The following is a 54,250-nucleotide window of genomic DNA, read 5'->3' on the forward strand; positions in this document are numbered from 1 at the left end:
TTTCCTATGCACCGGAAAACCGCAAGCTGTTTATATGCCCGCGCCGGCCGGCCTTCTCCTCGAAAAGCTACACGGATTTAATTGTTACTTAGTGGAAAACAGAACTGCACCATTGAACTCAATGGATTTGTCACTTTTCAGCACCCGGCACAGCACCCTGAGCAGCGCCCTGTAGGGCTTCCGGTACTCCAGTCACGCCAGCGGCTCCCCTGCCGCTGCACCTACTGCAGCGGCGACTCCGCCTGCCGCCGCTGAGGTTGCAGTCCTCGCCCCGAGGTAGAAGCTGGTCACCGCGCTCATCAGGGTGCCCGAGGTCACCAATAACTGGTTCGCAAAATCGGTAACTTCCTGCGGATTAGGATTTCGATAGGTAATGGTGTAGCTGGCAGTTGGGTCGGAAGCGCCACCGGAGCCTCTTCCGGGATTTTGGATAATCTGCAGATCCGGCGCGCTTGCGTGACTCTCCATGAATTTATCTCGATCTGCTTGGGATACGTTTTCAATTCGGTTGCGTGGCCCTCCAACCGAGATTCCTTGATATAGAAATACCGTCAATGCCGCAAACAAAACAACCAAAGAAAGTGCGATTACCGCTCTGATCGATCCCCCCGGCAATGCTAACGCCTGATCCTTATCAGTTAGGCCGAAATACTGGAATATCGTCGCTACACAGGTCAAGACTATCAGCAGTACCGTGACTCCGCCAATCGATAAAACGGGTAGTCTCACCGAGTCTGGAACGTTCGTATCGGAGATTAACCATACAAACGTACCTGCCGCCGCAATCGAACCGATAACGATCGCCAAGGCAACAGACGCTCCGAATTCACTGAATTTGCGCATCGCCTGCTCCATTTGTATTCAATACTCAAGCGACAAGACTGTCCGTTCTTGATATGCGCTTTGACTGACCAGCGGACTCGGCAATTCGCATCCAAGCCCGGCCTGCAAACGCATCGACAACTGAGTCTAGGCGTTCGCTCGCCTCGCGCAAGGTCTCGAATTATTTGAATGTTCGACACCGAACAGATCCGTCCTATTCGAGAAGATCAAATTCCGCATCGTACTTTCCGCTACCACGGGTTCTTACGGGTTAACGAACTGTCAGATAGGGCCTTGTGCGATCGACCAAATTGCAGGGAAGATCTGAGCTGTGGCCGTAGCGATCTACCACTTTTGTTTCTGGATCCCAGATGCAATTGCGCTCGGGCCTTCAGCGCCTTATTCGCTATCGACTGCGACGGGCCCAGTGGTCCCGAATTGAGCAACAACCATCCCGCAAGAGACACCAATAATGTCCAAGCTCGTTATATATCGGCTCGCGCAGTGGCAGCATGGTTCGGCTCCTGCTGGAGAACGAGGCGGATTGCCTCATTCGCCAACATAAACCGCGCGACCGGCCTTGCCCTGACCAACAGCGACGGGCCGGAGCCCCTACCGCGCGAGCGGTTTCGTTCTTCGGCCATCTGCGGACGTTGCGGGTCCAGCCTGGAGGACATTCCGTAGTCCCTTTTTCACCCGAAAGCTGACATCGGAAAGAGCAGAGAGCCGCTCTAAGCAATTACAGTGGGAGCAAATTTTTGGAAGGTTCCTTGACTAGTCATTCAATCACGGAGCCATGCGCGCTAGCGTGCCTTAATTAGAGTTCGCGCTTCGGGCCAGTCACCCGTCGCTCGACGTAACGCTTCACTGGCTTGCTAGGGCGTGGCGTATAGGACATCCATCGCATAGCTGATGCGCGCCTGCTCGTAAGCGACGTGCGTGCGATAGCGCACATATAACTGCGTTCGGGATAACACTTTAGAGGCTGCAACGGTACCGTGGAGATAGCCACAACGCTCGGCCTGTCATCGATAGTTGAAGTCCTGAGTGGAAGCATCGGAGAGAAAATAGTCATGGACAGCATTTTCGATATTGCGACTTCAGTATCGACACCGCTCGCGCTGGGAGGTTTTCTAGCGGCTGTCGTGTTTTTTATATTTCGCCAGGTTATCGCAAAAGATATATTTCCCCAATTAACCGATGTCCTCGGGGCCGATATTATTCGACGAATAATTGATCGACTTTTTATCTTGGCTCTTGTAACAACTGTTCTTGGAATCGGCGCGTATGCATATATAAAAACAATCGGAGAGGGTCCGATTCCTAGCATACCTCATAATGCATTCTCGGCTGGTAACGGTGACATCTTTGTTAGAACAGGAGCGAACACGTGGAATGAGATTTCTCCCCCAAGGACCGATCCATCATTTACTTTCGAAGAGTCAGGCCGTACCAGCGATGAATTGCTTTTGTACGATAAAAGTAGAGACATGCATGTTCGTTTTCCAATTCCATCAGGTACTGCGACATGGCGCGTAGGGGAGTCAGGTCCTTGGACGAATTGGTACGTGGTGACCTATCACAAATAATGAGTGGGTACTTTTAAAAATGCATTCAAACTGAATCGCATGTCGCATGCATGGTACCGTTTGTAACGGCTGACAAACACGCAGGCGCTTCGTTCGAGCCGCGAAGACCTCAGAAGGTTGAGAGCGAACTGTCGTGGGCATGCCGCTCCAATCAGCGCTGGCCACTTTCGGCCAGGAACGGACGCTCGACATGTGAGGCGGGAATGCTGACAATTCCGCGAGGTCCGAGGGACAATCGACATCCTTTCGTGTAAGCGTCACTTGGCGCGTTACACCGTTCTTCATCCCAGCCGGAGATCAAGAGTGTCTTTGCATAACGTTGTGTCGCTGCCATTCACGTTACTGAATCGCGGTCAGCTCGGTGCCGCAGGCGTGCTTTTCTTCTTCTACGCGGTAATTCTCGCCTGTATTGCCAAAGGGTTGTTCGAGATTGTCAACTTCGCTGGTGTGAAGACCCAGACCGGAATTGCCAAGGTCTTAGCAAAACGGATCGTGCCCGCTCATTGGGAGTGGCAAACTCGTGGACGCTATTTGACGCGTGTCTATGTGGAGGAATACGAGATACTGGATTTGGTTATCAACGGCCGAAAGATGGCGTATCGACCGATTCCGTGGATTATGGAGCGAACCACAGGAAACACGACGGAGCCAGTCCAGTTCAAGGCTGCCCGATTCAATAGCAAAGTACAGATCACAAAATTCAAATACCTTTAGTCGAGGGAGATTCCATCAAAACGGCTGCGCCCACATACCGGCCTATGTTAAAGATCGATGCGTCTCCCAACGGCCGCTCTTGAGAAGGCCGAAGGTCGGCTCAGGGTCGACCTGAGCCGTTCAAAGTCACTTTGTCGGCGCGATGGTCAGGTGAGGCAACCGCCCTAAACGGCTTTGCAGGCCGCCAGCTTTCAATTACGATCAACGTGTTACCGACATTGACCACTCACACTAACCGCTCGGCAAACTCGGCTACGCACAACTCACCAGCATGGACGGACCGCTCGCGACCGAGGTCGTGTGAAAACGCGAAAGTACTCGGTTTTCGGGTGTCGTTTTACCCTTCCCGAGATGCTGCCAAGCCAGCACAGCGCGATTTGAAGGGGCGATTTTTGAGGAAGCCGCATGTGGCGTGCATTGTCACACGGCCTCGACCCGTTGTTGCCGTTCAACCAAGGCCGCGTCAAGGTCGACCTCTTAACGACAGCGGCCATTCGCGCTAAATTCCGCTCAATGGATCATTGGTCAAAGCCGCGAGCTTGGACGAGCGACTTGATGTGGCTAGGTTAGTGGTGATCCAGCAACGGGCGAAGATAGCCCTAAAGCGCTTCCGCAAGTTTCCAGACTGGACACGGCTTGCGACATAGGCCGTCAAAGCCAATCTGCCGGATATCGCGCGCTGTCTCTTCGGGGAAGATGTTAGTCATTGCGACAATCAGGACACCATCGAAGGCGGCGTCGCCGGCTGCCTGCCGGACGAACCGGAAGTCGTCGGCATGACACAGGCGCGTGTCGATCAGCAACACGCGCGGCTTCCAATGCTCAAGCATCAGTTCCAGATTTTCCATGGTCGACGTGGCGACGGCCACAAAACCTTTCAACCTGAGCAGCAACGCCATGGATTCCCCGACCGAAACTTCGGCATGGGCCACGACCATGCTTTGAGAATCGACGGCACTGGTGGGACTCTTCAGACGCCACAGGGCGAACTGTCCCTCATCTTCGTGAGGTGGGCGTTGGGTCATTGGCGTGAGGGACGTAAGGCCCACTTTGGTTGGGCTGCGACGGACAACGGGGGAACCGAAGCCGGAGAGTCGGTTCAGCCAGGCTGGTAGATGATTTCACATCGCTGGATGGTCGTCAGTGCCAATCCGATACTGATCTTTTACGCCTTGCGCGCGGTTCCGTGTGGTTTTTTTGCGACCATCGCACCCTTTTGGCGTCGCGCCAGATGACGTCCTGCAAGCATCGGCGGAAATACGGAAAATCATCATACAAAATACCCGATTTTCATCCGCGCCAAGCCTGGATAGGATGCGGAAACACGTCAGCTTTCCCAGCGTTCGGCGTGTGTGTTTGTTCGCCGCGGCATCGTCCGCGGCTCTTTTTGGTGCGCCGAGCATGCGCAACAGCTTGGGGGTGGAAGTCCCCTTCTGTCCACCTCACCCGCAGCGTCGCCTAGCGGAAGGCAACCCCGACTCCTTTCGAACGATTTTTATAACTCACGACGTTTCGGCATGACTTATCCGTGACTGTGACGCTCAGATGACTGAGCGGGAAGCCGACATTCGACTCGCCGATCCAACGCGAAGACGAAGGGCCGGAAATGGCCGGATCCCAGCCGGCCGCTCGCCGTACTGGTATCAACTCGGCCAACAGCGCGTACGCCCCCCTCGAGAATCAGTGCGCCTGGCCCGCGGCCCTGGTTTTCCTGTCCTGCGTATAGTGCCCGCGTCGACGCGCGTGCACCCGCTGTCGAAGCGGCCAGACGAAGCGATTAAACGTGTGCATCAGCACAAGCTGATCCCACAGACGCGCGGCACTGAATGTGTCGCGGCGGGCCTGCCGTTCCAGCAGTTCCTTGCAGCCTGGCAAATGAAGCAGCGAGCAGCCCCTGAACCATCGCAGATCCCGGTGTGTGTTGCCTGACCAGTGCCGGCCTACAAGCCGGTGTGCGCCGACGTCGATAACCTGGTGACCGCGCTCGCACAGAAGGTTAAGTGCGGCGGACATGAACACCTCGTCACCATGATGGTTCAGCTCCGGCATGGACCCGATATATCGATGGAAGCACTCACGCGCGCACGGCACAAGTTCTTCAATGACGCCGGCTGAAGCCAGTAACAGTTCGCCACCGAACCATCTCGGGTTGGCAAGGCGCCTGCCGGCGACTGTCTCCAGATCGGCCATGACGCGCGCGTTGCCGTACGCAGAAAACTCCTGGTCCGAGATGTCGAATGCGCCGACACCCGTCGCCTGACAGCGTCGCAGCAGGTCCACATCCAATGGCAGCAGTGCAACCATATCGGTGTCAAGCAGCATCAGGAGCGCGTCTTTGGGAAGGCTGCGTCCAGCCTGCTCCAGCAGGTCAAGCTTGAAATGTGCGCTGTAGAAACGCGTGCTTTTGGGCAGCGTGATTGACGGGCTGACCGGCACGAGCCGGGGACGCATGTCGTGGCCGAAGTTCATGAGGTGACGCTCGATGTCGTCGGGAACGTTCGTAACGATCGTCAACTGCGGCAGACCCAGAGCAAGCAGACTGCGGTTGAGGGTGATAGCCTGGTCCACATAACAGAAAGGACTGCGACGCCTGCAGTTGGGACTTCCCGCGCTCTGTTCGTCGATGTAGATGAGCGCGCTCGGAACAATGCGGACTCGTGGATCCGTTGTCATCGATAGGTGCGCCCGTCTGCCGTGGTGGCCGCATCGCAAAATCACCGTATCCGACATGAACTCCTCTGCTTTTGCATACGCACGGGGACGAACAGCAACCGCCAGTTTCTTGACGCTGCGCTGACTGGCGGCCATGCACCCGCCGCGGCAGGCAATCATTGAGCGAGCGTTGCAAGCAGTGCAATCACCTGGTTGAGTGGTTGCGTTTTCTGCACGTAACCGTCAAATCTGTCGTCCGTCAGGTGCTCGCGTACCTCCGTTTCGTCCATCATGGTACGGGCGATGATTGCAATACCGCAGGTACGCGGGTCGTCGCGCAGCGCGCGGGCGGCTTCGAAGCCGCGACATTCCGGCATGGAGATGTCCATCAGCACGAGATGCGGCACCCATGCAATCCCGATCGCAATCGCTTCCCTTCCGCCACACGCGGTGCAACACTCCATGTCCTCCAGTGAAAGGAAGGCCGCCAGTGCGTGAGCAGCGTTCTGGTTGTCGTCGACGACGAGCACGCGCAGTTTCGCGCCACTGAGGGGGATGCGACGTGCTGTCCGGGGCCGGAGCCCAGGGCGAACCGGATCCGAAACCTGCATGATCAATTCTCCGACATACACGGCTTTCGCATTTGCCGTGCCAGGCGAGAACGCCCGCTGCGACGCGTAGGGAGGACGCAGTAAGACGTTTTTTTGTGCGCCTGGGCGTGAATGCCCTCACCAGTGTCGGTAATCACATTTTCAGGGCCGGAGTCACACGCTGTGATCCTGTTGGTGCAGCTTGTAAAAATGACACGGGAATGACCGTCGTCGGCGTGAATGACTATCAAGAGCCAGTGCCGCTGCACATGGAGCACCCGAGAAACGAACGGGACAAATGGCAAGCGACATTGGTTCGCATGGCCGCTCGCCATCACTCAACGGTCGTTGGCAGTGCGACCGTGAAGGACCGTTTGTGGCCGACTGTACGCGTTCAGCCGCAACTACCATAGCCGACATTCAAAAGCATTCACTGCGCCTACGGCAGCTTTGCGGCGTCGTAGCTTTGTGAGTGCAACCGGCCGAGATGGAATGGACACCGCCCTCCCTCCGGGGAATTGGGCGCGAAAGTCGACCCACCAGAATGCTCTGTATCGGCTTCGCGGCACTTGGGGAGAGGTAAAGCGACACCCGAAAACCAGGCAATTTCGAGTTTTGACACACCCTCTGCCGATTCTGACCCATGCGGTCGGCATAGGCAGCCTGAACCTTGCAAGGTTGCGACCGACAGTACGCGATCCGCTTCTTTTGGTCGGTCTCAGGCAGCCGGGGACGCTGCGCTGGGACTACTGGCTCGCGCCGGACGCGGCTCCGCTCATGCCTCCCGCAGCGGCTCCGCCGCTCGCGGCTGACGGTGCGCTCATTGCGCCCGTGCTGCCAGCATCAGCTCCTGAGCCGCCGCTGTTGTCGGCGCGCTTGCAGCCTGCTGCGCCCATCGTCAACATCGCGATTGCCGTGATTATCATGACGTTCCTGAAATTCGAGTTCATCGCAAATTCTCCCGTATGGTTCGCCCCGGTCGCCGTCCGGCTCCTTTGGTGGCAAGCGAGCGTGGATCCGGCGAGGCGCGCGGCGGTACGCCAACATTTCAAATGCATGTTTTCATTGACGGTGCCCGCTGCTTGATAACGCAAGGCGCAGAGTATACGGTGACGCAATAAACATGCCCCAAAATGCGTCGCGATCGTGCGGTTCTCACACGGTCCGTAGTGTTTTGCACAAATTGCAACGCCGCGTAAAAAGACGCTGCCTAGATGTTTCTTCTATCAGCAGCTACGGGATCGAGCCGACAACATCGCGGGAGTTACCTTTTCTTCGCCGGAGCCAACGCAGTATGGCTATGACACCGCGTGCTGTCGTATTGGCGAACGACTGGGGAGCCGAGGTACAGAATGTCGCCGATTTCCACATGCGACCCTAACCTTCGATAATCTCGCGGACTATAACGATAGTCATGCAGCGGACGTCCGGCGAGTGACCAATCGGCTCTGGCCCCTGTCCCGCAGGACTGGTCTTCCGGAGTCCAGAATGCAATCGACCGACGGCCAAATTGAGGTGTCACCGAACGATCCCATCATGCAGGTGATGTCAGACCGGGACCGCGCACCGGTCCAATGCGATCGTTACCGGCTCACCGTGCGTGCAAAGGCAGGGGACCTGAGGGTTGTTGCTGCCTGGCAGGTTCTCGGTTGCGAGGCACACCATGCGGACCACGTTCGGGTCCGCGTCGATCGCCGTCACGGCTACGAAGAAATGACCATTACGTTCGCGGCCGTGTCACCCCATACACTCGCAGCTATGGTCGATCGTCTGATCGCGTTACCGTGGGCGCTCGATGCGTATTTTTACCCATAAGGGTTGCCTCAGGGGTAAGAACTCCCATTGTCCTGTGTATCCAGAAGCGCGTCGTCGACGTCCAGCTCGATCGAGCAGTCGCCTTCTACTGGCGGTCGCTTGTACTGTTCGTCAAAGCGTTGCCGGACGAAAGTCCCCAGCCGATTCCGGATCGCCCTGCGTTGGGCGGTGTTCATCGCGGCGTAGCGATCAATTTGTGGTTCCGCAAATCTGATCGCGATGACGCAGCGCGAATCCAGTGACGTATCGCGTTCTGACTCGACAACCCAGGATAGCTGAAACTGCACGTGGGATCCTTCCTCATAACATTTCACCGACGGTGCCTTTGGTGAGGTGAATACCCCTGCCAATCCCAGTTCGATCGCTTCGATTCGCTGCTCCCGGTCAATCGGCCTCATGATTGTTTCCTCCTGTATTCCGTCATCTGACAGGCGTCTCGCGCGCCGGACTCGCCAGAAGAACTCAGGAACTCATGCCCGCCCTCGGCGATGATGCACCGTTGCCATTGCTGTTGTGTCCGCCCGGAAAAGTGATTCCGCTGTCGTCCTTGCGCGAGCATCCGCTACACGAAGCGGCAATAACAACAATGAGTAGAATTTTCGTCAATGTGCTGGCCGTGAGAAATGAGCTGCACGCTGTTCGCGACACGTTCCAGCGGCAACATGTTGCCGCTGCGGCTACACGACGAGGTGGCCAGGACCAGAGTGAATTGTCACGATAGTTATTCAATGCCTGCATACGTGCGTCTCGGCTACCAGTGACCTGTCGATATGCAGGCAGGCCGAAATCTGGTATGTCGATTGCGCTCCTGCAACACCGTCATCCGGACCGCCTCTGCAAACCGTTGCAATGCCTCCTTCGTGCCGGAAACGCTGGTGTATTCATCGTGCCCGATCCTGCCATCCAGCAGTACCGAGAATCCTGAATCGCGCGCCATCTCGAGTACGTCCATTTTCAATCTCCCCGGCACCTTGTCCAGTTTCTACACCTGTCGCCCAGCATGATCAATGCCGCGAGAGATTTCCGCCGCGCTGACTATCACGATGGCAATGTTGCGCTGCAGGGTTGAAGGGCGCTGGGGATCGCTCGGTTCGGCGCCCGGCCTGAAAGGCTATTTTTTGTTTTCGTAGACAGCAGGAATCACAGTCGGGCCGCGCAAGGTCTATAACTGAATCGGTACTCCAGGGTGAACGTCTGCCCAGCTACCGCGGGCACGGACGTCCACGAGCTTTTGACAGGGGAAGGAGGTTTGGCGATTACGACCGGCGAATCCATGCTTTGCCTTTTCGAATCCCGATTAGCCTGAGTATCGGAGGTAATCATGAAATGCGGGTACCGTGGGTGGATCATCGACGCGACTCCCGACTTCTCCCTTGGGAAATTCTTCGCACACGCGCGCCTGGTCCGCGTTTCAGCTGACGAAGAAGTTGATGGTGAAATGCACATCGAGCGTGATCTTTCGTACTTCGATACGGAGGAAGAAGCGATCGAAGTTGCCCAACAATGGGCGTTCGGATGGATCTGCGAGCGCGACGGCAGCGGCGATGAAACGCAGAACGAGACGCCATCATCCCGGAGCGACATTCCGGAAGCAATTCCATCCAGATGAAATGCCGGATGCGCCGCGATCGCACAGAATTATTCGCGTGGCTCACGGCGATAGTGGTGCTCGGATTGATCTGGACATTTTGGCCCATCCGGCAGGATGGGCCGCTTCCAACAACGTCACGCTCGACGCTTCTATCATCGGATTTTTGCGGGAGAGCAGCCGTTCCGCCTCGTCCCTCGCCTGTCGGGTAATGGCCGCCCAGAGCCCGACGACGGCCGGCTCAGGTCGACCCTGAGCCGACGTTGGACCCAGCACTACCAATTCGACAGCTTCCGAGTTACAGCGGTCATTCACTTCTGTTAGTCACTCGGGGTGTCATCGGCCGAATCAAACCAAGTTCACCTGCCGCGGGGTATTAGTCCGGTTTCCCCTCATCCCTTGCCGAGTGGGGGCCGACCGGGGAATCCCGCCATATTGCTCAATTGGGCAAGCTCATTCGCCGCCTCGCGCAGCAGTACCGAATACTCGTGAATCTTCTCGGCGGTCAGCCGCACGCGCGGACCGGCCAAACTGATAACGCCGACGCAGCGCGAGCCACTTACCACGGGCGCCGCCACCGCTGACATGCGCGGAGCAAACACCTCGTCGATCATCGCGTAACCACGCACGCGCGCAGCGTGCAGGAAACCCAGCAGTGCTTTGATCGTCGTCGGCGCATTGGGTCCGAACTCATTCGGCATTCCGAAGCCCTGCTTCAAAACGAGTGCGATCGCCTGTTCGTCGGTCATCGTCATGAGCCACGCGTGTCCGGTCGACGTGCATGAAAGTCGTGCTGCCTGGCCCATGTCGGGATCGTAGCGAAAGCCGATGCGCTGTCCGTCCGCCTTACCCACCCAGATAATTGCCTCGCCGTCCACCAGTGACAGCCGCGCCAGTTCACCGGTCTGCGCGGCGACGCGTTCGATGATTGGCTGCGCAATATCTGCGATGCCCGTCAGGCTCAGGAATTCGAGCCCGTTCGACGTCATGCGCATTGTCAGAATGTAGCGACTGTGATCGACCAGTTGCCTGACATACCCGCCTTCAACGAGTTCGGTGAGCAGGCGGTGGCACGTGCTGCGCGGCAGAGACAATGCGTCGGCAATGGCCACGAGGCCTGCGCCTTCGCCTTGCGACGCCAGCAAATCGAGAATTCTCAGGCCGTTTTTGAGCGACATTTCTCGCCATATCCTACGATGTGAAACGCAGTTCCGGTGCGGAACGCCCCTCCTTTGCAGCGCAAACAATAGCATTTGTTCGTCGCCAGAAACGAACGTTTCAACATATCGAGAATTCAGGAGACAACATGTCATTTTTTGCTGATTCAGACCTCGCCGCGGGAGAACAGTCCGCGCAGGCCCACTTGATGGCGCGTCGCGCGGTGGCCGGCGCAACCGTCGGTACAGCGCTCGAATGGTTCGACTTCGCGTTGTATGGCGTGGTCGCGGCCACGATCTTTCCGAAGCTGTTTTTCCCGTCCCTCGACCCAACCGCCGCGCTGCTCGCTTCGCTGGCGAGTTTTTGGGCCGGGCTCGCCGCACGTCCGCTGGGGGCCGTGATCTGCGGGATGCTCGGCGACCGTTGGGGACGCCGAAAACTGATGCTAATCACTGTCTCGGTGATGGGCGCGTCATCGTTCCTGATGGGATTGCTGCCCACCTATCACCAGGTTGGCATCCTGGCGCCGACACTGCTGGTTACATTGCGGATCGTCCAGGGTTTCGCCCTTGGTGGGGAATCGACCGGCGCGCAACTGATGGCGGTGGAGCATGCGTCAGCAGCGCGACGTGGTTGGTATTCGGGCCTGCTCGGCATCTGCTCGCCGCTCAGCCAGATCCTCGCCAATTTCGCGCTCTTTACGCTGGCCTCCCTGCTTTCGTCGAACGACTTTGATTCCTGGGGATGGCGAATCCCGTTCCTCGCAAGCTTTGTCCTTGTGTTACTGGGCATCTACATCCGCAGGAAGGTTAGCGAGACACCGGCCTTCGAGGCACTCAAAAAGAGTGGCGCGGGCGCACGCGCAGCCAATCCGCTCGGGATTGTGTTCAAGTACCACTGGCGCACCACGCTTCGCCTGACGTTGTTCTTTTGCGGGCCGGCTGCGCTGTTTTATCTGATCGTGGTTTTCTCTCTCAGCTATCTGACCAAGCACCTCGGCGTGCCCAGGCAGACCGGTTTCATGGTGTTGATGATCGCCAATGTCTGCGCCATCGTGGGCGCGCTGGCGGGCGGCTATCTGAGCGATCGGATTGGACGCAAACGTGCGCTGATGATCGGCTCGTTCTGCACGCTAATCTGCTGCCTGGTCTATTTTCCGGTTCTCAACCAAAACTCGATTGCGATGACAATGGCCGTGATGGGCGCGTTCCTCGGCTTCACACAATTTCAAAGTGGTATCCAGCCGGTATGGTTCGCGGAGTCCTTTCCAACCGAGGCACGCTACACAGGCTCTGCACTGTCGTACTCAGGAGCGAACCTGCTCACAGGCGGCCCAATGCCGATTGTCGCTGTGGCGCTGCTCAATGCCTTTCACGGTTCCCCGTGGGCCATCGTAGCTGTATGTGGCTCGCTGAATCTGGTCTCCTTCCTCATGATCGCGGTATCCCGGGAAACCAAAGGCACCGCCCTGGAACCCTCCTCTACACATTGAAACCATGACCCGAAAACTCTACATCCTCAATGGCTCCAATCTGAACATGCTGGGCGTAAGGGAGCCTCACATCTACGGCAGCACCACGCTGAAGGACATCGAACAGAACTGCCTGACACTCGCCGACGCGCTCAAGTTCGACTGCGTCTTCCGTCAGACCAACAGCGAAAGCGAACTGATCGAATGGATCCAGGAAGCGTTCCTGCAGGACGCCGCGCTGATCATCAATCCGGCCGGCTTTTCGTTCGGTCGCATTCCGGTGCTCGACGCGGTCAAGCTCATTCAACGGCCGGTAGTGGAATTGCATATCACCAATATCCACAAGCGTTCGGAAGAATATCGTCACTCGACGATCTCGGTGGCGGCCACCGCGGTGATCTGCGGGGCAGGAGCGAACGGATATTTGCTAGCGATCCGCGCGATTGAAGATCTGTGGGGCAACCAGACGTGAGCCGGCCCCTCAATTTATGAAGCACGCGGGCTCCCTGAGGGAGCCTGCTTCGGCCGACATGCGCGCATCGAGCATCGGCGGGTTTTCGGAGCTGACCAGCCGTTCGAGTGACCGTTGCATGGCTCTGGCGAGTGGCAGAAATTGGCCGGGTGCTGCCTGATACGTCGGGCTCATTTCGACCCACAAGCGCCATTAAGCTTGAGCCAATGGATGGCGGCTTTCGGCACAACATGGGACGCTGGCAGTCGACGCCGGGTTTGTCGATCGAGCCTATCCGCGCATGCCTCCGGTCTCAATCACGACGTTAGCCTGGATGCTCCAGACAGGCGACTGGTGACGCCTGAGGCGCTGCAGCAACTGCCCCACGAAATGCGGAAGCGCCTCGACACGGACGTACGTTATGCGGGAAACACGTTGCACTTCAGATTCGGGGCACCTACTATTGTCAGGCAAGCTGAGTTGTCGTTTACCCTCTTGAACGACCTCACGACAAGCCGTCGAACCATACGTCTGAAAATCTTCAAACGCCTTTACCGGCGGGGGCGCACGCCCACACACGTGCAGGTGGCGGCCCACAGTCCGAATGCAATTGTAAGAAAAATGTTAAATCCCACATATTGATCGTGTCGATGGGGACACAGTAAGATGATCTCCCGGGCGCGGTCGGCATCCGGTTAGCGTGAATCATGCGTGAAAGTCGCATTTCGCGAGACACGGTTCTAGTCGTCGCGCGAGAACGGTTGAGCTTTCCGGCAAATTGACACCTATCAACAGGAGACAAAGATGCTGAGCCCCCATGAGTTCGCAACCCTGATGCTGATCAAGGACGCGCCCGATCAACTCGGGCTGGATCGTGCGGAGCTGGATATTTTGCTCGAACACCAACTCGTCGCACTGGAAACACTTCCATCCGGCCAGCAACGCCCCCAGATAACCAGCGACGGCGTTTCCATACTCAAAGCTGTCACGCGGTTCGGCTAATGACTTTCGTTAGCGGATCATTGTCCGCCCTATAAAATCCAGCGCCCAACTCCACGGGGCAAGCAATGCAGTTCCTTATCATCGGAATAAGCGGGTCCTCAATAGTTCGATAAGTACTACTATTAAATGTCCTGGCGCGTGCAATGCGCAGTCCGCGTTGCGCTCGTGTTTTCCGCCAGTCCGTCCACATGACCGCCGCGCACCTCATTGCTATCCGATTGATCGGAAAGGTGCCAGGTCGCCTCAGGAGTTTCGCGATGAACCTATCGACCCCGGAGCAGATTGCAGCATCCCAGAAGGCCAACCTTGATACCGCTTACGGGCTCGCCACCAAGGTAGTCGAGGGGATTGAAAAGCTGGCCGAACTGAATCTGAAAACGATCCAGTCGACGCTGGCCGAAACCCAGCAGAACGCGCTGAAAGCGTTCTCCGTCAAGGATCCGCAGGAGTGGCTCGCGCTGCAAGCCGCTCTCGTTGCGCCGACGGCGGAAAAAATGCAGTCATACAGCCGTCAGCTGTTCGAGATCATGTCAGCCACCCAGGGCAAATTCGCGCAGGTCGCGCAGACGCAATACGAAGCGTACAACCGCCGGGTGCAAACGCTCGTCGAGGAAGTTGCCAGGAGCGCACCGGCGGGTTCCGAAGCCGCCATCGCCGGATGGAAGTCGGCGATGGGCGCCACCCATGCGCTGGTCGAATCCCTGCAGAAAACCAGTCAGCAGGCGGTGCAGGTCGCCGGAAGCAGCTTTGACGCCGTCGCGACCGCTGCGTCAAAGACTGCCCAGCGCACTGCCGAGCAAGCGTCGGCGGGCACCAGGCGATAGTGCCCGAAGCGGGCCCGGCGCCCGCGTCAGTCAGTCCAATCAGTTGCGTCATACAAAGGAATCCTGTTGATGTTGACGCATCTGGACGGCCATCAGGCGAGCATCGCCGTTCCGCGTGAGCGAGGATCGCCTCCTTTTACTGGAGACAGGTGAGATGACGAAACAGGTTGCCTTGGTCACAGGCGGAATGGGCGGACTCGGTGAAGCGATCAGCATCAGACTGCACGACGCCGGCTATGCAGTCCTGGTCACCTGCTCGCCGCAGAATACCGGTGCGGACAGCTGGCTGGCCCGCATGGAAGCCGACGGGCGGCAGTTCCGCGCGTATGCCGTCGATGTCGCCGACTACGATTCGTGTCAGCTATGCGCCGAGCGGATCAAGGCGGAAGTCGGCCCAGTCGACATCCTGATCAATAACGCCGGCATCACACGGGATGCGGGCTTCAGGAAACTCGACAAAGTCAATTGGGATGCGGTGATCCGCACCAATCTCGACTCGGTGTTCAACATGACGAAGCCGTGGTGCGACAGCATGGTTGAACGGGGCTGGGGTCGCATCATCAACGTGTCGTCGATCATTGGCAGCAAGGGCGGTTTCGGTCAGACGAACTATGCGGCCGCCAAAGCGGGCATGCACGGCTTCACGAAGTCACTGGCGCTCGAAGTGGCGAAGAAAGGCGTCACGGTCAACACGATCTCGCCCGGCTATATCGCCACGAAGATGGTCACAGCAGTGCCACAGGACATTCTGGACAGCAGGATCATTCCGCAGATTCCGGTCGGCCGCCTCGGGCAGCCGGACGAAGTGGCCGCGCTGGTTCTGTACCTGTGCTCCCGTGAGGCGGCTTTCGTGACCGGCGCCAACATCGCGATCAATGGCGGCCAGCACCTGCAGTGAAACAACCAGGCTTGCAGCCGGGCGGCGGAGGTGAGCTGGCATGCAGCCGGTTCACTGCACAACAGGGATGGCGATGGAAGCCTGCGGCCCGGATGGACGGGCTCCGGTGGATCGCCTGGGTCGGTAACGGCAACCGCGCAGGAGAGCCAAATGAGCGACTCGTGGGTAGGCATTGTGATGGGTTCGATTGTGCTGATGATCGCATCAGTGCTCGTGGCCGGCCACTATCGGCGCGAGCACCGTCGACGACAGCTCCTCCGGAACCTGGACCACCACGACTGGTCCCACTGGACCCGGACCCGACATTGACAATGTGGCGGGCGATGAAGCGAGAAGATGAGCCTTCTGGGCGAGGTAGCTATGTCTCGGCACGACCATGCGCAGCAGGAATTGGATCATATCGAGGCCGTGATTTCCCAGTTGGAACACCTAGGTGTCAGCCACCGGACAGAACATTCAAGTGCCGTGATGCACGTGGAATATTGGCGAACGCGCATTCGCACGGTACTGGCGCTTCCTGATGTGCCTCGTCGCGTTGTGGAACAGGGTTCGGCACTACTGGCAAGACTGGATCGGCTTCACCCTGCGCCGCGTGATACCACCATGCATGACCGAAAGTAGGCGGTACCCCAACCCACCGCCGACGTTGCCTTCGTCCAACGTTCAATCATCGCGATGAAGTACGTTTCACGGGGCAAGCGTGTCGTCTACGACCCGCTGTCCGGCGCTGAACCCTGCCATGAGCGCCTCGGCTTCCGTCGCGAAGTGCCGATGATTGGCTGCTATCAGGCGTATTGGCGCAACCGTCGGTCGAGTAGCGCCAATCATTTTGATCTGCACGACGGTGATAAAACCACGCGGTGGCAGCAATGTAACGTTGCCAGACGCTTCCCACACTGGTTCAAGCTCCACCGCGATCTCGAAGCCCCTGTACGTATAGATTCTTTTCATCTGTCTATTTGAATTGCGACCCCGCTGTCTCGCACTCTACGAGATCAATTCTTCGACGTGGGTCCCTTCTCCCGTTCCGTAACGGAGGGTTCGCGGAAAGTGTTGAGCAATTTTTTCAGGGGCCGCCATATTGACCTTTCTTTCAAAGTCGGGGCTGGTGGGCCGCACGGATGACAATATGCCCTCAATACCGCTACGGCAAATGATCGGCGTCACTGGCGAGCGTTGTCGAGGCATCGCCGCGTCGAAGGGCCGCTCGCCCCTCATGGGTTGACGTTCGCGAACAGATCGTGTCGGGCCGTTCATGGCCGCACCCGGTCCTCTCGAATCTTAAAGTCTCTCCCCATCCATCTGCCTATGTCGGGCACGAGGGACCCAAAGCGGACAGGCTGGCGAGACCTGCTACAAACAAGCTAGGACATTGTCGATTTCCGATCATCAGATTCGTCGTTAGTGAACCCCATTCAAAGGATCCCCCCATGAAATACCTCGGCCTGGCGTACTTCTCCCCCGAAAAATTCGCCGCGATGGCGCCAGACGAAATCAAGGAACTGGTGAGCCAGTGTCCGGCATTGGACGAGAAGATGCGCGCTACCGGCAAGGTTCTGATTTCCGCCTCCCTTGGCGATCTGGACAAGTGGAAAACGCTTCGCCCGCGCACTGGAGAGACGAGCATCGCCGATGGGCCTTACACCGAGTCGAAGGAAGTCGTGGGCGGCCTGTTCATCATCGAGGCGGACAGCGTTGACGAGGCGTTACGCATCGCGTCCATGCACCCGGCTGCCACACTGGGCGAAGAAGGCGGATGGGCCGTGGAGCTTATCCCCTTAGACTTCTATCTGGCGCGTTGAGGATTTGGACGCCTGTCTCAGGAAGGCGTTGGCGTTCCTTTCACCACAGACACCTTCACTGCGTCGGGAGTCATCGCGGCGATGTCCGCTGCTGGCCGGAAACGGTGGATCGGGCAGCCCGATTAAGCAGCACACACTGATAAACTCGTGCAACAAAGCAACTTTGTATCCGACCATGCCCGAATCCACTATCACGCCAGCCGCCGGATCATCTGTTGCCCATTCGCCCGTGATGCAGCAGCACCTGCGGTCTGCCAGCTAAAGGTTTGAACGACGACCTACGCGATCGGCTACGCTCGTCAATTTCCTGTCCGCCCGCTATCGACCCAACTTAGCCGATGACCGATTGCGGTCAAGGGACGCGCCTAGTCTCGGAAAGAGACATTGGTTTGAGAGACGGACCAACCTACCTCTGACGGCCATTTCGCGAAGTCCTTGCCCGACGGCGCCATATCGCCCGGCGCTACCTTTGGTTCCCATCCGACCTCTTCATTTCGGCGTGGAGCGATTTCTTACGCCGTATCCGTCGGCTGTGAACCGACAATACTGTTTGACACATTGCTCTCTGTTTAATCAAGCACATAGAGCCGTCATCCGCGGCGCAAAACTCAAATAGAGTTTGACACATTCGCATCGTCATACAAGACGCCATCGAGCTTACGACAATAGTTTTCGACACAATTTTTTCAACATCAGGTTCCGAATACGGACGTTGAACCCCCGGACAGGCCGCACTCACGCCCGTCACATGGCTGCTGTAGCCAAGTCACTCCAACGGCGCCAACTTGAGATGACGTTCGATGCTCGCCACGAGTTTGCCGACCGCATCGCTCGAATCGGTCTCCGTAGATTGAGAGCCATGAACATAGGTGGAAAGGCCGCGGATTTGCTTCGCGGCAATCCTGATAGATTCCTGCGAAGGCAAGCTGAAAAACATAGACGCGACTGGAAAGCACCTTATCGCCTCGGCACGTGCGAGCAGGTCGCAAGAGCTTCGCATCAATGCTTCGTAGGCCTTCTGGGACCGCTCCTCATTTCTTGCTGCCGGCGTAAGTATCGTTGCTGCATGAAACGCCAAATTGAACCTGACCTCACCGACAGCCTGCTTCAGTTCGTGTACCGGCTCGATAAGAATCTTCGAAACAAGCTGTCCGATAACGTAGACGATCACGCCTCCCACGATCGTGATGACCGAGGTTGCGAGTGATGACATTGGAGGCCTCCGGGAAGTCGACTGATCTGAGTCTTGTGTCAAACTCTGTTGTTTTGCGTCAAGGTCTATTGTCTTGTGTCGAACTCTATTGTTCGTTCACATCGGCAACCCGATTCGATATTTTCCAACGTGAGCGACTATGTTTCGTAGCTCAAATCGCATGGGTCACTGCCGCCATACTAGATCGAATTATTCTCGGATTGCCGCTCCCCAACTTCCCGATTCTCCGTCACGGCTCGGCGAACCGCTTCCAAAAGGTCGAGGCGCGCCTCGGGGTCGGGGATTTCGATCAGCTTGCGCGGAGCCTTGACGTGGGGCTTCAGCGTCACACCGTAAAGTTTTTGCGGCGCAGTCATAGTTCGTTTCCGGCTTCGATTACAGCTAATTCGTACGGCAGGCTCGGTCTTGCTTCTGATTTCGGAAAATCAGGCTTTCGGAATTTTACTGAGTTGGGAACTATGGACTCCGTGCGTCGCGCGTCTCCAGGCTTCGTCGGCACGTTGCTGGGCTGATTTCACGGTATATGCGACCCCTTGCTTGCCCTTCGGACCTGGCGAAAACGCCGAAGTCAGACCGGAAAATGTCCGGCGGACGGTCTTGGTGACCATGGCGCGCTCTGCGTTTGTATCGGAATCATAAGTCTAGGTCTTTACGTGCAACCTGCGATACTGTACGTTTACACAGCACTTTGGCGGCTCCACCATGGACGCGAGAAGACGCCTCGAGCGAAACCTCGCCCGTAATCACGCCGCGCCAAGGGAGTCACAGCCAATCCGCTACGCCCTTAAGAGAGTGCTAATTGGATCAGGGGAAACTCGCCGGATTATCCGCAGCCTTCGGCATCAGCAACAAGAGCCGAGGCGCACGGGAGTCGCCAGAGCAGACCCAGTACGAACAGGATGCGTTCGTCCGTCAGGAGGATTGAAATGACAGATGACCTGCGACGACAACTCTGCGAAGTTGAGCAAGCCCTGGTGGCGCTTGAGGGCGTGATTGAAGTGCGAAGGGAGTACATTTCGCTGCTTCAGCGTTTGGGATCTCGTGACAAGGATCTAGCGTCCCTCGACGCGCTTATGACCGCCTGGTCACGTCTGCAGTCGCAGCGAGACTGCCTCGCCGCCGCTATCGCCGGCAGGGCCCGGTGACTAGTACAACATCCCGTAAATACGTTTAATAATTATCAGGCTGCAAATAAGGCTGCAGGAGCGTGACGACCACATCGGCCATTTCGTCGAGCGAACCCGTGCCCGGCAGCGGTTCCCAACGCCCACTATGGCTGCGAAAGGCGGCGCCATATCGATTGCGGCCGAGCTCGGTGAGGCGCGCCACGACGGTTGGCTCGTCATTATCCAGACGTTTGATCAGCAAGTGGCGCCCGTAGGCTTGCGTGACGATCTGCTCATGACCGAGCAGGCTGCGCAGTTGACGCTGCAGTTCAGCAGCGTGGTGTTTGGCGGGTACAGCTGGCATCTGCGTTCCTCGATTACGATGCACCGCTTTGCAGCGGATAGCCCCGGAAACTCCATTTGAAGGGGCGTGCGGCCTGATTGTGCTCGCCGACGAACTGCCCGGTGCGCTCGCGCAGGTGCGCGGTGCTGGTGTGGCTGGCATGGCGCAGCACCCGGCGCGTATAACGGGCAAACCAGAGTTCGATCTGATTGACCCAGCTTGCGTGCAACGGCGTGAAGTGGAAGTGAAACCGCTTGCCATGCCGCGCATTGAACGCCTGCCAGACGGCCTGCGCGCGATGCGTGTTCAGATTGTCCCAAACCACGTGCACCTGTTTATCTGGGTACGCGCCTGCCACGCGTTCCATGAAGGCTACCAGATCGTCCTGGGTGCGCCGCTCGCGGCACTCTGCCAACACCTTTCCGGTATGCACATCGAGCGCAGCAATCAACGCCTGGGTGCCGTGACGGATATATTCGAATTCACGGCGACGCAGCCGTCCTGGCGCGGGTGCCCGTCCCGGGTGCTTGCGCTCAATGGCCTGAATGCCGGTCTTCTCGTCGATGCTGAGCACTACCGCGTTTCGCGGCGCCTTGCGCTACAGCTTGCAAATCACGTTGACCTTCTCGCGAAAGGCCGGGTCTGGACTGTGCAGCCATTGCCGGACCCGCTGCGGGCGTACGTCGCCGGCCTGCAGAATGCGCTGCACGTGACTGCGGCTGATCTGCCCGACGACGCCGCGCTCCACGGCACGCGCCGCAATCTCGTCGAGTGTCGGCGTGACCCGTTCCTCAGGCTCCTGCGCTTCACACGCCAGCGCAATCAACTGCAGTCGCGCTTCGTGCGTGATGCGTGGCGGACGGCCACTGCGCTCGCCCTCGCGAATACCCTGGACACCTTGCCGGGCAATGCGCTTGCGCCACAGGCAGACCGTTTGCACCGAGACACCCAGTTCCCGCGCAATCACCGTATTGGAGTGACCCTCGTGGGCCCACAACGCGATACGCGCCCGCATCACATCTCGCTGCATAGCCGTCTTCCGCTCAATCAGCGATAGCAGTTCCTGTCGTTCTTTATTCGCCAGCTTCACTGGCGTTGCACGGCGGCCTCGGCTCATCCGGACATGATAACCGGGGCAGTTTATTATTCAATCTATTTTCGGGATGTTGTACTAGCATCGGGACATGTCCAGGTCGCGTGTCGATTAATATCGATTGCGGTTCGGCGGAAGGTGATGGCATACGCGCTCTCGGGTGCGCGTCCGTCGAGACATGCAGATCAGTGGCCTTGCCATGGTATTGAAGGAGCAAACGAGCCCACGAGCGAATGACGGCTCATGGCCGATCCCGGTCCGACGCGCACCATCTGATTACTCCGCCACTGAAAAGTCCACGTCCGTCAGCACTCGACCCGTTGCAGCCGGTCGAGCAGTCTCTGTTTTAAGGGTAGGTATCGGAGTGGAACGGTCGTTCCGTGCCGTCGCCTGGGGGACAAGTCATCGGCCTCTGCGGACGCTTAGACCCGTGAGTTGGTGAGGCTGCTTGGCTGCCCGCGCGGGCGGCTTTTGCGCTCATGCAGCGGCCTCGCGCATCAGTCGTTCGCGCGTCATCCACAGATTGCTTAGAGCGAACAGCGTGTGCAACTCTGCATGTTCTTCATCAAGCCGCGATAGTGCACCTTTAGATGCGACCGTGCGCGGCGATGAACATGGCGACGGCCGACCGGCAATAGGATTCGATTTCGTTGTCGTCCTCTGCTCTCGCCTCATCGAAGCGTGCGATAAGCAGGAGATCGGATCCTTTGAAAAGCGCGGCAAACAAGCGGGCGGATCGGAGAGCATCGGGTACGTTCAGAATCGCTTTCGCGTGCAACTGACGCAACACGGCCTCGATCTGGGCGATGACATGGGCGGGCCCGGCTTCGTAATGGAGCTTGCTCAACGACTTTTGATTCGTCTTGTCGGCCAAAACCATGGCTTCGACACTGCGGACGTCCGGGCTCAACAGCGTGCGAAGCAGGGATGATCCCACCGCCATGAGCTGATCTTCGGCCGAACCGTCGACGCCTTCAGAAAGGGCCTGCGGTGCAAACTGATCGCAGCGGGCCACCATGGCCGCGCTGAACAGCGCCTCCTTGTTCTCGAAGTGCCGATAGATGCTGAGCTTGGATATCTTCGCCCGCTGCGCGACCTTGTCCATGGTCGTCGCTTGAAAACCCAATTCCACAAAGAGTTCGCAGGCGGCGTCGACGATCGTTTGGCGAAGCGCCTCGTTGGCGGGCCGGCCGCGCCGGCCCTGGCTATTTTCGGTCACGACAATTCCAGTACTTGACAGTATCCAAATTGGTGCATTACGATACCACGCAGTATCGCAATGTGCAAGCCAAGGGCAGGTTTCCCCCGGGCCGCCCGGCGATATCGAGCGGCATTGTCGGGCTGGTCAATACAGCCATGGGCAACTTTCTTGCCAATGTCGAAGCCGTGCTCGCTGACCGTCTCAAACGCGTATCGCCGGACGATGTTGCACACCGCGCCCAGCCCAACCTTCCATCCACAACACGGAGCCCATCACCATGAATGACGTCATCATCATCGGCGGCAGCTTTGCCGGCCTCGCCGCCGCGCTGCAGCTCGGCCGTGCCCGCCGCAAGGTCACCGTTCTCGATACCGGTCGGCCGCGTAACCGCTTTGCCGGCCACTCGCATGGCCTGCTCGGCCACGATCACAAACCGCCGCTGGACATCCTGGTCGAGGCGCGGCAGCAACTGGCGCGCTATCCAACGATCAGCCTCGTCAATGCCCGGGCCGAGAGCGTGTCTGGCGCCATCGACGATTTCTGCGTCGTCACTGACGATCACGAAAGCCTGAGGGCGCGCCGCGTGATCCTGAGCTATGGTGTCGCCGACCAGATGCCTGATGTTCCGGGCTTTGCCGAAAGCTGGGGCACGTCCATCGTGCCCTGCCCCTATTGCGACGGCTTTGAAGTCGCCGGCCAGCATTGGGGCCTCGTCTGGTCCAGCCCGCAGTTGCACCAGTCTGCCAGGCTGTTCCGCGATTGGACTGACAAGTTGACTGTCTTCGCCGATGGTCATGACATTGCGCCCGATATCCAGGTCGATCTGGCGCGCCGCAACATACCTGTCGTCGATGGCCGGATCATCGAGATCGCCCATCACAACGGCCATATCGCCACCGTCAATCTCGATACCGGCCGCAATGTCGCGGTCGACGTCCTGTTCGCCCATCCGCGCAACAAGCCGTCCGCACGCCTGCATGAATCACTGGGCCTCGCCACGGTCGATACGCCCACCGGCATCGTCCTCAAAGTCGACGAGCGCCGCCAAACCAGCATGCCCGGCGTCTACGCCGCTGGCGACCTCGCCACGCCCTTCTTGCCCTCGGTCACCCAGGCTTCATCGCAGGGCGCGATGGCGGGTATCTTCGCCCAGCAGTCGATGGTGGTTTGAGAGCACAGATCCCTGCTCTCGTTGCGTCGTCGCCTTCGAAAAGGTTGGCGTAGATCGACGCGGCGAAAGGCGGATCGTCGAGTCAAGGAGATGACATGGCAAGGCAAAGTGCTGATCAGGTGGGTGACTGGAATGGTCAAAGCGGGGAGCGCTGGGTCGCCAACCAGGCCCGGCTCGACGCTCTGGTGGCGGTGTTCGGGCAGGCCGCGATCGAAGCCGCCGCGCCCGCGACGGGTGAGCGCGTTCTGGACATCGGCTGCGGCGCGGGTGCGTCGAGTCTGGCTCTGGCCGCTCGCGTCGGCGCGGGGGGCCAAGTGCTGGGCGTGGACATATCAGAATCGCTGATCGATCGATCGATCGATCGAGCGCGCGCGCTTGCGCGCCACGATACGCCGGCCCGGTTTCAGGTGGCCGACGCCAGCAGCGCAGAGCTGCCCGAAGGTGCGTTCGACATTCTGTTCTCGCGTTTCGGCGTGATGTTTTTCCCCGATCCGACAGCGGCGTTCGCCCATATGCGACGCGCGCTCCGGCCGGGCGGCCGGGTCGCTTTCGTCTGCTGGCGCGGTGCGGCCGAGAACGATTGGATGCGACTGCCAGTGGTCGCGCTCAAGGACATCGTCCCGCCGAGCGCGCTGCCCGATCCCGAAGCGCCCGGCCCGTTTTCGTTCGGCGACCGGGAGCACGTGGCGCGCATCCTGACGGCGGCCGGTTTCACCGAAATCGTTATCTCGCCCTTCGACGCGGCCGTCCCATTCGGCGAGGGCGAAACGCGGGACGCCGCGATCGCCGACGCAGTGAGGATGACGCTTGAGGTCGGCCCGCTGTCGCGTGCGCTCGCTGGTCAGCCCGACGACATCCGCGCCCGTGCCTCCGCCGCAGTTCGTGCCGCCTTCGCGAGCCTCCCCGGCGAGGGGTCGGTGTTGATCAACGGCGCGGCGTGGGTCGTCATGGCACGAAATCCGGCAAGCTGACAGGGATTAACAGGGGAGACGCCTCCGCTTGGTAGAGCTGGGCGTTGTTGGCCGCTCAGATTGATGTCCCTTCTGGCCGCTGAATGAGCGCTCGCCTTGCGACAATCAGATGGCCGGTTGCGAAGCAGAGCCGACGCCTGAGCGGCCTGCCGCCGGCGCATGTGACCGGCAGTTTGTGGCCGATAACCGTAGGTCGACCCAGCCGATGAGCAGCGCACTGATATCCTCATAGCCAGTACGCATAGCGAGGGGCCCGCACGGCAGTCATGTTGCGCCACCCTACAGTTTCGTCATACATTACCGCCGTCGAAAGCAACCGAGACCGGCAATGCCCGCATCCTGCTACTTCACGCTGAACGACCAGAAAATGTCCGCGCTCGTCTGCTCCGGGATCGGAGGGATGGCCGCTTTCTCCGGAAAGCCAAGCTACGTAAACAACCCTGCCGACACGGCGGTGGAAAGCGCCGGCCCGTTACCAACGGGACGCTACTACATCGTCGGCCGTCAAAGCGGAGGCCGCCTCGGCTGGCTGTGGGACTGGATAAAAGATACAGCATCCCACGTTCAGCACGACCAGTGGTTCGCCCTTTATCGGAACGACGGCACCATCGACGACTACACGTTTGTGAACGGCGTTCGACGCGGTAATTTCCGGCTTCATCCAAATGGCCGGTTCGGAATCAGCGAAGGATGCATTACCCTCCAGTCGCCGGCACAATTCGACCGTTTGCGTGCCTACCTGACGTCACAGCAAACGAAGTTCATTCCCGGCACCAACATTTCCTACTACGGCACGGTGGACGTACGATGAACGGAGTGCTACGTGTGCTGTTGGCCGTGGTGTTGACCGTGCCAGTATTCTTGGGCCTGACGCGGATCGATTCGCTTCTGGGCTGGTTATACAGCGAGAGCGGTTATCGGACGCTAGGACCCCTTTTTCACCTGTTTGGCGCCGTGGGCGTCGAGGGTCATGAAAGCGTGATTGCGGGCGTACTGCTCGTGATTAGCTTTATCCTCGCGCTCTGCATCGCGTCGCTAGTATTTACCTTGCTGAAGCGACGAAAGGCTCGCGAAGTTCAGACGCGCAGTTGAACGGCAAGGCCAAACCGCGATAACGACCGAAGAGCCCGCCGAACCGGGCTCTTCGCGTATCAGAACAGGCCGGCCGGTGTTGCGGCATCGTCCCAGCTGAAAATAATCACTTCCTTACGCGCGACTTCCCGCCCACCTCCACCCACGGTGTACTTGATGTCCGCCGTCTCGATGTGAAAACCGTCGAACGCCCGACGGATATCCGGATGGTCGTTGAGGCTGACAATCGCCCTGCCCTTCAGCGATCGCAGGCGAGCCGCCATCTCGAGGTACTCGGAATACGGAAACGGCACGCCGTAGCCTTCCGTTTCCCAATACGGCGGATCGAGATAGAACAGCGTGTGCGGCCGGTCGTATTTGTCGATACAGGTCTTCCAGTCAAGCCGCTCGACGAACGTGTTGGATAACCGTAGGTGCGCCGCCGACAGGGTCTCTTCGAGTCGCAGCAGGTTCAGCCCCGGTGGCGCAGTGGTTGCCGTCCCGAATGACTGCCCTTCGATCTTGCCGCCGAAACAGTTCTGCTGCAGGTAGTAGAAGCGCGCGGCACGCTGGATATCGGTGAGCGTTTCCGGGAGCGTGTCCTGCAGCCATTTGAATACCTGCCGACTGGTGAGCGCCCACTTGAATTGCCGCACGAACTCCTCGAGGTGATGCTGCACGACGCGGTACAGGTTCACCAGCTCGCCGTTGATGTCGTTGATGACTTCGACCTTCGCAGGCGGACGCATGAAATACAACGCGGCCCCGCCCGCAAAGACCTCGACGTAACACTCATGCGCGGGAAAGCGCGGGATGATGTGATCTGCCAGACGACGCTTGCCGCCGATCCAGGGAATGATGGGAGTTGCCATATGTGGATTGCCTTGTTGGGAATTTGTTAGAATTCGCCCCGCCTACCGGTAGGTGTCAGGGCCCTGGCTAATTCACTGGCTGCTTCAGTGGAAAGGCGGCCGGGAGAAATGCGCTAACATTTTCCCGGTCGCCCTGTCTTTTCCACAGCCGCGCTACAACGACGCGGTGTGGTCAAAGTAACTTGCTGGATTTACCCTTCTGCCGGCGACCGCGGCATCGAAACGCGGTCTGGTGGCGTCGTCTGCGCGACGATGGTGTCCGGCGACACCGCAAACTGCGTGATCGCTGCCGCCTGTCTGTCAGCACGCGAGGATGAGCCGAAGAAATATTCCTTCGAGCCCAGCACCATCGCGATCAGAATCCCGAACAGTGTGTCGAGCGCGCGCATCACACTATCGTCCACCCTGATCTGTTGCGCCGCGAGCAGGAACTCCAGTCCGATCACCGCAAAGAGCGCCGTCGTATACATGTAGGCCAGATTGCGCGCCGTATGGTCGTGTTCCACCGCCGCAAAATTGCGCGCGCTCGCCCGATCATCGGCCGCTACCCTGTCGGCCTGCACCTGGACGCCGGCCATGTTCTCCGCGTGCGTGAAACCCGCCTGCCGCATCTTCAGCGCGAAGTCATCATCGGCCTGCTTCAGCGCGAGCAGCTGCTCGGGCGTCATCTGCTGGCCGGTCAGTGCGGACCTGACCGCATCGACTGAACCATCTGCGAGACCGAGCTTGCCGGCGATCGCTGAAGCGGCCATCGCGGCGATGCCGGGTACGCCACCGGTCAAAGACGTGACAAGCCACGGCGCTACCGTTTTCAGGAAATCCATCATGCGCTCACCCCGAATGCACGATTGAGCTGCCAGCCGTATTCGAACGTCTCGTTCTCCACGCGCTTTTCGGCACACTCGATGTAATAGACAGACTGCTGTGCGGTCACCATGCCAAGCAGCACGCGGTGGCCGTCCGCACCCCGCGCGGCGAGGAAAGCCTTCAGTGCCGCGATCGTCATGGCGCCAATGCCGCCGTCGACGGCGATATCGGCGAACGCGCGCTGGTTCTGGTTCAGCACGTTCAGCGCACGTTGCATGAACCGCACGCCCGTCGCCTGCCCCGCGTTCACGCCGATGTCGAACAGCCTGTCGGCGAGCGCGGGTGAGAGCGCATCGACCAGATCGAACTTCGGTTGTAACCAGTAGCGGCTGCGATAGATCTGCGCGGCCGTCGACCATGGCATGTCGCGCATCGCGCCGGCATAGCCGAATGCGCGTGCGACCGCGACGGTAATGCCCCACATCGTTTCGCCGCCGGCATCAAGCGCGTTGTTTGAATACCCGCCCTCGCGGCCGATCAGTGCATCGATTTTTTCCTCAAGTTTCATTGCTTCGTTCCTTATTTCGTTGCCCTGGTCACGGTCTGCTCCAGCACCTCGAGGCGCTGCTGCTGCAACCGGTTGAGGATGTCGCCTTCGTTGATATGGGTGAACACCCACACGATTGAGCCCACCAGGAAGGTCTGAACGATGCCGAGCACAATCCCGAGCACCCACATCGCGCCCCTCGCCGTGTTCTTCATCGCCGCCACCCTGTCGTCGACGTCGCCGATCTGCTGCTCCAGAGCGTCGCGCTCCTTCTTGCCCTCAGCCACACGCGCCCACAGCAGCTCGATGTCCTTGCGCGCGTTCTGGTTGTGAATCGCCATCTCGGCAATCGCACGGTCAAGCGCGGCAACCGGCTGCACCGATGTCTTGATGTCCTCAAGGCTTGCCGCGACGCTGCGCAGCTGCTCGCCAAAACGCGCGATCTGCACCGCCAGATCGTTGTTGTGCTGCTCACCCATCGGGCCGTCCGTTCAATAAAAAACCGCCTCGCGTGAGACGCGGGCGGTTCGTTGTCGTGCTGCTTGTTGTCGTACGCTTTTTTGTCTTCTGTCGATCGCGTCAGTGCGGCGGCGCCGGCACCACGAGGTTGATCTTCCTGCCCTTCTTTTTCTCGTGCCCGACCTTCGCTTTGCCCCTGTTACCGGCGTTCAGCTCGACCTGTGCCTCCCAGCTACGGCCCGCGTAGGTGTTCGTCACAGACTCGATCAGGAAATCCCCGTCTTCCTCCTTCTTGAAGCCCTTCAGCGTGACCGTCTTCTCGGCCGCGAAATCCGCCCGCCCCGTCATCGTCATCGTGCTTTTCGCGGTGTGGTGATTGAGCTTCTGCAAACGCGCCTGTGCAGCCGCTTTCGCGACCTCCGGGTTCGCGAACGCATGCCGCTCGGTGTGCACCGCGGATGCACCGGGCGGCGCATCGGGATTCGGGATCGTGAGATCAATCTTCTTTCCGGTCTTTGTGTCATGCACTTTCGTGCGCACGGCGACGAAGCTCGCGCGATCGGGAAACGTGATCTCGTAATCGAGTAACGAATCAGGCGTCAGCGTGATGGTGGGGAGCGACTTGCCGCTCACGCTCCTGCCGGCGCCACGGCCCGCGACAATCAGCTTGCCCGCCTTCACCGTCGCCGTTGCACCGTGCTGCCGTGCAAGACGCGTGATGAAGTGAAGATCGCTCTCGCCAAACTGGTCAGCACGCGGCACCTGGGCTTCGACACTGCATGCAGCCGTCCATTTATTGCGCCGCGCAATGTCACCGACAATGTCCGCCAGCTTCACGTTCTCCCAGCTACCGTACCGGTGCGACTTCGCCGTTGCGCGCATGTTCGCCGGCCTGCCGCGGATCACAACGGATGCGGGCGGTCCCTTGAGCGATATCTCGTCGACCGCGTACTCACCCAGAAACGACAGTCCCCTGCCGCTCCAGCCAAGCGAGATCTTCAGCATGGCACCCTTCGGCGGAAACTGGATCCTGCCGTCGCGATCGTCGAGCTCGATCTCGCACTCGTCCGACTCAAGCCCCGGCTTGTCCACCGTCCGGATACGCAGCACGCGATCCTGGATCACGCGCGTGATGTCCTCGCCGTTCGCGACGATCTGGAAAATTGCCTGCATTGGTCCCTCCTATGTCCAGAGCTGGACCGGTTCATCGCGCTGCACGTTGAGATCGGGCAGCGCGATGATGATGCCTGCGGCAAACGGCTGCGTACGTGCCGCCAACCCCGGATTTGCTTCGTACCCCGACTCGCAAACCTCGCGCGAATTGACGCCATTCGCATCGAGATCCGCAAGCTGGTTGAGATCATCGCTCTTGGAGCCGACATCGAGCTGCTCGACCTCATGCGCGACGAGGTAGGCGGCTATAGCCGGCACAAAGCGGCACAGGAAGCACGCACCTGTGCTAACGCTGCCGGTGTTCAGCTCGAAACGGGACTGACGATGCTTGACCGCGCCATGTGGCCGCCGGGAGGCACAGCAAAATGACACTTCTTACCCGCGCATTCATTCTCGAACGCTACGGCGTTCGGCTGACGATGGGCCAGCTCGCCGCGCTGCTGGCCATGTCGGAGGGCACGATCCGCAATCAGGTCAGTGCCGAGACTTTCCCGATTCCGACATACAAGGAAGGTGCAGCCCGCTATGCCTCTTACGACGCTGTCGCGGAGTACCTGGACAAAATGTCAGAGGAGGCGCGTCGCAAAGCGGCCTGAAGATTGCGGCGGCATTGGCGAGTCACTCTCACTCACCGCCGAAATCGTTTTTGCAAAAGCTTATTCCTCCACAGCCGCGGGCGAATTCACCGAAGCTGTGGGCAAAGCGGCATACATTCCAACGGCGGAAGCAAACTGAGCTCCGAAGGAGGTGCGCCCCACAATGCCGCGCTGGAATACTATAGTGCGGGTGTCGTTATCGTGAAATTTCCTTAGACCCCGGACATACTCCCGCTTTTCAACCCAGTCGTACGCTCCCGGAGCGGTCACATATTGCGTGTAATCCACGTCGACCAGCCCAAGCCTGACCCAGTTTTCCAACATAGCAGTAAAATTCTGAACCTCGACTTCCTTGCCCTCGGCACCCGCAAGAAATTCCATGTAGTGCGGACGCAGCGACATGTAACCCGATTGGTCATTGTTTTGCAGGCGGATCTCGACTATTGATTGCCGAACCGGACTGGTAAGAAGCGGGCGAAGCCAACCGACTTCGTTCGGATCAATCTGCTTGATCAGCTCGACGAACGCAGGATGCGCATTTCCGTTTTTGCGCTTATCCATCGCCGTGGACAGCAAGCTCAGGTACATCGCCTTGAGGTCTGGCTCTTCGTGAGTAAACGCGAGCCCTTGCAGTGCCGGGCCAGCAATCGACGCCTTCGGCTCGACAAGTTCCTCCGCAGGAATATCAGCAGTCTTCTCTTCCAGATCCTTGGCGAACCGGCTTTCGAAATAGCGCTTCGCCTTTTCGAATCCAAAATTAACGGCAGCAATTGGCAACAGCACGTTATTGACCGCCCGTGTCAGCGTCACGGCAGCCTTTCCGAGATTAGAGGCAGCCTCCCTTGCCTGTGGATCGTCCTTGGCAATTTCAATTAATTACCCTATAGCACCAACCGCTTTCTTGGCCTCGTCGAGAGCAGAACCGGAATCAGAATCTGAATCAGCCATTTTTTGCCCCGCAATGTTCGGCACCCCTGCGCCGCCGACCGTTATTATATTCGCACGCTACGCCGCCTTTATTAGCTTAAGTCGCCCCTTCTTAGCTACTTGAGCGGGATCCAGATTCGTGTACCGCTTCATGTTGCGCCAGTCCTTGTGCCCCGTCACCGCAGCGACCTCAGGTATCTGCCAACCCGCCTCGAACAGGGCACTGGTAGCTTCATGGCGCAGGTCATGGAAATGCAGATCGATAATGCCCTTGGCATCGCAAGCCTGCTTGAAGTACTTGCTCGCGGTGCCCTTGTCGAACCGGAAAATGTACTCATTCCTGTGCGGCGCCGTCTTCGGATCGACCTTGCACTTCTCAGCGTATTCCGGCGGCACCGGGTACCTCGGTTGCCGCATGATGACTTCGAACGCGTCGCCAATCAGCGGGATCCACTCATTGTTGCCGACCTTCTGCCGGGGATGCTTGCGATCGCGCACCAGCGCGAGGTGATTCTCGGCGTCGATATCGTCCCAACGCAGGTTGAACAGCTCGCCACGGCGGAACGCGCACTGCATGGCGACGCGCAACAGATCCGGCATCGCCTGTTGACGCTCCGGATGCTCGGCAAACCACGCAAAGATTTTCTCGATTTCTTCGGGTGTTGGTCGACGCTCACGCTTGCCGCCGGCTTCGATCAGACGCAGATGGTGAAGCGTGGGACGGGCCGTACCGATCGCATCGGGCAACGTCAATTCGAGCAATGACCCCATGTGGCGCAGGACGGTGCCGAGCTTCGAGATATCCATGTCGACGGTATAGCCACCGGCGCCGGCTTTCCTACGATCCTGCGCAAACTTGACGATACGCTGTGTCGTGAGTTTCGCGGCAAAGTCACTTTCGAACGCATCTTCCAGCCGCTTCAGGACGTAGTCCTCGTTTGACTTTTCCTTCACCGGCCGACCGGATTCTGCACGCGCTTCGCGGTATTTCCTCACGAGCTCGCCCACCTTGACAGTGGCCGAGTCGACCGCATTCTGGCCATTGTCGATCTCGACTTCCTTGGCCCGTGCCCAGGCCTCGGCAGCACCTTTCGTTTTGAACGTTTTTGCTATACTCTGCCCTCGCTTGCGGACCTGGGCACGCCAGCGACTGCCGACTGCCGACTGGCAGGATTGAAGCCATGTTTTACCCCGGTCGAAAACTGTAGCAGTGCCAGATCACTTTTCAGTGCTACAAGGTCAATTTGTAGCAAAAGTGTAGCAGAGGCTGCTATAAACTGGAGTTCACAGGCTGTCACGGCGCTTCATTTAGGAAGAAGCAGAAAGGCCGGAAACGCCCACGGGACAAGGCTGAAGCCAACAGCAGCAAGGCTCCAGTCATCCCATTGAAAACATCTATCTCCCCGTAGTTCAATGGATAGAACAAGTGCCTCCTAAGCGCTAGATACAGGTTCGATTCCTGTCGGGGGGACCAATCAGCAACATCAGAACACTTCAAAAAAGCCCCGCCAGGCATTGCCTCCAGCCCCTCACTTGGCGTGTTGTTTTGTGACGGTTGATTCTTTATGATGCCCCGTAGGTCAAGACTTACGGGGCATCATCATGTCTGAGAAAAATTTTGGGGAGGATGAAGCCGAATCAGCGCCGCCCTCGAAAGGCCCTCGGATTCCAGCAGAAGTCGACGGGCTTCAGGTCAATCATTGCAAATCCCCTCAGTGTGTCAATTTCGGATTCCCGGCCAGTCCTAATCGCCCTTATCGTCGAGCCGGAACGCCACCCGTTCCGGGCGACTATATCGTGGCCAAAACCAGCCATGGCACCGTGCCGGCCATTAAGTGTGCTTTTTGCAATGAAAAAATCTCCGATTCGAAGCAATCAAGCAATAGCTGAAGAGTATGCCCGCTTGGGGAATCATCTTAACCGGCAAGTTTCAGAGCCCTCGTGCAAAACGGAGGGTTGTTCGATGCATAATATTCCCTTGTCGAAATCGGGAAGCCAGTATATAGCGTTCGGAAAAACAGCGGCCGGCACTCAACGCTATCGTTGTTTGGAATGCAGAAAGACATTTATAGGAAAGCAGAAATCTATTTCTGGACAACGACGTTCAGAAAAGAATCGTGATGTATTTATTTTGGTTGTTAATCGTGTTCCGTTGTCACGGATTGTCGAGACAACAACCTTGGCGCCCAAGGCGGTATACGACAAAATCGAATTTATTTGCGACCAGTGTCGCTTGTACTCCGGAAGCCGCGAGGCGAAACTTTTGACGCCGGATTTCGTTCTGCCGAAGATGTACGTTTCAGTCGACCGCCAATATTATCTGGTTAACTGGTTGAAACGAGACGACCGAAGGGCGGTGCAGCTTAATGCCATTGCGACGGCGGATTTAAAAAGCGGGTACGTTTTCGGAATGCATCTTAATTTTGATGAGACCGTTATCGCAAGCCAGGTTGAAGAAGCCTCTGCCAAGGCGGGAGACGCCCATTTGGCACCGCCTTTTCGCCGATACGCGCGCCTTTGGCTTGCTCGCGACTACGACGAGGCCCTGACAGACGCGCAGCGCCGCGTTTCGGCCTCCTTCTTCACTGCACCGCCCAACTTTAATGACGCCCTGCTGAACGACATTTCCTCGGAATATGCGGATGCAGACGCCCGAACCGATATTGAAGAGTCTGATTTTAAAAATAAGGAACTACAACTCCCTAAGAGTGGCATGCAGGTTCGTGAAATGTACACGATGTACGGCCATTTCCAATTGGTCGCGCGAATGTTAAGAAATGCCCCGAAGGTCCGTGTATTTATGGACCAGGATTCCGGATTCCGTGCTGCCTTTATGTCAGCCTATCGAGACAGAGTAAAAGAGCGCACAGCAGATGGGTTTTTTGTCAAGGTTGCGAAAGATGCCACGGCTTATCAAAAGCAACACGCAGTTGTCGAAGCAAAGCGGCAGCTAATTCTCTTCATGGCCGAAAATGGCATTACAGATGAGTATTCCGCGCAAGTCGAGATGATGAAGCTGAATGTTAGGGCAGCAACTCCGGTTGGGCGATGGGGCGATAAATGGGTCAATCATCCTATGCCGATAGCTTCAGAACCCCGCAAGCAAGTCAGTTGGCAAACCAATTTCGGAGATTACGACGAGAACCACGAAGCGCGCTTGCTTTTGAAAGCTTCATTGCATGCCGTTGACCGGTTCTTTATGATTACCCGCCGTCGGTTGACTAAGGCAGAGCGGCCGGTAGTAAGCGTTCGAAGGAATCGAGCCATGTGGTACGGATATGCAGCTTATAACCCTTCCTATCTCGCCAGGGAACTTGAAATTTGCCGGGTTTATTTTAATTATTGTGTCGTTGGAAAAGACAAGAAAACCCCTGCCATGCGCCTTGGACTGGCGTCCCATCCGGTCGACCCACAGGAAATTCTACATTTTTCTTAAACAAAAGCCCCTGTTTGTATAAAAAAGGACAGGGATTTGGGTCCCTGTCCTTGAATCACCTCCGCCCAGTAAGGCCCCTAACAACACGCCAAGTGAGGGGCTGGGGCATTGCCTGCCGGGGCTTTTTTTGTCGCCGTCATTGCCCAAGATTGCTGAACACAGCACGGCCGAAGCCAAATCTCTTCTACCTTGCGCACCAACCTGACTCGCCCGATCGTATCGGCGGAATCCATGCGTCTTGCGGAAGCGCATCGACCGCCGATACCTAAAGTATTCCCGGCGAACGCCGAAAATCAGGCATGGAAAACGACGACCGCCTCCGCCCTGGCCACCCTCTATATGAAGAAGCGATGGCCCTCGAAATGACCGTGCGTACACTGCGTCACGCACAGGGCAAGAAGAATCCCGAAGACGTTCTCTACGCCTCACCGGAATGGGATGTTGTTAGCGAGGAGTTTGTACGCGACCTTTATCGAGCAATGGGTGGCAATCCGGCCGAGCTGCCTTGATCGACCTTGGGTCGCGCTTGTCACTGTAATAATACAAACCGCCCTCAGCCCATCACGACGGCCGCTTCGGAATATCCAATCCCCTCGCCACCGCCGGACGCGCAACGAACGCCGCCAGCACTCGCTTCACATTCGGAAAGTCGTCGATCCCAACCAGATCCCCTGCTTCGTAGAAGCCGATCAGATTGCGCACCCACGGGAAAGTCGCGATATCAGCGATCGAGTACGCATCGCCCAGGATCCAGTTGCGCTGTTCGAGCTGCTGCTCCAGCACCCCAAGCAGCCGTTTCGACTCGGCGATATAGCGGTCGCGCGGGCGTTTGTCTTCGTATTCCTTGCCGGCGAACTTGTGGAAGAAACCCACCTGGCCGAACATCGGGCCGATGCCGCCCATCTGGAACATCACCCACTGGATCGCTTCGTAACGGCCAGCGGCATCCTGCGGAATCAATCTGCCGGCCTTGTCCGCCAGGTAGATCAGAATCGCGCCGGATTCGAACAGCGGTAGCGGCTTGCCGCCGGGCCCGTTTGGATCGATGATCGCCGGAATCTTGTTGTTCGGATTCAGCGACATAAACTCCGCCGACATCTGATCATTCGTATCGAAGCGCACGAGGTGCGGCTCGTACGGCAAACCGGTCTCTTCGAGCATGATCGACACCTTCACGCCATTGGGCGTCGGCAGCGAATACAGCTGAATCCGGTCCGGATGCTCGGCAGGCCATTTCTTCGTGATCGGGAAGGCGGAAAGATCGGTCATGGTGACGGTGTAAACCTTGTGCGAGAGCTGCGGCTGGAAATTGGAATCGGGACTCCGCGATCGGCCAGGAGACCGAAAAGAAAGACCCGAACGCGCGACCGCCAAATATAAACCGACTCAGCACAACGCGTGCGCGCCCGCCCCGAAACACCCCACCACGAACATGGTCACTCAACACGCTTCACTATTGCCTACCCGCGGGAAGCCCCAAGGCTCACCACAAATCCTTGGTCGCCGTCCCGGCGCGCAGGTTATACCCTTCGCGCCACAAGGCCGCGCCGACCGTCAGCAGCAAGGTCTTCTGCTCGGCATCGAGTTGCTCCCACGTCGCGGCCAGCCAGGTGGCAAAACCTGCACAGGTTGACTCGAGATCGACGGGCGCCTTGCCCTCCAGGTACTGCCGTTCGAACATCGAGAGCACTTTTTCGGGTGTCATGCGCACCTCCTCCGGGTTGGATGCGCCAAGTCTAAAGGCGGCGCACGGCGCGCGGAGCGTCCGCGGCGCCGAACCCGGGTTACTCCCAGGCCATAACAAAAAAAGGGCGCCGAAGCGCCCTTTCCCTTCAAGCGGCACCGCGCACCGGATCACGGCGCGTTGCGCTTTGCATTGTCCTTGGCGTCTTCCTTAGCATCGCCATAGGCCTTTCGCACCTTGCCTGCGCCTTGTTGAAGGTCGCCTTTGAGCTCCTTTCCCGGATTGTTAGTGGCCTTACCGACGGCTTCGTTAATCTTGCCCTTGATCTGCTCGCCCACGCCCTTCACCTGGTCCTTGTTCATATTCGGCTCCGATTTCTGAAATGCCGACGCGACTTTGCGCCAGTACTCCGATTCAGCAACGGGTGTGCCCACGCCGGCCGCCCGCGGCCAAACCCGCTTTATCCGATCAAGCCGGTCGCGAAAAATATTTCAAAAGAGCCCTAAAGTCCGGGCGCCGCCTGCCGTAAAGGTGCCATGGAGGGGCCATGGAACGCACACTCACTACGCTGACGGGATCAACCCACGCGGCGCTGATCGACCAGGACATCGCGCACATCCGGCGCGTGATGCGGCCAGCTTTACAAGGCGACCTGGCCGGGCCGATTCTGCCGGCCACCTATTGGCGCACGCGTCTGGACCAATTGCTCGACACGGGCAATCTGTCCCATGCGCAACTGTGCGGGGTCGACAGCCTCCTGCTGCAACTCGACGAGTTCGAAGCCAGCGTCCCGCCGGCGTGGAACGAACTGGCCCCGGCAACCGCCGCGCTACCCCAACCGCCCCACCTCGTAACTGCCTGCCGTCATATCTGACGCGCTGCAAACCTTGACGGCCGGCGCTCTGCGCCGGACAGCCCGATATTTCCCCGCTAAAAAAAGGCCGCGAACCCTGTCGCGGCCTGAACACGTCGCAACGCAGGGAATTCGCGTCACCCCGCAAGCGTACACGTCCAACTGTGACACCCGCGTTTAGGCGAAAACGGTCGCTGCATCGCAGGAGATTTTCTACCCTTCGTCCACGAAAATAGGAAAAAGGGACGACATTAGGTCATAATGTCCGCAAAAATTCCCAGCAAGGACCTCCGTGACCCTCGCCGCACCGCTCGATCTGCTCAGACAGGCGCGCGCCCGCTTCACCCAACGCGAAATCGCCGCGCACGTCGGTAAGGACATCAAGACGGTGCGCCGCTGGGAAAAAGGCGAAACGCCCTGCCCGTCCATGCTCGAACCGGCCTTGCGCGATCTGCTGCACAGCAGCGGCGCGGCGAAGGCCGGCGCGGCTACGGGTAGCGCCCAGTTCCGTTTTATCGATCTGTTCGCCGGCATCGGCGGCATTCGCATGGGTTTCGAGGCGCACGGCGGCGACTGCGTCTTCACAAGCGAGTGGAACGATTTCTCCACCAAGACCTATCGCGAGAACTACCCGGCTGACCGTGAACACGCGCTGATCGGCGACATCGTTTCGTTCCCCGCCGAAGAAGTGCCGAGCCACGACGTGCTGCTCGGCGGCTTTCCGTGTCAGCCGTTCTCGATCGCCGGCGTCAGCAAGAAGAACGCGCTGGGCCGTCCACACGGATTCGAGTGCACGACGCAAGGCACGCTGTTTTTCGACGTCGCGCGTATCATCGCGGCCAAGCGCCCCGCTGCGTTCCTGCTGGAGAACGTGAAGAATCTGCTTTCGCACGACAAAGGCCGTACCTTCGACGTGATCCTGCAGACCTTGCGCGACGAACTCGGCTACGAAGTGCACTACCGCGTGGTTGACGGCCAGCATTTCACGCCGCAGCACCGGGAGCGCATCATCATCGTCGGCTTTCGCGGCAAGACGGCGTTCTCCTGGGACGACCTGCGTCTGCCGGAAAGCGGCCCGCGCCTCGGTTCGATCCTGCATCGCACCGACGGCAGCGAACCGGTGCTGCCGTGGGACCACGATCGCTTCTTCGACCACACCGGCAAACGCGTAGAACCGAAGTACACGCTCACGCCGAATCTCTGGACCTATCTGCAAAACTACGCGGCGAAGCATCGCGCGGCGGGGAACGGCTTTGGCTTCGGCATGGCTTATCCCGACAGCGTCACGCGCACGCTCTCCGCGCGTTATCACAAGGACGGCTCGGAAATTCTGGTCTATCAGGGCGAGCAATTGCGGCCGCGGCGCCTCACGCCGCGCGAATGCGCAAGACTGATGGGCTTTCCCGACACCTTCAGGATTCCGGTGAGCGACACGCAGGCTTACCGGCAATTCGGCAACAGCGTCGTCATGCCGGTGATGCGGGAAGTCGCGCGCATCATGCTGCCGCATGTGCAAACCCTGCTTGCCGAGGAGACGCACAATGGTTCGAAGCAAGCCCTTTCGCTCTATTCCTGAGCAGCCTGATCCGCTAGCCGGGTTGCCCAGGTTATCCTGGTTGTCCAGGTTACCCGGACGCTAAAGATGGTCGATATCGTCGACAGCGCAACGCGCAGCCGGATGATGTCCGGCATTCGCGGCCGCAATACGAAGCCGGAGATTCTGATCCGCAGCCTGCTGCATCGGCAGGGCTTTCGTTTCCGTCTGGACGCGCGCGACCTGCCGGGCCGCCCGGACATCGTGCTGCCGCGCTATCGCGCTGTCGTACTGGTACACGGCTGCTTCTGGCACGGTCACGACTGTCATCTTTTCAAATGGCCACAAACGCGGCCGGAGTTCTGGCGCGACAAGATCGGCCGCAATCGCAGCAACGACGACAAGGTTCAGGCGGCCTTGCTCGCGAGCGGCTGGCGCGTTGGCGTGGTATGGGAATGCGCTTTGCGCGGAGCGAATCGCGATATCGAGGGTGTGTTGCAGCGACTTGTCGAATGGTTGAAGAGCGACGCGCTGCGCTTCGAGGAACGCGGCTGAAAGCTGCTTGTAGCCTGTCCGGTTCGAACGAATCCCGAAGTCGCTGGTGATACACTCGATTGGCTAGCTCCGGGTATTTTTCGCGTGCTGACCTGGCAGAAATCGGGCAGTTAACCGGCAACAATCCGCCAACAACTCAATGGCAAGCCGGCAGCAAAAAAAGCACGCCCCGACCATCCCAGAACCGCTCAAGAAGGGAGGTACACAATGGCTGATTTCCGTCTCTGGTCCGACGATTTCCCCACCAACGGCTTTATGCCGAAAGCCCACGAGTATCACGACAAGGCCTTCGGCGTAGACGGCGAGAACATCTCGCCCGCGTTGCAGTGGGACGCGCCGCCGGCCGACACCCAAAGCTTCGCACTCACCGTTCACGATCCCGACGCGCCCACCGGCAGCGGCTTCTGGCACTGGGTTGTCGTCAACATTCCGGCTGACGCCCGCTCATTGCCGCGCAACGCCGGCAAGGCCGACGGTTCGCTGCTGCCGCAAGGCGCACTGCAGGTGCGCAACGACTACGGCACGGTCGGCTTCGGCGGCGCGGCGCCGCCGCGTGGCGACCGGACGCATCGCTACATCTTCCGCCTGCATGCGCTGAAGGTGCCGCATCTGCCGATCAATGCGGAGACCACCAATGCGGTGGCGCGTTTCATGACGCATCTGAACGAACTCGACTCGACCACTCACACCGGTCTCTACGAACTCAAATAACACGTGAAACACGCGGTTCATCGCAAGATCGCAGAGCCGATGAGCCGCTCCACTTCCAATCCACAAGAACGATGCACGCACAACCATCGCGCAAGGACAATTCAATGCCGGCCGATGCCGCCCCAGCTTCCCCACGCGCTGCCGGCACACCGCTCGCGGACAGCACCGAACAAGGTTTGCCGATTCCGCAACGCTACTGGGCGATGCTGGTCATCGCCCTCGCCCTCACGCTCGCGGTGCTCGACAGCGCGATTGCCAACGTGGCGCTGCCGACCATCGCGCGCAATCTGCACGCGAGCGCAGCGGGCTCGATCTGGATCGTCAACGCTTACCAGCTCGCCATCACCATTTCACTGCTGCCGCTTGCGTCGCTCGGCGACCGCATCGGCTACCGGCGCATCTATCTGGGCGGGCTGATCCTGTTTACCGTGGCGTCGTTCGGATGCGCGTTGTCCAACTCGCTGCCGACGCTCGCGCTCGCCCGCGTGATCCAGGGCTTCGGCGCGGCGGGCATCATGAGCGTGAACACTGCGCTCGTGCGCATGATCTATCCGCCCGCGCAGCTTGGGCGCGGCGTTGCAATCAACGCGATGGTCGTCGCGATATCGTCGGCAGTCGGGCCGACGGTCGCCTCCGGGGTGCTCGCCGTCGCTTCGTGGCCGTGGCTGTTCGCGATCAACGTGCCGATCGGGATCGCGGCGATCGTCGGCGGCTTCAAGGCACTGCCGCTGAATCCCGGCCACGAGTCTCCCTATGACTATCTCAGCGCGGTGATGAACGCGTGTGTGTTCGGCCTCCTGATTTTTGCCGTCGACGGTCTCGGTCACGGCGAGCGCTTTGGCTGGGTTGCCGCGGAAGCAATCGGCGCGGTGGTGATCGGCTACTTTTTCGTGCGCCGTCAATTGACCCAGCCCGCGCCCCTGCTGCCGATCGATTTGCTGAAGATTCCAGTGTTCGCCCTCTCGATCGGCACCTCGGTCTGTTCGTTCTGTGCGCAGATGCTGGCCTTCGTATCGTTGCCGTTTTTGTTGCAGGACACGCTCGGCTTTTCGCAGGTCGATACCGGTTTGCTGATGACGCCGTGGCCGGCGGTGATCATCCTCGCCGCGCCGATTGCCGGCGTGCTGTCGGACAAGATATCGTCAGGCTGGCTGGGCGGCGTCGGACTCGTTGCGATGACCGTGGGCCTGCTGCTCCTCGCCACCCTCGGCGCGCATCCCGAGCCCATGCAGATCGCGTGGCGCATGGCGCTGTGCGGCGCGGGCTTCGGGATCTTCCAGTCGCCGAACAATCGAACCATGTTATCCTCCGCGCCGCGTGAGCGCAGCGGCGGCGCGAGCGGCATGCTCGGCACCGCGCGCCTGACCGGACAGACGCTCGGCGCCGCGCTGGTCGCGCTGATCTTCGGCATCGCGCCGCAGCACGGGCCGACTATCGTGCTGTATGTGGCCGCGTGCTTTTCGGCGGTCGCCGCCGTGGTCAGTACGTTGCGCGTGATGCAGCGCGCGTGAATATGCTTCAACCTTCCAGACAGTTCGACGTGACCAGCACGCGTGGTTCTTGAAAGAACCACGCCGCCGCTGATGCGGCTATGACGACGATGCCGTCACGTCAGCGAGCTTTACCGCTTTGGCCGTCACCGAAGAGGCGGTCGCGATATCGCGCAGGTCGCCAAGGAACGTATCGCGCCAGACCGACAGATTGTTCTCGCGCATCGGCGCCATCATGTCCGCGTGACGCGCCTGACGCTCGGCGAGCGGCATCGACAGCGCGCGCTCCAGCGCTTCGGCCATCTGCGACAGATCGAACGGATTGACGACCAGCGCGCCCGGCAATTGCTCGGCCGCACCGGCAAATTGCGACAACACGAGGACACCCGGATCGGCGGGATCCTGCGATGCGACGTACTCCTTCGCGACGAGGTTCATTCCGTCGCGCAGCGGCGTCACATAGCCGACCTGCGATTGACGGAACAGCGCCATCAGCAAATTGCGCTCGTACTTGCGGTTCAGGTACTGGATCGGCGTCCAGTCGAGTTGTGCAAAGCGGCCATTGATGCGGCCCGCTTCGCCCTCAAGCGTCTGACGAATACGCTGATATGTCTGCACATCCGCGCGCGTTGGCGGCGCGATCTGCACCAGCGACACGCGTCCGTGCCAACCCGGTGCATTCAGCAGCAGCCGTTCGAACGCCTGAAAGCGCTCGACCAGACCCTTCGAATAATCGAGCCGGTCGACGCTCATGATCAGTTTGCGCCCGCGCATGCCGTCGCGCAGGCTGCGCACCGGCTTGCGGTCGGTGAACTGCTCGGCGGCCTTGGCGATTGCGTCCGGATAGATGCCGATCGGGTACGCCGCCACTTTCAGGAAACGGTTGCAGGCGTGCACCATGCCGTCTTCGCTCGAAGAGCCGTGCTGGCCGCGTTCGATAAAGTCGACGAACGACTGGCGGTCCGCTTCGGTCTGAAAACCGATCACGTCGTAGCTGCACATCGCCTTGACCAATTCCTCGTGTGGCGGAATCGTACGGAGTACTTCCGGAACGGGAAACGGGATATGCAGGAAGAAGCCGATCGGATTCTTCACGCCGAGTTCGCGCAGACAGCGGGCGAACGGCAGCAGGTGATAGTCGTGCACCCAGATGATGTCATCGGGTTTGAGCAGTGCCTTGAGCTGCTTGGCGAGCGTCGCGTTGACGCGCTGATAGCCCGCGTATTCCTGCCTGTCGTAGCGCGACAGGTCGTTGCGATAGTGGAATGTCGGCCACAGTGTCGCGTTCGAAAAGCCGCGATAGTACTGGTCATAGTCGCGCTTGGTGAGGCCCACCGTCGCGTACGTCACATTGCCCTGCTTTTCGATAATCGGAGCGGACGGCTCGCTGACCGTTTCACCGCTCCAGCCGAACCAGACTCCGCCGGTTTCCTTCAACGCGTCCAGCACGCCGATCGCGAGGCCACCTGCCGCGGGACGGCCTTCCTGGATCGGCGCCACACGATTCGATACCACGATCAGTCTGCTCATTGGTGCTTCACCTCGTCAGTTGTTTCGTTGCATACGGATATGGGCCAAACAGGTGCATGCAATTCGCGTGCCGTTTTCCGAGATACTGAACATAAAAATGTTTGCAAATGTGACAAACGAGCACAAACGCGCGATATCGAAGCATCGCGAAGAAGTTCTTTCTGCTTTGTACGACGAAACCGGGGCTCGTCTTACTGGCTGAGAAATGGACTCAGGCGTCCTGTTCTGAGCCCAGATCGCGCTGGTACTCCAGCCCTTCCCGACGCACGCCGCCCTGGTTGTGTTCGCCGTCTGGCGGCGCATCGGGGGCGATGCGGTTTTGCGCTGCCGGGTCTGGCGACTCTACTGGGCCGCTGTTGCTGCTGCCCGTTCGGGAATCGCGCTTCGAGTGGCGCGCGGAACGTCGCAGTGCTGGATGTCTCATGATCGATGCCTCCAGGGGGAGCCCGCCGCCATCGAGACGGCATCAGTTCAGTGTAGGGGTCACGCTGAGAAATTTCCGGTAAAAGATGCGTCGCTTTTGTAACAAGTACATAAAATCGCCGCCCCGGACCCCGGCGCATCACTGGAGCGTGTCAGAGTTGCACGAGGCGGTCTTCCGACGATGGACATTAAGAGGCTTGAGGCGTTTGAGTGGGCTGCGGCGGCGGGTCACCGATGGGCGGCGCGACGGGATCGATTGGATCTGGGGTCGGACTGGGATTGGGAAACGTGTCGGGCTCATCGGGATCGGGCGTTGGCGGCTCGATTGGCTCGGGACGGTGAGCGAACTTCGGGAGGGGAGATGCGGAAGCGGTGGCATATTCCGGCATGTCGGTGATCCTCGTATTGCGTTCCATTGGATTAAACCGGAGCAAGCCTTATGCCGAATGAAAAGACGGGCAAAGCAAAGCAGATGGATAGGTGACCTAGGAGCGTGCGCGGCAGAAGTCTGATGTCATCCGGTCGGGCAGGGTAAACATTGTTAGCAGATGACAACAAGCTATCTCCCCTACGAGCCGCAGCAGCAGATGTTGCTGCCCCACGCGCTGCAAGACTGGCTGCCCGAAGGGCACCTTGCCTACTACATCAGCGACACGGTGGACTCACTCGACCTCTCCGCTTTCCATGCGCGGTATGCCGGCGGTGGTCAGCGCAACCAGCCCTTTCATCCGGCGATGATGGTGAAGGTGCTCGTGTACGGCTATGCGACCGGCGTGTTCTCGTCGCGCAAGCTGGCCAGGAAGCTGCATGAGGATGTCGCGTTCCGGGTCCTGGCGGCGGGCAACTATCCGGCGCACCGGACGCTGTGCGACTTCCGCGCCTTTCACCTCAAAGAACTGTCGGACCTGTTTGTGCAGGTGGTGAAACTGGCCAGGGAGTGCGGACTGATCAGGCTCGGGACGATTGCCGTTGACGGCACGAAGATCAAGGCCAATGCCTCGCGCCACAAGGCGATGAGCTACGACCGGATGAAGAAAGCCGAGCTTGAACTGAAAGAACAGATCGATGCGCTGCTGGCAAAAGCGAAAGTGGCCGATGACGCTGAGAAGAACGAGCCTGAACTCGATATTCCGGCCGAGATCACGCGGCGCGAGGACCGGCTTGCGGTCATCCGTGCTGCGCGTGCGCGTCTGGAAGAGCGCCAGCGCCAGGCCGATATCGCGCGTGGTCGTAGCGACGACGACACGCCGCCGGACGGCGGCGACAAGCCGAAAAAGAAGTCGCGCTTCAAGTACAGGTTCGGCGAGCCCAAGCCCGACGCCCAGGAGAATTTTACTGACCCGGAAAGCCGGATCATGAAGCACGCCGGCGGCGGCTTCGACTATTCCTACAATGCCCAGGCTGCCGTCGACGACACGGCCCACATCATCGTCGCGGCCGAACTGGGTAACAGTGCCGCCGACAGCGGCCAGTTGCCAGGCGTTCTTGCTGCCGTGCTGCGTGACGCTGGCGCCAATCCCAGGCAAGTCCTTGCCGACGCGGGCTACCGGTCGGAAGCGACGTTCGAGCAATTGCGCGAGCATCCCGCCGAGCTGATTGTGGCGCCCGGACGCGAGGGCAAGAAAGATGTGAGGGTCGATGCCCTGAAGCGCCCGCTGTGCGCCGCGATGGCAGAAAAGTTTACCTCTGCGCAAACTCAGGCGGCCTATCGAAAGCGCAAATGGCTGTCCGAACCGCCGAATGCCTGGGTAAAAAGCGTTCTCGGATTTCGACAATTCAGCATGCGCGGACTGGCCAAGGCTCAGGCCGAGTGGAAGCTCGTCTGCGTGGCGCTGAACCTGCGCAGAATGTCGAAAATGAAACTTGCGTAAGCCCGGAAGGGGGCAAGTTTGCCTGATTTCGCCCCCGGGCAAACCATTTTTGCGCGCACTGGCGGGCAAAACTGCAATCGCAGTTGACGCCGCCCGATCTGGCGTCAACTCCGGAGGCTCAAATTCTGTCTGCCGCGCGGACTCCTAGGCATCGGCGCGCGCAGCGCCGCCGGAAGAATGACGGCCTTGTCACTCACGCGGAATGTGCGAGAACACAGATTCCAGATGCACCACTACCGCAACTGTGCGGGGGACCCGCTTATGAGCTAGCGGTGTGAAGCGGCTTTCTTTGCTTACTTTCTTTGCCGCGGCAAAGAAAGTAAGTGCCTGCCCCGCACAGGGGCGACGCTAATAGACCACTAAGAAAACAAGAAAAGGCCAACACCGCAGGCAAAAAACCCAGCATCAAACATCCGCCCCCCCCAAAGCCCGCGACTCATCCGCCACATCTCCTTCATCACGCGCATCATTCCCATACTCGACAAGCCGGTTATAAAGTGTCTTCAGACTAATCCCAAGAATCTCAGCCGCCCGCGTCTTCACCCCGCCACACTGCTCGAGCGTAGCCAGAATCAACTGCCGATCGGCCTCAGCCAGCGAAGTCCCAAACGGAATGGTAATCGCCGTCCCAGCCGCAGGCTTCGACAACGTAATCTGCAACGGCACCGTCGCCGTACTATCCGAATCCGAACCCGACATGATGTGTGCGCGCTGCACATAGTTCTTGAGCTCGCGCACATTACCCGGCCACGGATACGACATCAGCATGTCTTTCACTGCAGCAGGAAAATGCTTCTTCGTACTGTGAAGCTCATTGAGCTCATCGAGAAACGCCTGCGCGAGCAGCTCAACGTCCTTACCCCGGTCGCGCAACGGCGGCAGACTAATCGGAAACACGTTGAGACGGTGATACAAGTCAAGCCGCAACTTCCCTTCCAGCACAGCCTGCTCAGGATCGCGATTAGTAGCCGCAATCAGCCGAACGTCGGTCTCAATTTCCTTAGTCGTGCCGACCCGCATAAACATGCCAGTCTCCAGCACCCGCAGCAGCTTCACCTGCAACTCGATCGGCATCTCGGTGATTTCATCGAGAAACAGCGTGCCGCCGTTCGCGCGTTCGAAATACCCTTTGTGCTGACGGTCCGCACCGGTAAACGAGCCACGCTCATGCCCGAACATTTCCGATTCGATCAGGTTCGGCGAGATCGCGCCGCAGTTCACCGCGAGGAACGCATGCTTGCGGCGCAAGCTCAGTTGGTGCAGCGTCTGGGCGGCGACTTCCTTGCCGGTGCCAGACTCGCCCACCAGCATGACCGAGGCCGCCGTCGGCGCCACACGGCCCATCTGGTCGTAGACCTCCTGCATGGCCGGTGAATTGCCGAGCATCAAACCGAAGCGGCCCATGCGGCGCAACTCGCCGCGCAAGGTGCCGATTTCCGCCTTCAGGTCGCCGGCGCGCGGCAGGCGCGACAGGATCGCCTTCACGCGCTGCATGTTGATCGGTTTCACCAGGTAATCGGTCGCGCCCATCTTCAGCGCGTTGACCGCCGACTCCACCGTGGCGTGGCCGGTAATCACGATCACCTCCACGCCGGAGCGCGGGTCGAGATCTTCGAACAGATCGACTCCACTGCCGTCGGGCAGCTTCAGGTCGGTAAAGACCACGTCCGGCATCTGCCGGACCAGTTGAATGCGCGCTTCGCGCAAATCGCCCGCCGTGGCGGTAGTCAAACCGTCTTCCCCGATGATGGCGGCAAGCGCCTCGCGGGTACCGGCATCGTCGTCGACAATCAGTACGTGTGGCATCGCGTCTCGAAAGCCTGAAAGCGTGAATGGGGAACATGCGAAACCGCATGCTCGAAGGCCGCCCGGCGGCTTGCCACCGCGCCGCGTGTGCGCCCAGATGTGAGCACACGCTAACACACCGTGGCAGCGCCGAGCCCCTGACTTGATTCAATATCGCAACAATCGACGAAGAAACCGGGTATCGGAGCGCGATATTGTTGTCTATTTATCTATTGTACGGCTTTATCGAGACAAATTTATCATGCGCGCCACGCGCCGCGTGTCGACGCGGCACGCCAGCGCAGCGGTGCACGCCGGGTCGTCAGTGCGGCCCTGAGCTACGCGGAAACGGCCATGCATCGCCCTGGCCGTTCGAACGCGCGGAGCCATTCGCACCGTGCGCGGCATCTGGCGTAGATGGACCGGCGCTCGCCGCGCTCACGCTGCCGGACGGCGTAGCCGGCGTAGCCGGCGTCGCCACGGTGCCGCCCTCGCCTTCCCAGCGGCTCAGTTCCCGCGCCGCCAGAGCCTGCGCGGCACGGTTTCGCTGCACATAGCGCAAAGCCAGAACCCCGCCAAGCGCCATCAGCACGCCAAAGATGCGAATTTTGGGTCGTCCCATCGTGAACTCCTTGTGATCGTCTAGCGGATTGGCGTTGAGCACTGCGCCTTAGTGTGCGTTAGTGTGCGCTCAGAACGCCAAGCAGGAAGCCGGCGCCCGCAGCAATGCCGATCGAGCGCCAAGGGTTGTGCCGCACGTAGCGCTCGGCATTGACGGTCGCAACCCGGTAGCGGTGCTGCGCGTTCCGCTGCGCATCGCCGAGCGCCGATTGCAGCGTTTCGACGTGCGCCCCCAGGCGCTCGCGCAGTGCTTCGACGCCTTCGCCCGGCACGTTGGCGGCAAGCCGCAGCATTTCTTCCGAGTCCGTCAGCAGCACTTTCAGATCCTCGACAATCTTCTGCCGCCCGAGTGTGAGCTGTTGCGTGGTGTCAGTCATCGTTCACTCCTATCTCTGAATTCGGCGTTCGTGTTTGTTTGGGTCTTTTGTGTCTTGTCTCCGGCGCGTCGCGAACAATCGGAAAACCGCGTTCACCGCCAACGCGCCTTGAACCGAACCGCTCAAAAGCATGTACATGTCGGAGGAATCGTGCAAACGCCGTGCCCGGTAAATTTGCCGCTTTCATTCGACGCCGGTACGGTTTCAGGCATTTTCGACCGGGCTTGCGTCGACCGATTTCGCCGACCGTTACATGAATTGCCGGAAGCAGCGTCAAAGTGGTTAAATCGAATTTTTGTGAGATAGTGGTCGCACTGGTCCGTCTTGCTCCAAGGGCTTCAAGGCCTGCGCGCCGCAACACCGAACCCCATTTGCACAGGACTCCCCGTTTATGGCGTCAATCGATCTGGACTCGCCCACCGTCTCCGCCGCGCAGACGAAACAGCGCGTCGCGGACGGCGTCGCGGGACTGAAATCGTACGGGCTGCTGTATGGCTCGTCGCCGGTGATGCTCGATCTGTACGAACAGATCGAACGCGTCGCCAGCACTGACGCGACCGCGCTGATCATCGGCGAATCCGGCACCGGCAAGGAATTGATTGCCCGCACGATTCACGATCAAAGCAGCCGCAAGGACGCACCGTTTGTCGCCGTGAATTGCGGCGCGATTCCCGACGAACTCATCGAAGCCGAATTATTCGGCCACGAAAAGGGCAGCTTCACCGGCGCGGTCCAGGGTCGCGTTGGCTACTTCGAACATGCGAACGGCGGCACGCTGTTTCTCGACGAAATCACGGAAATGGCGCCGGTGCGCCAGGTCAAACTTCTGCGCGCGCTCGAGACCGGCACGTTCTTTCGGGTGGGCGGCAACGAACTGATTCGCGGCGACGTGCGCGTGATCGCTGCGACCAATCGCGACCCCGCGGTAGCGGTGAAGGAAAACGGTCTGCGTGAAGACCTGATGTACCGGCTCGCAGTTTTTCCGTTGCGCGCGCCGCCATTGCGCGAACGTGAAAGCGACCGCGAACTGCTCGCCCAGCACTTCCTCGCCCTGCTGAATCAGCAGGAAGGCACGAGCAAGAGCTTCAGCAAACGGTCGATCGAAACGCTGCGGACCTGGTCGTGGCCGGGCAACGTGCGCGAGTTGAAGAACGCGGTGTATCGCGCGTTCATTCTCGCGGAGAACACGGTCGAACTGCCGCATCCGCATCTCGCGTCGCGTGTAAAAAAACCCATGACGCAAGGCGACGCGATGAGCGTATGGATCGGCACCCCGCTCGCCGATGCGCAAAAGCAGATCATTCTCGGCACGCTGAAGTATTGCGGCGGCGACAAGCGGCGCGCGGCCAAAGCGCTCGGCGTGAGTCTGAAAACGCTTTATAACCGCCTGAGCACGTACGGCGGCGACGAACACGCGGACGACGAAACCGAGCAATAAGCGATGTCAGGCGCTCACGCGATTCGTTCGCGTGAGCGTGTGTTTTCTGTATGCTCGCCGTCTACTTTTCCGCGCTCGTCCAACGTGCTTGTTTCACCCCCTCTCTGCAGAAACGTCCTTTTCTGCCTACCTGTCATCTCATTAATCCCTTCGCATCACCAATCAAATCGGCGTCTTTCCAGCAGAAACCGATTTGACTCGCACCATCTTTTGCAATTGCTTGCACTTTCCCTCTGCCAATTACAAATGGCATCCTGCAAAATGCGGCAGCGCTCAGTGCGACCGTGAGAAAGACGTGCCTTGCGCTCACACATCGTTCACACACGTGCTTCGTATAAGTGAGCGATGCATGAGCAGCACGTGAGCGAAAGGCACTTGCAGGAGCAGAGACAGGGAAATGCAAAAAAGTATGGTGTGGGCCGAAGGGGCAAAACAAACAGCCAATGCGTCTAAAGCGGCCAAACGCGGACGTCCGAATGCAACGGCGCTCGCCGCATTGGCCGTGGCGATCTCGTCGGCATTGAGCGGTTGCAGTTCGCTCTATTCGGAAGGCGCCACCGCCGGCGCCGGTATCGCAGGCGCCGCGCTCGCGGCGAAGATCACCAGCAATGCGGCAGTCGCCACCGGCATCGGTCTCGGCGCAGTGGCCGCGGCCCGCGCCGGCGTGCAGTACTCGCAGCGCGTAGTCCACAAGAATGCGCAGGACGGTATCGCCAAAATCGCCGGGCCACTCGACGTCGGCGCGATTGCTCCGTGGAGCGTGACCCACTCGGTGCCGATCGAAGACGACGAACACGGCCGCGTCACCGTCAGCCGCACGATCAGCGCCGGCGCGCTCGACTGCAAGGAAATCGTCTTCTCGGTCGACCAGACCGCCACCCAAAACGTGCCGGCGAGCAGCGCGTTCTACGTCGCGTCGATCTGCCGTGACGGCGACAACTGGAAATGGGCGTCGGCGGAACCCGCTACCGAACGCTGGGGCGCGCTGCAATGAGGGCGCTGCCGCTTCCACATCCGCGGGATGAACGCGCGCTGTCCGAGCTACGCTCTGCGGATGGTGCGCGCGCCGCCCTGGTCCCGCGTACCCTTGCCGCGGCACTTTCCGGCAACCGGCTGCGGCTCGTGCTGGCCGGCGCACTCTGTGTCGGCGCCAGTCTGCTGACGAGCGGCTGCTCGTCGGTCGGCGCGGCGAGCGGCGCCGCGGCCGGTGTCGCGTCAGGTCTCGTGACGTCCAACCCGGCAGTCGGCATCGGCGTCGGTATCGCCGTGCAGGCCGCGACCGACGAAGCCATCGGCCGCTACATGCGCACCATGCACACCGATCAGCAGAACATGATCGCCGCGCTGGCGGGCGCGATGCCGGTCGGCGAGACGCGGCCCTGGGCGGTCAAGCACACGCTGCCGATCGAGAACGGCCACGGCAAGGTGCGCGTGACGCGCGCATTCAACTCGGCGCTCGCGTTGTGCAAGGATTTCGTGTTCTCGGTACAGGACGGCGACGGCCCGGACGCGCACGAAGACTGGTATACGGCAAGCGCGTGCCGGCAGGAGAAAGGCTGGAAGTGGGCGTCTGCAGAACCGGCGGTCGAGCGCTGGGGCAATCTGCAATAAAAAAACGGCAGGGTCTCCCCTGCCGTTTTTTTTGCCTGCTTTTTACCTCGAGCGTCTCAATCAGCTCGACCGGATTTAAGACTCCACGTCTTCCAGACTGAAAATTTCCGTCTGGTCGTTGTACGAGAAGATCTCGCCATAACGGCCCCAGTTGATCACCGCGTCGAGCGTCTCTTCCGCGGCGCTGTCCGACAGAAAATCCTCCAGCTCCTGCTCGAAGCGCACGCGCGGCGCGCGATGCCCCGGCCGTTCGTTCAACACCTTCTTGATCCGCGCGGCGAGCGGCACGTGGCGCAGCAGGTGCTCGGCGAACATCATCTTGCGTTCCTGCGTGCCGAATTCCGAGAACACGCGTGCCGGCGGCGTCAGGAAAATATCCCCTTCGCGTATGTCGGCGAAACCCAGGTGCTGCAGCACTTCGGCAACCGGGAACAGATCGTCCACCTCCAGATGCAGCGAGCGGGCGATTTCCGGCATGTCGGCGCGGCCGTGATACGGCGCGGCGGCCAGCGTTTCGATCAGACCGGCCATCAGGTTGGTCGACACATGCGGCAACCAGCTGTGCAGTTCCAGTCCCTTCCTGGTCTTTTCGTCGGTCTGACGCGCGGTCATCTTCGCGTAGATGTCGTCGACCAGACGGCGGAATGCCGGGTCCAGACGGTTACGCGGATGCTTGAACGGCACCTTGATTTCAGCGATGACACGACCCGGATTGGACGACAGCACCAGAATCCGGTCGCACATGAACACCGCTTCCTCGATGTTGTGCGTGACGATCAGCACCGCCTTGATCGGCATGCGGCCTTGCGTCCACAGATCGAGCAGGTCGGTACGCAGCGTTTCTGCCGTCAGCACGTCGAGCGCGGAGAACGGCTCGTCCATCAGCAGCAGCGTGGGGTCGACCACCAGCGCGCGTGCAAAGCCAACACGCTGACGCATGCCGCCCGACAACTCTCGCGGATACGCGTTTTCGAAACCGTCGAGACCGATCAGGTCGATCGCCGCCAGCGCGCGCGTGCGGCGTTCGCTCGCGGCGACACCCTGCGCCTCGAGACCCGCTTCCACGTTTTGCAGCACGGTCAGCCACGGGAACAGCGCGAAGGTCTGGAACACCATCGCCACGCCCTTGGCCGGGCCGTCCAGCGGCTTGCCCATATAGGTGACTTCGCCGTCGGTCGGCTCGATCAGACCGGCGATGATGCGCAGGAGCGTCGATTTGCCCGAGCCCGAACGGCCCAGCAGACCAACAATTTCGCCTTCGCGCAACGACAGATTCGCGTCGTCGAGGACGAGCAGCTCGCCCTGCGACTTGTTGAACCCGCGGCACACGTCCTTGACGCGCAGGATCTCTTCGCCGAGGCGCGGCGGCATCGGCGGGGTCTGGATCGGTGCGGCGGTCATAGCAGCTTTAGGATTTTGCATCGCGTTTAGCCTTTATTTCTCAATCTAGCCGCAGCTTGGCTTCGGCGTAGGCGAACATCGGACGCCACAACAGGCGGTTGAACAGGGTCACGAACAGGGACATCACGGCGATGCCCACGATGATCTTCGGATAGTCGCCCGCTGCGGTGGTCTGCGCGATGTAGGCGCCCAAGCCATGCGCGACAACCTTGGTGTCGCCCCACTGAACAAATTCCGCGACGATACTTGCGTTCCACGCGCCACCCGATGCGGTGATCGCGCCGGTCACGTAATAAGGGAAAATGCCCGGCAGCATCGCCTGACGCCACCATTGCCAGCCGCGGATGTGGAAATTCTTGGCCGCTTCCCGGTAGTCGTTTGGATACGAACTCGCGCCGGCAATCACGTTGAACAGGATATACCACTGGGTGCCGAGCACGATCAGCGGCGACAACCAGATGTCCGGATTCAGATGAAAGCGCACGATGACGATCACGAACACCGGAAACAGCAGGTTCGCCGGGAACGCGGCGAGGAACTGCGCGATCGGCTGCACCTTCTGCGCGAGCGCCGGCCGCAGGCCGATCAGTACACCGATCGGCACCCAGATCACCGAGGCGATGGCGATCAGCACCACCACCCGCAGCAGCGTGATGAGCCCCAGAACGAACACGTGCCAGACTTCGTCGAGCGACACGCCGGTTCGCACGTAGGTGATCACGCGGTAGACCACGTAGACCGTAGCGAGCAGCACCACGGCCGCCCAGACAATGTCGCCGACGCGCGAGGTCTTCTCGCGCTGCGGAATCTGGAAGCGCGGGCCGCGAAACGCCGGCAACGTGAAGTTGACGCGCGCGGCCTTGGCGAACATCCAGCCGAGCGGCACCAGCAGACGGTGAATCAGGTGGGTGCGGCGGATCAGGTCGAGCAGCCACGATTCCGGCGCATTGCCCGAGCTGGTGGTTTCCATGCGGAATTTATCAGCCCACGCAACCAGCGGGCGGAACATGAACTGGTCGTACGCAAGAATCACGACCGTCATGGCAAGGATCACCCAGCCGACCGCGTGCAGATTCTTGTCGGAAATCGCCTGCGCCAGATACGCGCCGATACCCGGCAGCGTGATCGAGTTGTTGCCGACGGTGATGGCTTCCGAGGCGACCACGAAGAACCAGCCACCCGACATCGACATCATCATGTTCCAGATGAGGCCCGGCATCGAGAACGGCACTTCCAGCTTCCAGAAACGTTGCCATGAAGTCAGATGAAAGCCGCGCGAGACTTCGTCCAGATCGCGCGGCACCGTGCGCAGCGACTGGTAAAAGCTGAACGTCATGTTCCAGGCCTGGCTCGTGAAGATCGCGAAGATCGCCGCCAGCTCGGCGCCGAGCACGCGGCCCGGGAACAGCGCGAGGAAGAACGTGACTGTAAACGAAATGTAGCCAAGCACCGGCACCGACTGCAGGATGTCGAGAATCGGCACCAGCACCATGCCGGCGCGGCGGCTCTTGGCAGCCAGCGTGCCGTACACGAGCGTGAAGATCAGCGAGGCGACCAGCGCCGCCAGCATGCGCAGCGTGGTGCGCATGGCGTACTCGGGCAGATTCGACGGGTCGAGCGAGATCGCCTGAGTCTTGAGGGTCGACATCGGCGCCAGCGTTTCGTGAAACCCGATCGCGGTCATCGCGATGATGCAGATGATCAGCGGAAAGGCGACGAAGTCCCAGCGATTGGGCAGCACCCGCCATGCGGATGCATTGGCGGTCTGCTTCAGATTGAAGCTGAAATCCATCAGACGCTCTCCCTATTCATACAGGCATTCAAACGCACAGAAGGGGCCGCGGCTTCGGCGCGGCAGTCTGAAGATCGGTCCGGAAAGCGGAAATCAGGCATGGCAAAACGCATGTGCGCAGTAAATCGTTAGCGTTGGAGACACGTGGACCGGTGACGGACGGGTCCGTGGGCAAGCCGCCCGGGACCGCAACCGTCAAGCCGGACTCCTGT

The 54,250-nt window shown here is 59.6% G+C and carries 61 protein-coding genes, 1 tRNA gene and 2 pseudogenes; 31 read left to right on the forward strand and 33 right to left on the reverse strand.

Features of this window, described 5'->3' with window-relative positions:
• Window positions 1–192 precede the first annotated feature (192 nt).
• Window positions 193–843 (reverse strand): hypothetical protein, encoded by a 651-nt coding sequence (locus tag B0G76_RS40225; RefSeq protein ID WP_147394153.1) that lies wholly within the window; start codon window positions 841–843, stop codon window positions 193–195.
• A gap of 1,052 nt (window positions 844–1,895) precedes the next feature.
• Between B0G76_RS40225 and B0G76_RS42665 the strand changes: the two genes are divergently transcribed.
• Together B0G76_RS42665 and B0G76_RS40235 are read left to right on the forward strand one after the other, a co-directional pair.
• A complete protein-coding gene (locus B0G76_RS42665) occupies window positions 1,896–2,411 on the forward strand; it encodes a hypothetical protein (RefSeq protein ID WP_147394154.1) in 516 nt (171 codons plus the stop codon).
• A gap of 303 nt (window positions 2,412–2,714) precedes the next feature.
• Entirely contained in the window at window positions 2,715–3,125 is a 411-nt protein-coding gene (locus B0G76_RS40235; RefSeq protein WP_147394155.1) for a hypothetical protein, read from the forward strand.
• A gap of 599 nt (window positions 3,126–3,724) precedes the next feature.
• On the opposite strand, the gene B0G76_RS40240 is transcribed toward B0G76_RS40235, so the two are convergent.
• From B0G76_RS40240 to B0G76_RS40250, 3 genes are all read right to left on the reverse strand, one after another.
• A complete protein-coding gene (locus B0G76_RS40240; RefSeq protein ID WP_120298278.1) occupies window positions 3,725–4,150 on the reverse strand; it encodes a response regulator in 426 nt (141 codons plus the stop codon).
• A gap of 655 nt (window positions 4,151–4,805) precedes the next feature.
• Window positions 4,806–5,798 (reverse strand): response regulator receiver protein, encoded by a 993-nt coding sequence (locus B0G76_RS40245; protein WP_147394156.1) that lies wholly within the window; start codon window positions 5,796–5,798, stop codon window positions 4,806–4,808.
• Between the two features lie 155 nt (window positions 5,799–5,953).
• Window positions 5,954–6,388: a response regulator gene (locus B0G76_RS40250; protein ID WP_120298280.1), complete on the reverse strand. Its 435-nt coding sequence runs from the start codon at window positions 6,386–6,388 to the stop codon at window positions 5,954–5,956.
• A 471-nt stretch (window positions 6,389–6,859) separates the two neighbouring features.
• On the opposite strand from B0G76_RS40250, the gene B0G76_RS42670 reads away from it, so the two are divergent.
• Together B0G76_RS42670 and B0G76_RS40260 are read left to right on the forward strand one after the other, a co-directional pair.
• Window positions 6,860–7,453 carry a hypothetical protein gene (locus B0G76_RS42670; RefSeq protein WP_147394157.1) on the forward strand — a complete coding sequence of 198 codons (594 nt, stop codon included), beginning with the start codon at window positions 6,860–6,862 and terminating at the stop codon, window positions 7,451–7,453.
• Window positions 7,454–7,855: 402 nt separating this feature from the next.
• Window positions 7,856–8,182, forward strand: coding sequence for a hypothetical protein (locus B0G76_RS40260; RefSeq protein ID WP_120298282.1), 327 nt, complete (start codon window positions 7,856–7,858; stop codon window positions 8,180–8,182).
• Between the two features lie 8 nt (window positions 8,183–8,190).
• Here B0G76_RS40260 and B0G76_RS40265 read toward each other — a convergent pair whose 3' ends face one another.
• On the reverse strand, window positions 8,191–8,580 hold the full coding sequence (locus B0G76_RS40265; protein WP_120298283.1) for a DUF3022 domain-containing protein: 390 nt from the start codon (window positions 8,578–8,580) through the stop codon (window positions 8,191–8,193).
• Window positions 8,581–8,933: 353 nt separating this feature from the next.
• Window positions 8,934–9,134 (reverse strand): hypothetical protein, encoded by a 201-nt coding sequence (locus tag B0G76_RS40270; RefSeq protein WP_120298284.1) that lies wholly within the window; start codon window positions 9,132–9,134, stop codon window positions 8,934–8,936.
• Between the two features lie 369 nt (window positions 9,135–9,503).
• Between B0G76_RS40270 and B0G76_RS40275 the strand changes: the two genes are divergently transcribed.
• On the forward strand, window positions 9,504–9,791 hold the full coding sequence (locus B0G76_RS40275) for a hypothetical protein (RefSeq protein ID WP_183082322.1): 288 nt from the start codon (window positions 9,504–9,506) through the stop codon (window positions 9,789–9,791).
• A 371-nt stretch (window positions 9,792–10,162) separates the two neighbouring features.
• Here the strand turns inward: B0G76_RS40275 and B0G76_RS40280 are convergent, their stop codons facing one another.
• On the reverse strand, window positions 10,163–10,948 hold the full coding sequence (locus tag B0G76_RS40280; protein ID WP_120298285.1) for an IclR family transcriptional regulator: 786 nt from the start codon (window positions 10,946–10,948) through the stop codon (window positions 10,163–10,165).
• A 188-nt stretch (window positions 10,949–11,136) separates the two neighbouring features.
• Here B0G76_RS40280 and B0G76_RS40285 point away from each other — a divergent pair, with 188 nt between their 5' ends.
• From B0G76_RS40285 to phbB, 5 genes are all read left to right on the forward strand, one after another.
• Window positions 11,137–12,420, forward strand: coding sequence for an MFS transporter (locus B0G76_RS40285; RefSeq protein ID WP_120298438.1), 1,284 nt, complete (start codon window positions 11,137–11,139; stop codon window positions 12,418–12,420).
• 4 nt (window positions 12,421–12,424) lie between these two features.
• Window positions 12,425–12,871, forward strand: coding sequence for a type II 3-dehydroquinate dehydratase (locus tag B0G76_RS40290; RefSeq protein ID WP_120298286.1), 447 nt, complete (start codon window positions 12,425–12,427; stop codon window positions 12,869–12,871).
• 783 nt (window positions 12,872–13,654) lie between these two features.
• Window positions 13,655–13,852: a hypothetical protein gene (locus B0G76_RS40295; protein ID WP_090812124.1), complete on the forward strand. Its 198-nt coding sequence runs from the start codon at window positions 13,655–13,657 to the stop codon at window positions 13,850–13,852.
• Between the two features lie 257 nt (window positions 13,853–14,109).
• Window positions 14,110–14,676, forward strand: a complete 567-nt coding sequence (gene phaP / locus B0G76_RS40300; protein WP_120298439.1) for a TIGR01841 family phasin — start codon at window positions 14,110–14,112, stop codon at window positions 14,674–14,676.
• A 154-nt stretch (window positions 14,677–14,830) separates the two neighbouring features.
• Complete coding sequence (gene phbB, locus B0G76_RS40305) at window positions 14,831–15,574, forward strand: acetoacetyl-CoA reductase (RefSeq protein WP_120290720.1); 744 nt, start codon at window positions 14,831–14,833, stop codon at window positions 15,572–15,574.
• A gap of 204 nt (window positions 15,575–15,778) precedes the next feature.
• Here phbB and B0G76_RS43220 read toward each other — a convergent pair whose 3' ends face one another.
• A complete protein-coding gene (locus B0G76_RS43220; RefSeq protein WP_183081997.1) occupies window positions 15,779–15,973 on the reverse strand; it encodes a hypothetical protein in 195 nt (64 codons plus the stop codon).
• Between the two features lie 276 nt (window positions 15,974–16,249).
• On the opposite strand from B0G76_RS43220, the gene B0G76_RS43225 reads away from it, so the two are divergent.
• Entirely contained in the window at window positions 16,250–16,537 is a 288-nt protein-coding gene (locus tag B0G76_RS43225) for a hypothetical protein (RefSeq protein WP_183081996.1), read from the forward strand.
• Window positions 16,538–17,004: 467 nt separating this feature from the next.
• Window positions 17,005–17,376: a YciI family protein gene (locus B0G76_RS40315; protein WP_120298287.1), complete on the forward strand. Its 372-nt coding sequence runs from the start codon at window positions 17,005–17,007 to the stop codon at window positions 17,374–17,376.
• A 766-nt stretch (window positions 17,377–18,142) separates the two neighbouring features.
• On the opposite strand, the gene B0G76_RS40320 is transcribed toward B0G76_RS40315, so the two are convergent.
• Window positions 18,143–18,589 (reverse strand): hypothetical protein, encoded by a 447-nt coding sequence (locus tag B0G76_RS40320; protein WP_120298288.1) that lies wholly within the window; start codon window positions 18,587–18,589, stop codon window positions 18,143–18,145.
• Between the two features lie 179 nt (window positions 18,590–18,768).
• A complete protein-coding gene (locus B0G76_RS43230; protein ID WP_183082323.1) occupies window positions 18,769–18,945 on the reverse strand; it encodes a hypothetical protein in 177 nt (58 codons plus the stop codon).
• A 570-nt stretch (window positions 18,946–19,515) separates the two neighbouring features.
• On the opposite strand from B0G76_RS43230, the gene B0G76_RS40325 reads away from it, so the two are divergent.
• Window positions 19,516–19,734, forward strand: coding sequence for a hypothetical protein (locus tag B0G76_RS40325; RefSeq protein WP_120298289.1), 219 nt, complete (start codon window positions 19,516–19,518; stop codon window positions 19,732–19,734).
• A gap of 25 nt (window positions 19,735–19,759) precedes the next feature.
• Here B0G76_RS40325 and B0G76_RS40330 read toward each other — a convergent pair whose 3' ends face one another.
• The 4 genes and pseudogenes from B0G76_RS40330 to B0G76_RS40345 all read right to left on the reverse strand — a co-directional run bounded on the left by B0G76_RS40330 (window position 19,760) and on the right by B0G76_RS40345 (window position 22,350).
• A complete protein-coding gene (locus B0G76_RS40330) occupies window positions 19,760–20,059 on the reverse strand; it encodes a hypothetical protein (RefSeq protein ID WP_120292024.1) in 300 nt (99 codons plus the stop codon).
• A 13-nt stretch (window positions 20,060–20,072) separates the two neighbouring features.
• Window positions 20,073–21,155 (reverse strand): annotated as a pseudogene (locus tag B0G76_RS40335) (IS630 family transposase).
• A 453-nt stretch (window positions 21,156–21,608) separates the two neighbouring features.
• Window positions 21,609–21,730 (reverse strand): annotated as a pseudogene (locus B0G76_RS40340) (IS5/IS1182 family transposase); the annotation flags it as partial.
• Window positions 21,718–22,350, reverse strand: a complete 633-nt coding sequence (locus tag B0G76_RS40345; RefSeq protein WP_120298290.1) for a TetR/AcrR family transcriptional regulator — start codon at window positions 22,348–22,350, stop codon at window positions 21,718–21,720. The pseudogene B0G76_RS40340 and the gene B0G76_RS40345, both read right to left, overlap by 13 nt.
• Window positions 22,351–22,609: 259 nt before the next feature.
• Here B0G76_RS40345 and B0G76_RS40355 point away from each other — a divergent pair, with 259 nt between their 5' ends.
• The 4 genes from B0G76_RS40355 to B0G76_RS40370 all read left to right on the forward strand — a co-directional run bounded on the left by B0G76_RS40355 (window position 22,610) and on the right by B0G76_RS40370 (window position 25,566).
• Window positions 22,610–23,503 (forward strand): NAD(P)/FAD-dependent oxidoreductase, encoded by an 894-nt coding sequence (locus B0G76_RS40355; protein ID WP_120298292.1) that lies wholly within the window; start codon window positions 22,610–22,612, stop codon window positions 23,501–23,503.
• Window positions 23,504–23,598: 95 nt separating this feature from the next.
• Window positions 23,599–24,474: a class I SAM-dependent methyltransferase gene (locus B0G76_RS40360; RefSeq protein ID WP_120298293.1), complete on the forward strand. Its 876-nt coding sequence runs from the start codon at window positions 23,599–23,601 to the stop codon at window positions 24,472–24,474.
• 328 nt (window positions 24,475–24,802) lie between these two features.
• On the forward strand, window positions 24,803–25,285 hold the full coding sequence (locus B0G76_RS40365; RefSeq protein WP_120298294.1) for a DUF2778 domain-containing protein: 483 nt from the start codon (window positions 24,803–24,805) through the stop codon (window positions 25,283–25,285).
• Complete coding sequence (locus B0G76_RS40370; protein WP_183082324.1) at window positions 25,282–25,566, forward strand: hypothetical protein; 285 nt, start codon at window positions 25,282–25,284, stop codon at window positions 25,564–25,566. The genes B0G76_RS40365 and B0G76_RS40370 overlap by 4 nt, the downstream gene beginning before the upstream one ends.
• A gap of 59 nt (window positions 25,567–25,625) precedes the next feature.
• On the opposite strand, the gene B0G76_RS40375 is transcribed toward B0G76_RS40370, so the two are convergent.
• The 6 genes from B0G76_RS40375 to B0G76_RS40400 form a co-directional block, all read right to left on the reverse strand.
• Window positions 25,626–26,417, reverse strand: coding sequence for a DNA adenine methylase (locus B0G76_RS40375; RefSeq protein WP_120298295.1), 792 nt, complete (start codon window positions 26,415–26,417; stop codon window positions 25,626–25,628).
• 191 nt (window positions 26,418–26,608) lie between these two features.
• Window positions 26,609–27,244 carry a hypothetical protein gene (locus B0G76_RS40380; protein ID WP_259460978.1) on the reverse strand — a complete coding sequence of 212 codons (636 nt, stop codon included), beginning with the start codon at window positions 27,242–27,244 and terminating at the stop codon, window positions 26,609–26,611.
• Entirely contained in the window at window positions 27,241–27,792 is a 552-nt protein-coding gene (locus tag B0G76_RS40385) for a glycoside hydrolase family 108 protein (protein WP_120298296.1), read from the reverse strand. Before B0G76_RS40385 ends, B0G76_RS40380 begins: the two co-directional genes overlap by 4 nt.
• Window positions 27,793–27,803: 11 nt before the next feature.
• Window positions 27,804–28,250 (reverse strand): hypothetical protein, encoded by a 447-nt coding sequence (locus B0G76_RS40390; RefSeq protein ID WP_120298297.1) that lies wholly within the window; start codon window positions 28,248–28,250, stop codon window positions 27,804–27,806.
• Window positions 28,251–28,350: 100 nt separating this feature from the next.
• Entirely contained in the window at window positions 28,351–29,403 is a 1,053-nt protein-coding gene (locus tag B0G76_RS40395; RefSeq protein ID WP_120298298.1) for a phage late control D family protein, read from the reverse strand.
• Between the two features lie 9 nt (window positions 29,404–29,412).
• A complete protein-coding gene (locus B0G76_RS40400; protein ID WP_259460979.1) occupies window positions 29,413–29,661 on the reverse strand; it encodes a tail protein X in 249 nt (82 codons plus the stop codon).
• Window positions 29,662–29,768: 107 nt separating this feature from the next.
• Between B0G76_RS40400 and B0G76_RS40410 the strand changes: the two genes are divergently transcribed.
• Window positions 29,769–29,999, forward strand: coding sequence for a hypothetical protein (locus B0G76_RS40410; RefSeq protein ID WP_120298299.1), 231 nt, complete (start codon window positions 29,769–29,771; stop codon window positions 29,997–29,999).
• Between the two features lie 60 nt (window positions 30,000–30,059).
• On the opposite strand, the gene B0G76_RS40415 is transcribed toward B0G76_RS40410, so the two are convergent.
• The gene (locus tag B0G76_RS40415; protein WP_183082325.1) at window positions 30,060–30,809 is read right to left on the reverse strand and encodes a DUF4393 domain-containing protein; all 750 of its coding nucleotides are present in this window, start codon (window positions 30,807–30,809) and stop codon (window positions 30,060–30,062) included.
• Window positions 30,810–31,004: 195 nt separating this feature from the next.
• Entirely contained in the window at window positions 31,005–32,039 is a 1,035-nt protein-coding gene (locus B0G76_RS40420) for a site-specific integrase (protein WP_120298301.1), read from the reverse strand.
• A gap of 286 nt (window positions 32,040–32,325) precedes the next feature.
• Between B0G76_RS40420 and B0G76_RS40425 the strand changes: the two genes are divergently transcribed.
• The 4 genes from B0G76_RS40425 (at window position 32,326) to B0G76_RS40435 (ending at window position 34,871) form a co-directional block, all read left to right on the forward strand.
• Window positions 32,326–32,400, forward strand: a tRNA-Arg gene (locus tag B0G76_RS40425).
• A gap of 128 nt (window positions 32,401–32,528) precedes the next feature.
• Window positions 32,529–32,816, forward strand: a complete 288-nt coding sequence (locus B0G76_RS42675) for a hypothetical protein (protein WP_147394158.1) — start codon at window positions 32,529–32,531, stop codon at window positions 32,814–32,816.
• Window positions 32,817–32,889: 73 nt separating this feature from the next.
• Window positions 32,890–34,362 (forward strand): hypothetical protein, encoded by a 1,473-nt coding sequence (locus B0G76_RS40430; RefSeq protein ID WP_147394159.1) that lies wholly within the window; start codon window positions 32,890–32,892, stop codon window positions 34,360–34,362.
• 299 nt (window positions 34,363–34,661) lie between these two features.
• The gene (locus B0G76_RS40435; protein ID WP_120298303.1) at window positions 34,662–34,871 is read left to right on the forward strand and encodes a hypothetical protein; all 210 of its coding nucleotides are present in this window, start codon (window positions 34,662–34,664) and stop codon (window positions 34,869–34,871) included.
• 52 nt (window positions 34,872–34,923) lie between these two features.
• Here B0G76_RS40435 and B0G76_RS40440 read toward each other — a convergent pair whose 3' ends face one another.
• The 3 genes from B0G76_RS40440 to B0G76_RS40450 all read right to left on the reverse strand — a co-directional run bounded on the left by B0G76_RS40440 (window position 34,924) and on the right by B0G76_RS40450 (window position 36,408).
• Window positions 34,924–35,631 carry a glutathione S-transferase C-terminal domain-containing protein gene (locus B0G76_RS40440; protein WP_120298304.1) on the reverse strand — a complete coding sequence of 236 codons (708 nt, stop codon included), beginning with the start codon at window positions 35,629–35,631 and terminating at the stop codon, window positions 34,924–34,926.
• A 214-nt stretch (window positions 35,632–35,845) separates the two neighbouring features.
• On the reverse strand, window positions 35,846–36,067 hold the full coding sequence (locus B0G76_RS40445) for a hypothetical protein (RefSeq protein ID WP_120298305.1): 222 nt from the start codon (window positions 36,065–36,067) through the stop codon (window positions 35,846–35,848).
• 149 nt (window positions 36,068–36,216) lie between these two features.
• Window positions 36,217–36,408 carry a CsbD family protein gene (locus B0G76_RS40450; protein WP_120298442.1) on the reverse strand — a complete coding sequence of 64 codons (192 nt, stop codon included), beginning with the start codon at window positions 36,406–36,408 and terminating at the stop codon, window positions 36,217–36,219.
• Window positions 36,409–36,593: 185 nt separating this feature from the next.
• On the opposite strand from B0G76_RS40450, the gene B0G76_RS40455 reads away from it, so the two are divergent.
• The 5 genes from B0G76_RS40455 to B0G76_RS40475 all read left to right on the forward strand — a co-directional run bounded on the left by B0G76_RS40455 (window position 36,594) and on the right by B0G76_RS40475 (window position 41,210).
• Window positions 36,594–36,920, forward strand: a complete 327-nt coding sequence (locus B0G76_RS40455) for a hypothetical protein (RefSeq protein WP_120298306.1) — start codon at window positions 36,594–36,596, stop codon at window positions 36,918–36,920.
• Between the two features lie 271 nt (window positions 36,921–37,191).
• Entirely contained in the window at window positions 37,192–38,475 is a 1,284-nt protein-coding gene (gene dcm, locus B0G76_RS40460) for a DNA (cytosine-5-)-methyltransferase (RefSeq protein WP_120298307.1), read from the forward strand.
• A 66-nt stretch (window positions 38,476–38,541) separates the two neighbouring features.
• Window positions 38,542–38,988, forward strand: coding sequence for a very short patch repair endonuclease (locus B0G76_RS40465; RefSeq protein WP_120298308.1), 447 nt, complete (start codon window positions 38,542–38,544; stop codon window positions 38,986–38,988).
• Between the two features lie 207 nt (window positions 38,989–39,195).
• A complete protein-coding gene (locus B0G76_RS40470) occupies window positions 39,196–39,699 on the forward strand; it encodes a YbhB/YbcL family Raf kinase inhibitor-like protein (protein WP_120298309.1) in 504 nt (167 codons plus the stop codon).
• A gap of 71 nt (window positions 39,700–39,770) precedes the next feature.
• A complete protein-coding gene (locus B0G76_RS40475; RefSeq protein WP_120298310.1) occupies window positions 39,771–41,210 on the forward strand; it encodes an MFS transporter in 1,440 nt (479 codons plus the stop codon).
• Between the two features lie 78 nt (window positions 41,211–41,288).
• On the opposite strand, the gene otsA is transcribed toward B0G76_RS40475, so the two are convergent.
• The 3 genes from otsA to B0G76_RS44455 form a co-directional block, all read right to left on the reverse strand.
• Window positions 41,289–42,719: an alpha,alpha-trehalose-phosphate synthase (UDP-forming) gene (gene otsA, locus B0G76_RS40480; RefSeq protein ID WP_120298311.1), complete on the reverse strand. Its 1,431-nt coding sequence runs from the start codon at window positions 42,717–42,719 to the stop codon at window positions 41,289–41,291.
• 211 nt (window positions 42,720–42,930) lie between these two features.
• Complete coding sequence (locus B0G76_RS40485) at window positions 42,931–43,143, reverse strand: hypothetical protein (RefSeq protein WP_120298312.1); 213 nt, start codon at window positions 43,141–43,143, stop codon at window positions 42,931–42,933.
• Window positions 43,144–43,330: 187 nt separating this feature from the next.
• Window positions 43,331–43,531 carry a hypothetical protein gene (locus B0G76_RS44455; protein WP_120298443.1) on the reverse strand — a complete coding sequence of 67 codons (201 nt, stop codon included), beginning with the start codon at window positions 43,529–43,531 and terminating at the stop codon, window positions 43,331–43,333.
• 159 nt (window positions 43,532–43,690) lie between these two features.
• Here B0G76_RS44455 and B0G76_RS40495 point away from each other — a divergent pair, with 159 nt between their 5' ends.
• The gene (locus tag B0G76_RS40495) at window positions 43,691–45,013 is read left to right on the forward strand and encodes an IS1182 family transposase (protein WP_120289662.1); all 1,323 of its coding nucleotides are present in this window, start codon (window positions 43,691–43,693) and stop codon (window positions 45,011–45,013) included.
• A 405-nt stretch (window positions 45,014–45,418) separates the two neighbouring features.
• On the opposite strand, the gene B0G76_RS40505 is transcribed toward B0G76_RS40495, so the two are convergent.
• The 3 genes from B0G76_RS40505 to B0G76_RS40515 all read right to left on the reverse strand — a co-directional run bounded on the left by B0G76_RS40505 (window position 45,419) and on the right by B0G76_RS40515 (window position 47,796).
• Window positions 45,419–46,819: a sigma-54 dependent transcriptional regulator gene (locus tag B0G76_RS40505; RefSeq protein ID WP_120298313.1), complete on the reverse strand. Its 1,401-nt coding sequence runs from the start codon at window positions 46,817–46,819 to the stop codon at window positions 45,419–45,421.
• 301 nt (window positions 46,820–47,120) lie between these two features.
• Window positions 47,121–47,420, reverse strand: coding sequence for a hypothetical protein (locus B0G76_RS40510; RefSeq protein ID WP_120298444.1), 300 nt, complete (start codon window positions 47,418–47,420; stop codon window positions 47,121–47,123).
• A gap of 58 nt (window positions 47,421–47,478) precedes the next feature.
• Window positions 47,479–47,796, reverse strand: coding sequence for a YqjD family protein (locus B0G76_RS40515; protein ID WP_120298314.1), 318 nt, complete (start codon window positions 47,794–47,796; stop codon window positions 47,479–47,481).
• 391 nt (window positions 47,797–48,187) lie between these two features.
• Here B0G76_RS40515 and B0G76_RS40520 point away from each other — a divergent pair, with 391 nt between their 5' ends.
• The 3 genes from B0G76_RS40520 (at window position 48,188) to B0G76_RS40530 (ending at window position 50,845) form a co-directional block, all read left to right on the forward strand.
• Window positions 48,188–49,234, forward strand: a complete 1,047-nt coding sequence (locus B0G76_RS40520) for a sigma-54-dependent Fis family transcriptional regulator (RefSeq protein ID WP_120298315.1) — start codon at window positions 48,188–48,190, stop codon at window positions 49,232–49,234.
• Between the two features lie 397 nt (window positions 49,235–49,631).
• Complete coding sequence (locus tag B0G76_RS40525) at window positions 49,632–50,228, forward strand: hypothetical protein (protein WP_183082326.1); 597 nt, start codon at window positions 49,632–49,634, stop codon at window positions 50,226–50,228.
• Between the two features lie 77 nt (window positions 50,229–50,305).
• Window positions 50,306–50,845 (forward strand): hypothetical protein, encoded by a 540-nt coding sequence (locus B0G76_RS40530; RefSeq protein WP_120298445.1) that lies wholly within the window; start codon window positions 50,306–50,308, stop codon window positions 50,843–50,845.
• A 75-nt stretch (window positions 50,846–50,920) separates the two neighbouring features.
• On the opposite strand, the gene B0G76_RS40535 is transcribed toward B0G76_RS40530, so the two are convergent.
• Together B0G76_RS40535 and B0G76_RS40540 are read right to left on the reverse strand one after the other, a co-directional pair.
• Window positions 50,921–52,267 (reverse strand): AAA-associated domain-containing protein, encoded by a 1,347-nt coding sequence (locus B0G76_RS40535; protein ID WP_120298317.1) that lies wholly within the window; start codon window positions 52,265–52,267, stop codon window positions 50,921–50,923.
• Between the two features lie 19 nt (window positions 52,268–52,286).
• On the reverse strand, window positions 52,287–54,038 hold the full coding sequence (locus tag B0G76_RS40540; protein ID WP_120298318.1) for an ABC transporter permease subunit: 1,752 nt from the start codon (window positions 54,036–54,038) through the stop codon (window positions 52,287–52,289).
• Window positions 54,039–54,250: the final 212 nt, after the last annotated feature.

The organism is Paraburkholderia sp. BL23I1N1, from assembly GCF_003610295.1.
Classification (GTDB): domain Bacteria; phylum Pseudomonadota; class Gammaproteobacteria; order Burkholderiales; family Burkholderiaceae; genus Paraburkholderia.

What these genes read in the sequence shown, in the direction of transcription:
- otsA (WP_120298311.1), bottom strand. Translation starts at nt 42,719, where the DNA reads ATGAGCAGACTGATCGTGGTATCGAATCGTGTGGCGCCGATCCAGGAA.
- B0G76_RS40475 (WP_120298310.1), top strand. Translation starts at nt 39,771, where the DNA reads ATGCACGCACAACCATCGCGCAAGGACAATTCAATGCCGGCCGATGCC.
- phbB (WP_120290720.1), top strand. Translation starts at nt 14,831, where the DNA reads ATGACGAAACAGGTTGCCTTGGTCACAGGCGGAATGGGCGGACTCGGT.
- B0G76_RS40250 (WP_120298280.1), bottom strand. Translation starts at nt 6,388, where the DNA reads ATGCAGGTTTCGGATCCGGTTCGCCCTGGGCTCCGGCCCCGGACAGCA.
- B0G76_RS40290 (WP_120298286.1), top strand. Translation starts at nt 12,425, where the DNA reads ATGACCCGAAAACTCTACATCCTCAATGGCTCCAATCTGAACATGCTG.
- B0G76_RS40225 (WP_147394153.1), bottom strand. Translation starts at nt 843, where the DNA reads ATGCGCAAATTCAGTGAATTCGGAGCGTCTGTTGCCTTGGCGATCGTT.
- B0G76_RS40445 (WP_120298305.1), bottom strand. Translation starts at nt 36,067, where the DNA reads ATGACACCCGAAAAAGTGCTCTCGATGTTCGAACGGCAGTACCTGGAG.
- B0G76_RS40440 (WP_120298304.1), bottom strand. Translation starts at nt 35,631, where the DNA reads ATGACCGATCTTTCCGCCTTCCCGATCACGAAGAAATGGCCTGCCGAG.
- B0G76_RS40520 (WP_120298315.1), top strand. Translation starts at nt 48,188, where the DNA reads ATGGCGTCAATCGATCTGGACTCGCCCACCGTCTCCGCCGCGCAGACG.
- B0G76_RS40385 (WP_120298296.1), bottom strand. Translation starts at nt 27,792, where the DNA reads ATGAAACTTGAGGAAAAAATCGATGCACTGATCGGCCGCGAGGGCGGG.
- B0G76_RS40535 (WP_120298317.1), bottom strand. Translation starts at nt 52,267, where the DNA reads ATGCAAAATCCTAAAGCTGCTATGACCGCCGCACCGATCCAGACCCCG.
- B0G76_RS40435 (WP_120298303.1), top strand. Translation starts at nt 34,662, where the DNA reads ATGGAAAACGACGACCGCCTCCGCCCTGGCCACCCTCTATATGAAGAA.
- B0G76_RS40450 (WP_120298442.1), bottom strand. Translation starts at nt 36,408, where the DNA reads ATGAACAAGGACCAGGTGAAGGGCGTGGGCGAGCAGATCAAGGGCAAG.
- B0G76_RS40455 (WP_120298306.1), top strand. Translation starts at nt 36,594, where the DNA reads ATGGAACGCACACTCACTACGCTGACGGGATCAACCCACGCGGCGCTG.
- B0G76_RS40470 (WP_120298309.1), top strand. Translation starts at nt 39,196, where the DNA reads ATGGCTGATTTCCGTCTCTGGTCCGACGATTTCCCCACCAACGGCTTT.
- B0G76_RS40505 (WP_120298313.1), bottom strand. Translation starts at nt 46,819, where the DNA reads ATGCCACACGTACTGATTGTCGACGACGATGCCGGTACCCGCGAGGCG.
- B0G76_RS43230 (WP_183082323.1), bottom strand. Translation starts at nt 18,945, where the DNA reads ATGACTGCGCCGCAAAAACTTTACGGTGTGACGCTGAAGCCCCACGTC.
- B0G76_RS40395 (WP_120298298.1), bottom strand. Translation starts at nt 29,403, where the DNA reads ATGCAGGCAATTTTCCAGATCGTCGCGAACGGCGAGGACATCACGCGC.
- B0G76_RS40275 (WP_183082322.1), top strand. Translation starts at nt 9,504, where the DNA reads ATGAAATGCGGGTACCGTGGGTGGATCATCGACGCGACTCCCGACTTC.
- B0G76_RS40380 (WP_259460978.1), bottom strand. Translation starts at nt 27,244, where the DNA reads ATGATGGATTTCCTGAAAACGGTAGCGCCGTGGCTTGTCACGTCTTTG.
- B0G76_RS40285 (WP_120298438.1), top strand. Translation starts at nt 11,137, where the DNA reads ATGGCGCGTCGCGCGGTGGCCGGCGCAACCGTCGGTACAGCGCTCGAA.
- B0G76_RS40540 (WP_120298318.1), bottom strand. Translation starts at nt 54,038, where the DNA reads ATGGATTTCAGCTTCAATCTGAAGCAGACCGCCAATGCATCCGCATGG.
- B0G76_RS40485 (WP_120298312.1), bottom strand. Translation starts at nt 43,143, where the DNA reads ATGAGACATCCAGCACTGCGACGTTCCGCGCGCCACTCGAAGCGCGAT.
- B0G76_RS42675 (WP_147394158.1), top strand. Translation starts at nt 32,529, where the DNA reads ATGTCTGAGAAAAATTTTGGGGAGGATGAAGCCGAATCAGCGCCGCCC.
- B0G76_RS40265 (WP_120298283.1), bottom strand. Translation starts at nt 8,580, where the DNA reads ATGAGGCCGATTGACCGGGAGCAGCGAATCGAAGCGATCGAACTGGGA.
- B0G76_RS40430 (WP_147394159.1), top strand. Translation starts at nt 32,890, where the DNA reads ATGCATAATATTCCCTTGTCGAAATCGGGAAGCCAGTATATAGCGTTC.
- B0G76_RS42665 (WP_147394154.1), top strand. Translation starts at nt 1,896, where the DNA reads ATGGACAGCATTTTCGATATTGCGACTTCAGTATCGACACCGCTCGCG.
- B0G76_RS40245 (WP_147394156.1), bottom strand. Translation starts at nt 5,798, where the DNA reads ATGACAACGGATCCACGAGTCCGCATTGTTCCGAGCGCGCTCATCTAC.
- B0G76_RS40360 (WP_120298293.1), top strand. Translation starts at nt 23,599, where the DNA reads ATGGCAAGGCAAAGTGCTGATCAGGTGGGTGACTGGAATGGTCAAAGC.
- B0G76_RS40260 (WP_120298282.1), top strand. Translation starts at nt 7,856, where the DNA reads ATGCAATCGACCGACGGCCAAATTGAGGTGTCACCGAACGATCCCATC.
- B0G76_RS40315 (WP_120298287.1), top strand. Translation starts at nt 17,005, where the DNA reads ATGAAATACCTCGGCCTGGCGTACTTCTCCCCCGAAAAATTCGCCGCG.
- B0G76_RS40375 (WP_120298295.1), bottom strand. Translation starts at nt 26,417, where the DNA reads ATGGCAACTCCCATCATTCCCTGGATCGGCGGCAAGCGTCGTCTGGCA.
- B0G76_RS40355 (WP_120298292.1), top strand. Translation starts at nt 22,610, where the DNA reads ATGAATGACGTCATCATCATCGGCGGCAGCTTTGCCGGCCTCGCCGCC.
- B0G76_RS40295 (WP_090812124.1), top strand. Translation starts at nt 13,655, where the DNA reads ATGCTGAGCCCCCATGAGTTCGCAACCCTGATGCTGATCAAGGACGCG.
- B0G76_RS40465 (WP_120298308.1), top strand. Translation starts at nt 38,542, where the DNA reads ATGGTCGATATCGTCGACAGCGCAACGCGCAGCCGGATGATGTCCGGC.
- B0G76_RS40370 (WP_183082324.1), top strand. Translation starts at nt 25,282, where the DNA reads ATGAACGGAGTGCTACGTGTGCTGTTGGCCGTGGTGTTGACCGTGCCA.
- B0G76_RS40510 (WP_120298444.1), bottom strand. Translation starts at nt 47,420, where the DNA reads ATGGGACGACCCAAAATTCGCATCTTTGGCGTGCTGATGGCGCTTGGC.
- B0G76_RS40515 (WP_120298314.1), bottom strand. Translation starts at nt 47,796, where the DNA reads ATGACTGACACCACGCAACAGCTCACACTCGGGCGGCAGAAGATTGTC.
- B0G76_RS40270 (WP_120298284.1), bottom strand. Translation starts at nt 9,134, where the DNA reads ATGGACGTACTCGAGATGGCGCGCGATTCAGGATTCTCGGTACTGCTG.
- B0G76_RS40280 (WP_120298285.1), bottom strand. Translation starts at nt 10,948, where the DNA reads ATGTCGCTCAAAAACGGCCTGAGAATTCTCGATTTGCTGGCGTCGCAA.
- B0G76_RS40495 (WP_120289662.1), top strand. Translation starts at nt 43,691, where the DNA reads ATGACAACAAGCTATCTCCCCTACGAGCCGCAGCAGCAGATGTTGCTG.
- B0G76_RS40410 (WP_120298299.1), top strand. Translation starts at nt 29,769, where the DNA reads ATGACACTTCTTACCCGCGCATTCATTCTCGAACGCTACGGCGTTCGG.
- B0G76_RS44455 (WP_120298443.1), bottom strand. Translation starts at nt 43,531, where the DNA reads ATGCCGGAATATGCCACCGCTTCCGCATCTCCCCTCCCGAAGTTCGCT.
- B0G76_RS42670 (WP_147394157.1), top strand. Translation starts at nt 6,860, where the DNA reads ATGGACACCGCCCTCCCTCCGGGGAATTGGGCGCGAAAGTCGACCCAC.
- B0G76_RS40525 (WP_183082326.1), top strand. Translation starts at nt 49,632, where the DNA reads ATGCAAAAAAGTATGGTGTGGGCCGAAGGGGCAAAACAAACAGCCAAT.
- phaP (WP_120298439.1), top strand. Translation starts at nt 14,110, where the DNA reads ATGAACCTATCGACCCCGGAGCAGATTGCAGCATCCCAGAAGGCCAAC.
- B0G76_RS43225 (WP_183081996.1), top strand. Translation starts at nt 16,250, where the DNA reads ATGAAGTACGTTTCACGGGGCAAGCGTGTCGTCTACGACCCGCTGTCC.
- B0G76_RS40325 (WP_120298289.1), top strand. Translation starts at nt 19,516, where the DNA reads ATGACAGATGACCTGCGACGACAACTCTGCGAAGTTGAGCAAGCCCTG.
- B0G76_RS40240 (WP_120298278.1), bottom strand. Translation starts at nt 4,150, where the DNA reads ATGACCCAACGCCCACCTCACGAAGATGAGGGACAGTTCGCCCTGTGG.
- B0G76_RS40320 (WP_120298288.1), bottom strand. Translation starts at nt 18,589, where the DNA reads ATGTCATCACTCGCAACCTCGGTCATCACGATCGTGGGAGGCGTGATC.
- B0G76_RS40330 (WP_120292024.1), bottom strand. Translation starts at nt 20,059, where the DNA reads ATGCCAGCTGTACCCGCCAAACACCACGCTGCTGAACTGCAGCGTCAA.
- B0G76_RS43220 (WP_183081997.1), bottom strand. Translation starts at nt 15,973, where the DNA reads ATGATCCAATTCCTGCTGCGCATGGTCGTGCCGAGACATAGCTACCTC.
- B0G76_RS40365 (WP_120298294.1), top strand. Translation starts at nt 24,803, where the DNA reads ATGCCCGCATCCTGCTACTTCACGCTGAACGACCAGAAAATGTCCGCG.
- B0G76_RS40390 (WP_120298297.1), bottom strand. Translation starts at nt 28,250, where the DNA reads ATGGGTGAGCAGCACAACAACGATCTGGCGGTGCAGATCGCGCGTTTT.